Annotated in this window: 37 protein-coding genes and 1 riboswitch; of the genes, 15 read left to right on the forward strand and 22 right to left on the reverse strand. The window is 53.8% G+C overall.

The genetic code is table 11. The features are described 5' to 3' along the window. Nucleotides 1-66 precede the first annotated feature (66 nt). The gene (gene tpiA, locus IV04_RS06120) at nt 67-834 is read right to left on the reverse strand and encodes a triose-phosphate isomerase (protein WP_037404276.1); all 768 of its coding nucleotides are present in this window, start codon (nt 832-834) and stop codon (nt 67-69) included. A gap of 127 nt (nt 835-961) precedes the next feature. Next, the gene (locus IV04_RS06125; protein WP_037404278.1) at nt 962-1,549 is read right to left on the reverse strand and encodes a DUF1454 family protein; all 588 of its coding nucleotides are present in this window, start codon (nt 1,547-1,549) and stop codon (nt 962-964) included. Between the two features lie 224 nt (nt 1,550-1,773). On the opposite strand from IV04_RS06125, the gene IV04_RS06130 reads away from it, so the two are divergent. After that, nucleotides 1,774-2,193: a DUF805 domain-containing protein gene (locus tag IV04_RS06130; RefSeq protein ID WP_037404280.1), complete on the forward strand. Its 420-nt coding sequence runs from the start codon at nt 1,774-1,776 to the stop codon at nt 2,191-2,193. Nucleotide 2,194: 1 nt separating this feature from the next. On the opposite strand, the gene fpr is transcribed toward IV04_RS06130, so the two are convergent. The 5 genes from fpr to IV04_RS06155 all read right to left on the reverse strand — a co-directional run bounded on the left by fpr (nt 2,195) and on the right by IV04_RS06155 (nt 7,522). Then, nucleotides 2,195-2,941: a ferredoxin--NADP(+) reductase gene (fpr, locus tag IV04_RS06135; RefSeq protein WP_037404282.1), complete on the reverse strand. Its 747-nt coding sequence runs from the start codon at nt 2,939-2,941 to the stop codon at nt 2,195-2,197. Nucleotides 2,942-2,946: 5 nt separating this feature from the next. After that, nucleotides 2,947-3,570: a metalloregulator ArsR/SmtB family transcription factor gene (locus IV04_RS06140; protein ID WP_037404283.1), complete on the reverse strand. Its 624-nt coding sequence runs from the start codon at nt 3,568-3,570 to the stop codon at nt 2,947-2,949. Nucleotides 3,571-4,003: 433 nt separating this feature from the next. Next, a complete protein-coding gene (gene glpX / locus IV04_RS06145) occupies nt 4,004-5,014 on the reverse strand; it encodes a class II fructose-bisphosphatase (RefSeq protein WP_037404284.1) in 1,011 nt (336 codons plus the stop codon). A gap of 126 nt (nt 5,015-5,140) precedes the next feature. After that, complete coding sequence (gene glpK, locus IV04_RS06150; protein ID WP_037404285.1) at nt 5,141-6,649, reverse strand: glycerol kinase GlpK; 1,509 nt, start codon at nt 6,647-6,649, stop codon at nt 5,141-5,143. Nucleotides 6,650-6,676: 27 nt separating this feature from the next. After that, the gene (locus tag IV04_RS06155; RefSeq protein ID WP_037404328.1) at nt 6,677-7,522 is read right to left on the reverse strand and encodes an MIP/aquaporin family protein; all 846 of its coding nucleotides are present in this window, start codon (nt 7,520-7,522) and stop codon (nt 6,677-6,679) included. A gap of 547 nt (nt 7,523-8,069) precedes the next feature. Between IV04_RS06155 and zapB the strand changes: the two genes are divergently transcribed. Next, entirely contained in the window at nt 8,070-8,309 is a 240-nt protein-coding gene (gene zapB, locus IV04_RS06160; RefSeq protein ID WP_037404287.1) for a septal ring assembly protein ZapB, read from the forward strand. A 62-nt stretch (nt 8,310-8,371) separates the two neighbouring features. On the opposite strand, the gene rraA is transcribed toward zapB, so the two are convergent. The 7 genes from rraA to priA form a co-directional block, all read right to left on the reverse strand. Beyond that, on the reverse strand, nt 8,372-8,857 hold the full coding sequence (gene rraA, locus IV04_RS06165) for a ribonuclease E activity regulator RraA (RefSeq protein ID WP_037404288.1): 486 nt from the start codon (nt 8,855-8,857) through the stop codon (nt 8,372-8,374). A gap of 75 nt (nt 8,858-8,932) precedes the next feature. Next, the gene (locus IV04_RS06170) at nt 8,933-9,850 is read right to left on the reverse strand and encodes a 1,4-dihydroxy-2-naphthoate polyprenyltransferase (protein WP_037404289.1); all 918 of its coding nucleotides are present in this window, start codon (nt 9,848-9,850) and stop codon (nt 8,933-8,935) included. A 97-nt stretch (nt 9,851-9,947) separates the two neighbouring features. Continuing rightward, nucleotides 9,948-11,282 (reverse strand): HslU--HslV peptidase ATPase subunit, encoded by a 1,335-nt coding sequence (gene hslU / locus IV04_RS06175; protein WP_037404290.1) that lies wholly within the window; start codon nt 11,280-11,282, stop codon nt 9,948-9,950. A gap of 12 nt (nt 11,283-11,294) precedes the next feature. Continuing rightward, nucleotides 11,295-11,825, reverse strand: a complete 531-nt coding sequence (gene hslV, locus IV04_RS06180; RefSeq protein ID WP_037404291.1) for an ATP-dependent protease subunit HslV — start codon at nt 11,823-11,825, stop codon at nt 11,295-11,297. A gap of 104 nt (nt 11,826-11,929) precedes the next feature. Next, complete coding sequence (gene ftsN / locus IV04_RS06185) at nt 11,930-12,850, reverse strand: cell division protein FtsN (protein ID WP_037404292.1); 921 nt, start codon at nt 12,848-12,850, stop codon at nt 11,930-11,932. 152 nt (nt 12,851-13,002) lie between these two features. After that, nucleotides 13,003-14,031 (reverse strand): DNA-binding transcriptional regulator CytR, encoded by a 1,029-nt coding sequence (gene cytR / locus IV04_RS06190; RefSeq protein ID WP_037404295.1) that lies wholly within the window; start codon nt 14,029-14,031, stop codon nt 13,003-13,005. Between the two features lie 281 nt (nt 14,032-14,312). Then, nucleotides 14,313-16,508, reverse strand: a complete 2,196-nt coding sequence (gene priA, locus IV04_RS06195) for a primosomal protein N' (RefSeq protein WP_037404296.1) — start codon at nt 16,506-16,508, stop codon at nt 14,313-14,315. 232 nt (nt 16,509-16,740) lie between these two features. Between priA and rpmE the strand changes: the two genes are divergently transcribed. Next, entirely contained in the window at nt 16,741-16,956 is a 216-nt protein-coding gene (rpmE, locus tag IV04_RS06200) for a 50S ribosomal protein L31 (protein WP_037404298.1), read from the forward strand. A gap of 73 nt (nt 16,957-17,029) precedes the next feature. Here rpmE and metJ read toward each other — a convergent pair whose 3' ends face one another. Beyond that, complete coding sequence (metJ, locus tag IV04_RS06205; protein ID WP_037404299.1) at nt 17,030-17,347, reverse strand: met regulon transcriptional regulator MetJ; 318 nt, start codon at nt 17,345-17,347, stop codon at nt 17,030-17,032. A gap of 318 nt (nt 17,348-17,665) precedes the next feature. Here metJ and metB point away from each other — a divergent pair, with 318 nt between their 5' ends. From metB to metF, 3 genes are all read left to right on the forward strand, one after another. Beyond that, on the forward strand, nt 17,666-18,826 hold the full coding sequence (metB, locus tag IV04_RS06210; RefSeq protein ID WP_037404301.1) for a cystathionine gamma-synthase: 1,161 nt from the start codon (nt 17,666-17,668) through the stop codon (nt 18,824-18,826). 2 nt (nt 18,827-18,828) lie between these two features. Next, nucleotides 18,829-21,264 (forward strand): bifunctional aspartate kinase/homoserine dehydrogenase II, encoded by a 2,436-nt coding sequence (locus IV04_RS06215; protein ID WP_037404303.1) that lies wholly within the window; start codon nt 18,829-18,831, stop codon nt 21,262-21,264. Between the two features lie 208 nt (nt 21,265-21,472). Continuing rightward, nucleotides 21,473-22,366, forward strand: coding sequence for a methylenetetrahydrofolate reductase (gene metF / locus IV04_RS06220; protein ID WP_037404305.1), 894 nt, complete (start codon nt 21,473-21,475; stop codon nt 22,364-22,366). Between the two features lie 537 nt (nt 22,367-22,903). Here the strand turns inward: metF and ppc are convergent. Both ppc and argE read right to left on the reverse strand, forming a co-directional pair. Next, nucleotides 22,904-25,540 carry a phosphoenolpyruvate carboxylase gene (gene ppc, locus IV04_RS06225; protein WP_037404306.1) on the reverse strand — a complete coding sequence of 879 codons (2,637 nt, stop codon included), beginning with the start codon at nt 25,538-25,540 and terminating at the stop codon, nt 22,904-22,906. A 312-nt stretch (nt 25,541-25,852) separates the two neighbouring features. Further along, nucleotides 25,853-26,995 (reverse strand): acetylornithine deacetylase, encoded by a 1,143-nt coding sequence (argE, locus tag IV04_RS06230; RefSeq protein ID WP_037404307.1) that lies wholly within the window; start codon nt 26,993-26,995, stop codon nt 25,853-25,855. A 216-nt stretch (nt 26,996-27,211) separates the two neighbouring features. Between argE and argC the strand changes: the two genes are divergently transcribed. From argC to argH, 4 genes are all read left to right on the forward strand, one after another. Continuing rightward, nucleotides 27,212-28,216 (forward strand): N-acetyl-gamma-glutamyl-phosphate reductase, encoded by a 1,005-nt coding sequence (argC, locus tag IV04_RS06235; protein WP_037404309.1) that lies wholly within the window; start codon nt 27,212-27,214, stop codon nt 28,214-28,216. A 21-nt stretch (nt 28,217-28,237) separates the two neighbouring features. Continuing rightward, complete coding sequence (gene argB, locus IV04_RS06240; protein WP_037404311.1) at nt 28,238-29,011, forward strand: acetylglutamate kinase; 774 nt, start codon at nt 28,238-28,240, stop codon at nt 29,009-29,011. A gap of 26 nt (nt 29,012-29,037) precedes the next feature. After that, nucleotides 29,038-30,255 (forward strand): argininosuccinate synthase, encoded by a 1,218-nt coding sequence (locus IV04_RS06245; protein WP_037404312.1) that lies wholly within the window; start codon nt 29,038-29,040, stop codon nt 30,253-30,255. A 64-nt stretch (nt 30,256-30,319) separates the two neighbouring features. Continuing rightward, on the forward strand, nt 30,320-31,693 hold the full coding sequence (gene argH / locus IV04_RS06250) for an argininosuccinate lyase (protein ID WP_037404314.1): 1,374 nt from the start codon (nt 30,320-30,322) through the stop codon (nt 31,691-31,693). A 49-nt stretch (nt 31,694-31,742) separates the two neighbouring features. On the opposite strand, the gene IV04_RS06255 is transcribed toward argH, so the two are convergent. The 3 genes from IV04_RS06255 to IV04_RS06265 all read right to left on the reverse strand — a co-directional run bounded on the left by IV04_RS06255 (nt 31,743) and on the right by IV04_RS06265 (nt 33,323). Next, nucleotides 31,743-32,069, reverse strand: coding sequence for a type II toxin-antitoxin system HicB family antitoxin (locus IV04_RS06255; protein ID WP_037404315.1), 327 nt, complete (start codon nt 32,067-32,069; stop codon nt 31,743-31,745). Beyond that, on the reverse strand, nt 32,056-32,316 hold the full coding sequence (locus IV04_RS06260) for a toxin HicA (protein WP_037404316.1): 261 nt from the start codon (nt 32,314-32,316) through the stop codon (nt 32,056-32,058). The genes IV04_RS06255 and IV04_RS06260 overlap by 14 nt, the downstream gene beginning before the upstream one ends. Before the next feature lie 275 nt (nt 32,317-32,591). Further along, nucleotides 32,592-33,323 (reverse strand): redoxin family protein, encoded by a 732-nt coding sequence (locus IV04_RS06265; RefSeq protein ID WP_037404317.1) that lies wholly within the window; start codon nt 33,321-33,323, stop codon nt 32,592-32,594. 150 nt (nt 33,324-33,473) lie between these two features. On the opposite strand from IV04_RS06265, the gene oxyR reads away from it, so the two are divergent. Further along, complete coding sequence (gene oxyR, locus IV04_RS06270; protein ID WP_037404319.1) at nt 33,474-34,382, forward strand: DNA-binding transcriptional regulator OxyR; 909 nt, start codon at nt 33,474-33,476, stop codon at nt 34,380-34,382. Here the strand turns inward: oxyR and sthA are convergent. Next, on the reverse strand, nt 34,374-35,771 hold the full coding sequence (gene sthA, locus IV04_RS06275; RefSeq protein WP_037404321.1) for a Si-specific NAD(P)(+) transhydrogenase: 1,398 nt from the start codon (nt 35,769-35,771) through the stop codon (nt 34,374-34,376). The two genes, oxyR and sthA, sit on opposite strands and share 9 nt — an antisense overlap. A gap of 216 nt (nt 35,772-35,987) precedes the next feature. On the opposite strand from sthA, the gene fabR reads away from it, so the two are divergent. Both fabR and IV04_RS06285 read left to right on the forward strand, forming a co-directional pair. Beyond that, entirely contained in the window at nt 35,988-36,620 is a 633-nt protein-coding gene (gene fabR / locus IV04_RS06280) for an HTH-type transcriptional repressor FabR (protein ID WP_037404329.1), read from the forward strand. Nucleotides 36,621-36,633: 13 nt separating this feature from the next. Next, complete coding sequence (locus IV04_RS06285) at nt 36,634-36,990, forward strand: YijD family membrane protein (RefSeq protein WP_037404323.1); 357 nt, start codon at nt 36,634-36,636, stop codon at nt 36,988-36,990. Between the two features lie 48 nt (nt 36,991-37,038). Here IV04_RS06285 and trmA read toward each other — a convergent pair whose 3' ends face one another. Next, nucleotides 37,039-38,139, reverse strand: coding sequence for a tRNA (uridine(54)-C5)-methyltransferase TrmA (gene trmA, locus IV04_RS06290; RefSeq protein WP_037404325.1), 1,101 nt, complete (start codon nt 38,137-38,139; stop codon nt 37,039-37,041). A 112-nt stretch (nt 38,140-38,251) separates the two neighbouring features. Beyond that, nucleotides 38,252-38,466, forward strand: a riboswitch (cobalamin riboswitch). Nucleotides 38,467-38,534: 68 nt separating this feature from the next. Between trmA and btuB the strand changes: the two genes are divergently transcribed. Both btuB and murI read left to right on the forward strand, forming a co-directional pair. Beyond that, entirely contained in the window at nt 38,535-40,424 is a 1,890-nt protein-coding gene (gene btuB / locus IV04_RS06295) for a TonB-dependent vitamin B12 receptor BtuB (RefSeq protein WP_037404326.1), read from the forward strand. Further along, on the forward strand, nt 40,369-41,232 hold the full coding sequence (murI, locus tag IV04_RS06300) for a glutamate racemase (protein WP_037404327.1): 864 nt from the start codon (nt 40,369-40,371) through the stop codon (nt 41,230-41,232). The genes btuB and murI overlap by 56 nt, the downstream gene beginning before the upstream one ends. Nucleotides 41,233-41,654: the final 422 nt, after the last annotated feature.

A 41,654-nucleotide genomic window follows, 5' to 3' on the forward strand; every position in this document is an offset into this window, starting at 1 on the left:
TGGGGGTTTTCTGAATACAACAAAAAACCCCGGATAACCGGGGTTTTGCTATTTCAGACCGGGAAATCAGGCTTTTTTCGCTGCGGCAGCGGCTTTGACGATCACGGCGAAAGCGTCGGCTTTCAGTGATGCGCCACCCACCAGTGCGCCATCGATATCTGGCTGAGTAAACAGTTCTGCGGCATTTTTGTCGTTTACCGAACCACCGTACTGGATGATCACTTCAGCAGCGACAGCAGCATCCTGCTTGGCGATATGATCGCGGATAAATTTGTGTACGGCCTGTGCTTGCGCAGGGGTAGCAGATTTGCCGGTGCCAATAGCCCAGACAGGTTCATAAGCGATCACGGTGCCTTTGAAGGCCTCTGCACCTTGAGTTTTCAGCACGGCGTCGAGTTGGCGTGCACAAACTTCTTCGGTTTTACCTGCTTCGTTTTCTGCTTCGGTTTCACCGATGCACAGCACAGGGATCAGGCCAGCCGCTTTCAGCACGGCAAATTTCTCAGCGATCGCGGCATCGCTTTCTTTGTGATAAGTCCGGCGCTCAGAGTGGCCAATGATGATGTATTGCGCACCGACGTCCTTCAGCATGTCGGCAGAGACTTCGCCGGTGAAGGCACCAGACAGGTTAACGTCCACGTTTTGTGCGCCCAGTGCGATACGGCTACCGCCCAATGCGTGCTTGGCCTGATCCAGATACATGACCGGTGGGGCAATGGCTACGCCACAACCGTCAACGCTGCTCAGTTCTTTACGCAGGCCCGCGATCAGTTCATTGACCATATTGGTGCTGCCGTTAAGCTTCCAGTTACCCATAACTAATGGATGACGCATGTTTTTTCTCCAAAAAAGGGACACGAGGGTCGAAATAACCACTGCCAGACCGGCAATTTACCTGCCTGACAGTATAGAGATGAATAAGCACAAAGGCTTTGCTTTTTGTCATTGATTGCCGGGGTTCTCAGGGTTCCGCCAGCGCCAGCTTAATCGGTTCAACAGCGAAGGTGATCCCCTGATCGCCGTTGTCTGCGATCACATAACGTATCGCGCCGACCTGATGCTGATAAAAGCGCAGGCCTTTGCCTTTTTCCAGCAAATTGCTCACCTTGATGATGCTTTCTTCCACGGTCAATGCGGGTTCGAATTGGCGCATCAGGGCGGCCATGTAATTAACGGAGATCGCCCGGGCGGCTTTTTCTTCATTACCTTGCAAGGGCAAATGGGTGATTTGCAACGTTTTGATTTTACCTGTGCCTTTTTCCAACGCGGTAGATGCGTACAGATTTTCGTTAAGCTTGCTGGCGGCACGGGTCAACAGAGGGGAGTCGTCTTCCTTGGCGGCAATCGCGCGGAACTCACCGATCGGTAATTTCGGGTTGTCGCGGTTATATTTTTCGCGAAATCGCACTATCGTCAAATCAAATGTTGGCGCTCCGGCCAGCAGATAAGGTGCGTTTGGCGGGGCACCTGCAACGGCGTCCGGTGGGTCGGCCCAAACGTTGCCAATACCGAATAACAGGCAGGCAATAGCGATGATTTTTCTCAGCATGATAGACGGTATCGGTAACAAGGATGACTCCGATTAAAGCGATATACTCGTCATACTTCAAGTTGCATGTATGTCGGTCGGCTTTCTGCCTGGCAGAAATCTCAACCTGGTATGGTCTATGTTACACTGCGTCATAGAATATATACCCAAAATACGTGAAGTTGCAGTCAACAATGTTAGAGCTTCAAGTAAAGGGCATGGGCAGGCCGAGAGTGCATGAATCAATGACGTTACAACAGTGGTGTTTCTCGTTTAAGGGCCGCATCGGGCGGCGCGATTTCTGGATCTGGATCGGTCTCTGGCTGGTGCTGATGGCGGCTGCTTTCACGCTGGCTAACTACCATCTGGTGGCGATCCAGTCGATCGCTTTCTTTATTGTGGTTTTGCTGTGGCCAACGGCGGCGGTACTGGTTAAGCGCTTGCACGATCGTAACAAGAGCGGTTGGTGGGCGCTGTTACTGATCCTGGCCTGGATGTTGGCTGCAGGGAACTGGCAGATGCTGGCACCGATCTGGCAATGGGGCGTTGGCCGTTTTATTCCGTCGCTGATTATGGTGATGATGGCGCTCGATCTGGGGGCTTTTGTCGGGACTCCTGGTGATAACCGATTCGGCCCTGAGGCCGAACCCGTCAAGTTGCGTTAAATTACCAATAATGCTCGCTGGTGATATGCCCAGGTTTGCGGCGCAGGTGCTTACGCATCTGATGGCATTCTTTCAGCGTTTGTTGTGTATCACGCACCATCTGTGGGTTACCGCACAACATCACATGGCTGGTTTCGGCATTGAGGGTTAAACCTACGGCGGCTTCCAACTGCCCATCTTCGATCAGTGCAGGCACACGTCCGGTTAGCGATCCGGCGGCTTCTTCGCGGCTGACTACGGTCTGAATGCGTAACTTCCCCTGATAGCGTTGTTGCAGTTGCTGCATCAAGGGTAGATAGCTGAGGTCTCGTGCAAAGCGTGCCGCATGAACCAGCACCAGATGGTTGAATCGTTCCAGGTCTTGGCCTTGCTGCAGAATTGACAGGTAAGGGCCGATGGCTGTCCCTGTCGCCAGCATCCACAGCGTATCGCAGTCCGGCACTTCCTCCAGCACAAAGAAACCGGCGGCCTCTTTGGTGATCATCACTTCTGCGCCCGGTTGCAACTGGTTGAGTTTTGGGCTGAGTTTACCTTCCGGCACGGTAACCAGATAGAGTTCCAGATTGGGATCGTTGGGTGCGTTGACATACGAATAGGCGCGCTGAACACGTTCACCGTCGATCTCCAACGCCAGTTTGGCGAACTGCCCGGCGGTGAAGCTGTCGATTGGGGCATCGAGGGTGAGACTGAATAATGTTTCCGTCCAGTGTGTTATCTGCGTGACTTTGCCATTAACCCATTCAGCCATACTGTTTAAAGCTCCTCTGTTTGAATCAAATAAGCACAATGTCGTGAGCCGGAAATGGCATGCGCCGTGCGCTCTATCTGGTAATCCTGGCCAAGCAGACGATGGAACAGTTGCAGTTCTGAATTACACAATTTACTGCATGCACTGGCGGCTACGCCGATAGGGCAATGATTTTCCACCAGCAGTTTGCCCTGCGGATGGTCGAGTAACTCAGCCATGTAACCGTCGTGCTGGCGCAGGCGCACCAGGCGAGAGAGCTTCCCCAGTGGGTGCTCCTCTTGTGCCAGCTCATCGGCATAGCGGCGGAAGAGTTTTTCTTCCCGTGCGAGAATCAGTTTATCCAAACCTTCAGAACCAAACAGTTCGCCGACTGATTCCAGCAACGCTTGCGACAGCCTATCGTGGCTGTCGGCAAACTGGGCATGGCCTTGTTGGGTGAGTGACCAATAGCGCGTCGGTCGGCCTACTTTAGTGCGAGTTTCCTCGTAACAAACCAGCTCACGTTTCTCTAGGGCATGCAGATGCTGACGAATCCCCATCGGCGTGATCTCAAGCAGCTCGGCCAGCATTTTGGCTGAGTGGGGGCCTAAGGTTTTTAGCTGCAATAAAATCAGTTCTGGCGTTTTCATAAACCAAATCCCTATGGTGGTCATATTATTTTAAGTTGATGAAAATAGTTATCGATTAAATGCTACAGCTGAACTACAGCAATTCATTTGGTATTTTTAACCCTTTTTGATTATTCGTACAGTTTAATTTACGAAAATTAAAGTCAATATTGCCAGCATCGCTGTCGTTTATATAGGCCTGAAGCTCGCTAATATTCAGATTTTTTAGCTTATGTGGCACAAGGATAGCGCTTTGCGGTTTATCTTTGGCACTTTAGGTAAGAGTGAATGTAATGAGGAGTGAACACGTTAATGGCGGTAATAAGATAAATCTAATGATATAACAAGTACTGATAAATACTGAATTGGCAGTTTTGATGACGGTGAGATCCGCGTATTAAAGGGGGGTAACATGTTCATCGGAATTGGGCACCGCATGCGGTGCCCTTGAGGTTTACAGCAGGAATTCGTGCAATGCAGCGTCTTTGCGATCCAGATAATGGATTGAGCGGATGCGGCGAATAGTGCGTGATTTACCACGAATCAGCAGGGTTTCGGTGGTGGCGATGCTGCCTTTGCGGGTAATGCCTTCCAGCAGATCGCCCTTGGTGATGCCGGTGGCGGAAAAAATCACGTTATCATTGCGTGCCATTTCTTCCAGAATCAGCACTTTGCCAACGTCGATACCCATCTCTTTGCACCGTGCCAACTCCTGTTCACCGATGCGGCGATTTTCTGTGCTATCACCTTTCACCTGATGGCGGGGTAACAAGCGGGCTTGCATGTCACCATCCAACGCACGGATCACTGCGGCGGATATCACACCTTCTGGTGCACCACCGATACCGTACATCACATCCACTTCGCTGTCCGGCATGCAGGTCAAAATAGAGGCTGCTACGTCGCCGTCTGGAATGGCAAACACTTTTACGCCAAGCTGTTGCATCTGGGCGATTACGGCATCGTGGCGTGGTTTCGCCAAGGTGATTACCGTCAGTTCTGACAGCGGTTTGCCAAGACGAGCGGCGACATTGTGCAGGTTTTCTGCCAGCGGCAGATTGAGATCGATAACTCCGCGTGCCTCAGGGCCAACCACCAGTTTTTCCATATACATGTCTGGTGCATGCAGGAAGGTGCCCCGATCGCCAACGGCCAACACGGCCAGCGCGTTGGACTGGCCCATGGCGGTCATTCTGGTGCCTTCGATCGGATCGACGGCAATATCCACCGCATCGCCCTGACTGGTGCCGACCTGCTCACCGATGAACAACATTGGGGCCTCATCAATCTCGCCTTCACCGATCACAATACGGCCATCGATATCCACTTTATTGAGCATAATGCGCATCGCATTAACGGCGGCACCGTCAGCCGCATTTTTGTCGCCGCGACCCAACCATTTGTAACCCGCTAGAGCGGCGGCTTCGGTAACGCGGGAAAATTCGATGGCTAATTCACGTTTCATGGCAAACCTGTGATTAAGGAAAGGAAGAAAGATTTTAGAAGTTTATCACAGGGCGGCAGTAGCAAGGCGGGGTAAAAAAACGCTGCCCGTGGGCAGCGCATTATCAGGGCAAAACAGCCGGTAAACCTAGTCGTGATCTTCCCAGGCTTGCGCACGGGCCACGGCTTTTTTCCAGCCGCTGTAACGGAAATTACGCTCGGTGGTTTCGATACCGGGGCGGAATTCACGCTCAATGTTGGCTTTGCTCTTCACTTCATCCAGATCGTTCCAGTAGCCGATCGCCAAGCCTGCCAGGTAAGCTGCACCCAACGCCGTGACTTCACGCACTTCAGGGCGCTCAACACGGGTGCCGAGGATGTCAGACTGGAACTGCATCAGGAAGTTGTTGGCAACTGCGCCACCGTCCACACGCAGCGATTGCAGGCGGGTGTTGGCATCAGCCTGCATCGCATCCAGCACGTCGCGCGTCTGGTAGGCGATGGACTCCAGCGTGGCACGGATAATGTGATTGCTGTTCACACCGCGCGTCAGGCCAAAGATGGCGCCACGGGCATACGGATCCCAGTAAGGAGCACCCAGGCCAGTAAAGGCAGGCACCACGTACACCCCGTTGCTGTCTTTGACCTTGGTGGCAAAATACTCGGAGTCAGCGGCATCGCTGATCAACTTCAGCTCATCGCGCAGCCACTGGATCGAAGCACCACCGATAAACACCGCACCTTCCAGCGCATAGTTCACTTCACCGCGCGGGCCACAGGCGATGGTCGTCAACAGGCCATGATTGGAACGCACGGCTTCAGTGCCGGTATTCATCAGCAGGAAGCAGCCTGTGCCATAGGTATTTTTTGCCATGCCCGGTTGCACGCAGAGCTGGCCATACAGCGCCGCTTGCTGGTCACCGGCGATCCCGGCAATAGGGATACGCGTACCGCCTTTACCACCAATATTGGTTTGGCCATAGACTTCTGACGACGGGCGAACTTGCGGCAGCATGGCGCGTGGAATATCCAGCACTTCCAGCATGCGCTCATCCCAATCCAACTGATGGATGTTGAACATCATGGTGCGTGAGGCGTTGGTGAAATCGGTTACGTGCACCCGTCCTTGGGTCATTTTCCAGACCAGCCAGGTGTCAACGGTACCGAACAGCAGTTCGCCACGTTTGGCACGTTCACGAGCGCCTTCAACGTGATCGAGGATCCATTTGACTTTGGTGCCTGAGAAGTAGGGATCAACTACCAGCCCGGTGTTGTGACGGATGTATTCTTCCAGCCCTTCACGCTTGAGCTCTTCGCAGATTTCTGCGGTACGGCGGCACTGCCAGACGATGGCATTATAAATCGGCTTGCCGGTCTCTTTTTCCCAGACGATGGTGGTTTCGCGCTGGTTGGTAATACCGATACCGGCGATTTGGTCAGAGCTGATATCCGCTTTGGCCAGCACTTCCACCAGCGTAGAACTTTGTGAAGACCAGATTTCCATCGGATCGTGTTCCACCCAGCCAGGTTTCGGGTAGATTTGGGTGAACTCACGCTGCGATACCGCAACAATGTTGGCGTCGTGATCGAGCACTACGGCACGTGAACTGGTTGTTCCCTGATCGAGCGCGACAATGTATTTTTTTTCTGTTGTCATGAGTTTAATCCTTATGAATTGTGCCAATCACGCATTACGCTGCTCTGATTTGACCGTGGGTTGATCTTCTTCGACGCATATATCGCAAGGCAGATGGCGGCCAATCAGCGCACGATAACCGAAAGCCCCTAAACCTGCACCGACGATAGGGCCGAAAATTGGCACCAGGAAGTAAGGGATATCGCGTGCGCCAGTAAAGGCTACATTGCCCCAACCTGCCAGATAAGCGAACAGTTTCGGACCGAAATCACGCGCCGGGTTCATGGCGAAGCCGGTCAATGGTCCCATAGAGGCACCAAGAACGGCAATCAGAATACCGATGAGCAGCGGTGCCAGCGGGCCACGCGGAATACCGTTGCCGTCGTCGGTCAGTGCCAGAATCAGGCACATCAGGATGGCGGTGATCACCATTTCAACCAGGAAGGCCTGGCCGACAGAGATATGAGCATTAGGATAGGTAGAGAAAATACCGGCCAACGCCAGGCTTTCGTCACTGCCCCGCACCATCTGATGGGTGCTCTCAAAGTCGAAGAACAGGTTGTAATACAGGCCGTAGACCAGCGCAGCGGCACAGAAGGCACCGGCAATCTGTGACACGATGTAAGGGAGGACTTTGCGGCCATCAAAGCAAGCGAATAACCAAAGTGCCAGTGTGACGGCCGGGTTCAGGTGTGCCCCGGAGATCGCCGCTGTCAGATAGATGGCCATGGCAACGCCCAGGCCCCAAATGATACTGATTTCCCACTGGCCGAAGCTGGCACCGGCCAGTTTCAGTGCTGCAACGCAGCCTACGCCAAAAAAGATCAACAGGCCGGTACCGAGGAATTCCGCGATACACTGACCCTTTAAAGTCGGACTGGTGGTTTGGCTCATAATATTGTTGTCCTGCAGACGTTGTTTATAGGTTTGTATCCTGCTGGGTATACAGGCTTCGTGTATTTCTGCCTGTTGGTGCATCTCTTTTCTATAATCGTCCACTTTTTGATTGAGGACGCGATGTGAATTTATCGTTAACGAACATAAACGAGAAATAGCGAAATCAAAATGTGTGTACCGCGTCATAAAATTGAGCGAATTCGCGTTGTTTAGCGCTCTTTCTGTACACCTAAAAGTGTGGTCCGGCTATTGCGTTGCTCCCTTTTTGTTAACAACTCTGGAGGTAGCAAAAGCAATTTTCAGCTTTAACTGCTAGCAGTGGTTGGAAAATTGCAACAGACTGCGTGTTGGGCCGGTATGTTGCTAGACAGTGAGAGGCAGGCTACATACAATCGTTTTTATCGAAAGAAGCGTTTTCTTGAGGCTGGCGCGTTTGCCACACCAACGCCTGTCAATTTGGCGCGATGCATATTCGCAGTAGCTGCACCTGAAGTTGCGGCACTACCTAGAGATGCACGCCTTGCTATCATGAGGGGACTGAATAATGTCATTTGAAGTATTTGAAAAACTGGAAGCGAAAGTTCAGCAGGCGATTGATACCATCACGTTGTTGCAGATGGAAATTGAAGAACTGAAAGAAAAGAATAGTGCGTTAGCTCAGGAAGTTCAGAGCGCGGCAGGTAACCACGAAGCGCTGGCGCGTGAGAATCAGCAACTGAAAGAAGAGCAGCATCTGTGGCAGGATCGCCTGCGTGCGCTGCTGGGCAAAATGGAAGAGGTTTAATTCTTCTTCCGTGTTTTGCGATCGAAAAGGGCGCTTGGAGCGCCCTTTTTCACATTTAGCCGTTACTCGATATCCAGAGGATCTTCGGAAAGAATGATACCGGTATTGTCGGCGTATAAATGATCGCCGGAGAAGAAGGTCACACCACCGAAATTGACGCGGATATCACTTTCACCGATGCCTTCACTGGCTGCCCCCACCGGGATCGCCGCCATCGCCTGAATACCGATGTCCAACTCTTCCAGATCGTCCACCTGGCGTACTGCACCGTAAACCACGATGCCTTCCCATTCATTCTTGGTGGCCAAACGTGCCAGTTCGGCGTTGATCAGGGCGCGGCGTACAGAGCCGCCGCCATCAATCAGCAGCACACGGCCACGGCCATTTTCTTCGAGCAGTTCGAACAACAGGCCGTTATCCTCAAAGCATTTCACCGTGGTGATCTGCCCGCCAAATGAAGTACGCCCGCCAAAATTGGAGAATAGAGGCTCAACTACGTTGACCTCTTCCTGATAGATATCGCAGAGTTCGGAAGTATCGTATTTCATAGGATTTTACGTCTGTTTGCCGCTGGAATAGTCAGTATATCCCTTTATTCGCCCTGTTGGCAAAACCATCAGTTTTTAACTGAGTACGACACCAATCGCGAATAACAGGTTGGCCAATAATGCGGCTTTTACCATATGCTCCAACAGTGGGCGCATGCCAATGGCCGTCGGATCGCGCAGCACGCGCATAGCGTGGCGAAACAGCAGCGGTATGGCCAATACAAACAGCCAGCCCCACAGGCTGTGCAGGTTAAGCAGAGCAAACAGAGCAAAGCACGCTACGGCGGCGATCAACAGCACGGCGTGGTAGTAACGTGCTTTCTGTGGCCCAAGACGCACCGCCAGGGTATTTTTGCCGTTGACGCGATCGCTTTCGATATCGCGCAGGTTATTGATGTTGAGTACCGCCGCTGCCAACAGGCCACAGGCGGTCGCAGGTAGCATCACGATGCTGTCAAAGGTGTGCGTTTGCAGATAGTGTGAGCCCGCCACGCTGAGCCAGCCGAAAAATACCAGAACAGAAATATCACCCAACCCCAGATAGCCATAGGGTTTATTACCCACGGTATAGGTAATGGCGGCGGCGATCGCCAAGCCACCCAACACCAGAAAACCCACCACATCACCGGGTTTTTCACAGGCCACAGCAATCAGCCAGCAACCGGAAATGGCAATCAGGATCACCGTCAGTATCAACGCCCGTTTCATCTGGGCCTGAGTGATCATGCCTTTCTGCATGCCGCGTAGCGGGCCGATACGATCTTCCTTATCGCTGCCTTTTACTGCGTCGCCGTAATCGTTGGCCAGATTGGAGAGGATCTGTAACAGGCCTGCGGTCAACAAGGCCAACAGGGCTACGCCTGGTTTAAGGCTGCCTTGCCAGGCGGCGATGGCGGAACCTACCACGATGGAAGCAAATGCCAGCGGCAGAGTTCGGGGCCGTAAACTTTCCAGCCAGGCTTTAGCCGGAGTAGTGGGGGTTGATAAGCTCATGTTTCGCTTCAGTAAGTCAAAAGGCGGTGTCCATTCGAAATAAATGCGGGAGGCAATGCCTCCCACAACGATAACTGACAGGACAGTGATGGCGCGATTATAGGATAAAACGACTCAGATCTTCATCCGCTACCAGTTCATCCAGATGATTGCGCACGTAATCGGCGTCAATTGTAATGGATTGACCGTTAATTTCACTCGCGTCATAGGAAATATCTTCCATCAGGCGTTCCAGAACGGTGTGCAAGCGGCGTGCGCCGATATTTTCGGTGCTTTCGTTCACCTGCCAGGCGGCTTCAGCGATGCGGCGGATGCCCTCAGCAGTGAAATCGATCGTCACGCCTTCAGTACCCATCAGCGCTTTGTATTGCTCGGTCAGCGATGCACTAGGCTCGGTCAGGATGCGCTCGAAATCTTCGGTGGTGAGCGCCTGCAGTTCAACGCGGATTGGCAGGCGGCCCTGCAGTTCCGGGATCAGGTCGGAAGGGCTGGCAGTCTGGAAAGCGCCGGAAGCGATAAACAGGATGTGGTCGGTTTTTACCATCCCATGTTTGGTCGATACCGTGCAACCTTCCACCAGCGGCAGCAGATCGCGCTGTACGCCTTCACGGGAAACGTCCGGGCCGGACGTCTGGCCGCCACGCTTACAGATTTTGTCGATCTCATCGATAAACACGATGCCGTGCTGCTCAACGGCTTCCACCGCCTGCTCTTTCAGTTCCTCTGGGTTCACCAGCTTGGCGCCTTCTTCTTCCACCAGCAGTTTGAAAGCCTCTTTGATTTTCAGCTTGCGTGGTTTCTGTTTCTGCCCGCCCAGGTTTTGGAACATGGACTGCAACTGGTTGGTCATCTCTTCCATGCCCGGAGGGGCCATGATTTCGACGCCCACCGGGGCTGCGGCCAGATCAATTTCGATTTCTTTATCGTCCAACTGGCCTTCACGCAATTTCTTGCGGAATACCTGACGGGCGGCAGAAGGTTCTTGCTGTTCTTCGGGTTGGCCCCAGTTATTTTTGGCCGGTGGGATCAGCACGTCGAGAATACGTTCTTCGGCCATTTCTTCGGCACGGGTACGGTTTTTCTCAATCGACTGCAAGCGCACCATTTTCACGGCGGCATCAGTCAGATCGCGGATGATCGAGTCAACTTCTTTACCGACATAGCCCACCTCGGTGAACTTGGTGGCTTCCACTTTGATGAACGGGGCATTAGCCAGCTTGGCCAGGCGGCGGGCGATCTCGGTTTTACCGACGCCGGTCGGGCCGATCATCAGAATATTTTTTGGGGTCACTTCGTGACGCAGCGTCTCGTTGAGCTGCATCCGGCGCCAGCGGTTACGCAGGGCGATAGCGACAGCGCGTTTGGCCTTGTTCTGGCCAATGATATAGCTGTCCAGTTCGCTGACAATTTCGCGCGGAGTCATTTCAGACATGGTATTCGATCCTTACGCTTTGGAAGGCAATTCTTCAATGGTGTGGAAATGGTTGGTGTAAATACAGATGTCACCCGCGATGCTGAGGGATTTCTCAACGATTTCACGGGCGCTCAGCTCGGTATTTTCCAACAGCGCGCGGGCCGCCGACTGGGCATAAGGGCCGCCTGAGCCGATGGCGATCAAATCATTTTCTGGCTGCACCACGTCGCCGTTACCGGTGATGATCAGCGAGGCGTTTTCATCAGCTACCGCCAGCAGCGCTTCGAGTTTGCGCAGCATACGATCGGTACGCCAGTCTTTCGCCAGTTCCACGGCGGCTTTCACCAGATGGCCCTGGTGCATCTCCAGTTTGCGCTCGAACAGTTCGAACAGCGTGAAGGCGTCAGCAGTGCCACCAGCAAAACCGGCAATCACTTTGTCGTTATACAGGCGACGGACTTTTTTGACGTTGCCCTTCATGACCGTATTGCCCAGTGTGGCCTGGCCATCGCCACCGATCACTACCTGGCCGTTGCGGCGTACGCTTACAATTGTTGTCACGAGCAGATCCTCGTTGCAGACGGAAAGAAGACCCCGTTGTCTCTGCTGGCGCAGAAACAACGGGGCACATATTGAGAGTATAGTTGGGGGAGCAGTGACGCTTTTCAACCCCCAACGGCGAGGGGAATGCAACTTGCCATACCGGAGCTCTTCAGGCGGGCCAGGGCTTTGTCGGCTGCTGCTCGGGTGCTGTATGGGCCAAGCATCACGCGGTTCCAGCCGCCACCTGAGGTTATGCGGCTTTCGATGCCTTCAAATGCCAACTGCGCTCGTACGGATTCGGCCTGGTCGGTGGCACGGAACGAACCACATTGCACCATCCACTTCTGTTTCTGCTCGGGCTTGGTTTCCTGTTTGGCCGTTTCTGTTTTAACTTCAGGCTTCACTTCCGGTTTAGGCTTCGGTTCCGGCTGCCGGGTTGGTACCGGCGGTGTGACCGTTTGCGGCTTCGGCTGTTGCACCTGCTGTTGCTGTACCGGTGCCGCACCGTTGTTGAACGGATTGCGTGGCGAGTTCACCTGCTGCTGTTGTATTGGCTGCTGCTGCATCTGCGGCGTGATTTGCTGTTGCGGCATCTGTTGCTGTTGGCGGCCAGTGCTGCGATCGTTATAAGGCACTTCAGACAACTGCGTCGGGCGTTGTTGCATGTCGGCCTGCATCTGTTCCAGCAATTGGCGCTGTTCGTCGGTCAATTGGGTTTTGGAGTTAATCTCACCGCCAGCCGTAGGCTCGGTCGGTGATTGCACACCAATCTGACGGTTTTCCAACTCTTTGATATAGCGCCAACGCTCTTCCGGCTTCGGCGGCAGGCCGTTACCTGGACGATTACTGTGTGCAGGCAGTAGCGGCGCATCGCTTGGCTTGTTATGCGTGATGAAGTAGAGGCCGCCGATAAAGACAATCACCAGGGCGGCAGCGAGCGCCACCACGGTTTTGGATACCTTCGGAGAGCTGCGTTTACGGCTGGGGGTCTTGCGCCGCGCTGCCCCTGAGCGCCCGCGGCTTACATAGTCTCTCTGTGCCACTAGAATTCCGCTGTGTCCTGATGAGGTTAAAGCCTAGCTTCCAGGCTGTTTTATTGGCCATCCTTGCCGTTCGGCAGCAATGGCCACAACAATAATTACGCCTATTTGATAGGCTTTGGGTCCGCCATGTTACTTAACCCAAAAATGTTTGACTAGCGTTTCGGGGCCGCAGTGCTGTCGCGGATAATCAATTCGCTGTCCAAAAGCCGCGATCCGCTGTTCACCGTTTGCCCATGCAATTGCTCCAGCAGCAGTAACATCGCCTGTTGGCCGATCTGGAAGCGCGGTTGGGCCACCGTGGTTAACGGTGGATCACAATACTGTGCCAGTTTGATATCGTCAAAGCCGACGACCGAGAGATCTTGCGGTACCCGCAACCCCAGCTTTTTGGCCTGAAACAGCACGCCAATTGCCATAATGTCGTTGTGGCAAAAGATGGCGGTAGGTGGTTTTGGCAGCGCCATCAGTGATTTCAACGCCTGAGCACCGGATTCGTAGGTGAAATCGCCCCGGGTAATATAACTGCTTTCAACGTGAATGCCGTTGCGGCGCAGTGCTTGGATATAGCCCTGAAGCCGATAATGGCTCAGCGGCATGTGTTCCGGCCCAGCGATGCAGGCGATTTGTTTGTGGCCGAGCTGGTGCAGATAGTGTACGGCTTCGAAGGCGGCGGTCAGGTTATCGATATGAACCGTTGGCAGCTCCAGTTCGGGCGCAAATTCGTTGGCCATCACCATCGGTGGCAGGTTGCGTTGCTCTTCTTTGCTGGCGTCGAACGGCAGGTTGGAACCGAGCAGCAACATACCGTCGATTTGTTTGGTGATAATCAGGTTAACGAAAGTGCGTTCCTGCTGGTTCTGTTGCGCACAGTCGCCGATCAGCACCAGATAACCCTGTTGCGCTGCCGTTTGCTCGATCCCCTGGATCACATCGGCAAAAAATGGATCGCAGATATCAGGGACGATCACCAGGATGGTGCGGGATTCGTTGCGCTTGATATTACGTGTGAGGGCATGAGGGGAATAACCTACGGCCAGCACGGCCTGTTCTACTTTCTGGCGCGTTGGTGTTGATACCTTTTCCGGATTCATCAGCGCACGTGACACGGTGGCTGTTGAAACGCCGGCCATTTCAGCAACGTCCTTCATGGTGGCCATGGATAGTTCTTTCTTGTGTTCCAACGCCTTTCTCCTTGCGTTAGCCACATGCCAACGCGACAACTGGGTGTGCTCATATTCTGGCGTGCGGTGGTGTTATTATTGTTAGCGCCATCCACGTTTAACGTTTTTCTACATGCTGCTGGGGGGACAAAACGTCCGCACAGATATTCTAAACAGATTACGCCCGCCTTTTGTTACCTAAATTTCATAAAAAGTGTGAGTTAGGAGGGGTTTTTCGCGTTCGCTCGCAAATTCAAGGGTAAACGTTTGTTCTCCAGGCGCTGAATCAGATTGCTCCGGGTTCAACTGTCGATCGGATCGACGTCCAGCACCCATTTCACTTTACGGGCCTGTGGCAAGGTGCCGATCAGTGGCAAGGTGGTTTTCATCAGATGTTGCAGCAAACGTCGGGAAGGATGTTGCAACAGCAATTGCCAACGGAAACGGCCACCGCGCTTCGATTGTAATGCCGGAACCGGCCCCATGATCCATAACGAATCATCTTTTAACGGGCTGGCCTCCAGCAGATTGCGCAGTTGCTGCAAGAACAGCGGTGCCTGCTGATTATCGTGATCTTCAGAGCGCACAATGATGTGGCTGGTATACGGCGGCAGGAATACGCTGTTGCGCTCCGCCAGCGTCTGTTTGGCAAAGGCGTCATAGCCCTGTTGCAACAGGATCTGCAGCAGGGGGTGTTCAGGATGGTGGGTTTGCAGCAGCACTTCACCCTGTTTGCCCGCCCGCCCGGCTCGGCCAGAAACCTGAGTGTATAGCTGGGCGAAGCGCTCGGCAGAACGGAAGTCGGCGGAGAACAGAGCACCATCGACATCCAACAGTGCAACCAATGTCACATCAGGGAAGTGGTGGCCTTTTGCCAGCATTTGAGTGCCGATCAGAATACGCGGGCCACCGCGATGAATATCGGCCAGATGTTGTTCCAGCGAGCCTTTGCGGCTGGTGGTATCGCGATCGATACGGGTAATTGCTGTTTCTGGGAACAGCGGTGCCAGCTCATTCTCCAGTTGTTCGGTACCCACGCCGACCGAGACCAGATGTGTGGAACCGCACTGTGGGCACTGGTGCGGCACCGGGCGCTGGCTGTCGCAGTGGTGGCAGCGCAACTGGCGATGATTCTGGTGCAGGGTGTAGTAGTGATCACAGCGCTGGCACTCGGCGATCCAGCCGCATTCATGGCATAACAACGCAGGTGCATAACCACGGCGGTTGAGGAACAGCATCACTTGATTACCGTTTTTCAAGTGGTGTTGCATGCTTTTCAGCAACGGTTGCGACAGCCCCACTTTCAGTGGCAAGCCCTTCAAGTCGATCAGATGTTGATTCGCTGGTTTGGCATTACCTGCGCGCTGAGTCAGTTTAAGCTGGCGATACTTGCCCAACTGCACGTTATGCAGTGTTTCCAGGGCCGGGGTGGCAGATCCCATCACCATCGGGATGTCTTCGGCGTGAGCTCGGAACACCGCCAGATCGCGCGCATGATAGCGCCAACCTTCCTGTTGCTTATAGGAACTGTCGTGTTCTTCATCGATAATGATGACACCAAGACGCGAAAATGGGGTGAATAGCGCCGAACGGGTGCCGATCACAATGGCGGTTTCACCGCTGCGAGCACGCAGCCAAACAGCCAGCCGTTCACTGTCGTTCAAACCGGAATGCAGCACGTCCACCGGAGCGTTAAATCGTTCGCGGAAACGGGCGATGGTCTGTGGCGTCAGGCCGATTTCCGGCACCAGTACCAGTGCCTGCCTGCCTTTGGCCAGAATATTTTCCAGCACGCTGAGATAAACTTCGGTCTTGCCGGAACCGGTTACCCCAGCCAACAGCCAGGCAGCGAAATGCTCGTCTTCACTGCGGATGGCACCCACGGCAGTGGCCTGTTCGGTATTGAGGCGTAACCGCTCACCGAGGACTTCGAAGCCGGGTCGCCAATCCTGCGTTGCCAAAGCCTGGGCTCGGAGATCGGCCAACCCTTTAGCGCGCAATGCCTGTAGTGCGCTTTCGGTTAATTCCAGTTCGCTGACCTGATGGCGATAGACCGGGCGTTGCAACAGTGCCGCCAGTGCCTGCTGTTGTTTGGGGGCGCGTTTGAGGCTTTGCGGAGGCGTGGCCCGCCCTTGTTCAGTGGCAAACCATTGCCACAGCGGCGCGGCCTCTGCCGGTTTACCCTGGCGCAGCAAGACTGGCAGGGCGTGGAACAGCACTTCGCCTATCGGGTAATGGTAGTATTCAACGGCCCACAGCAGGATGCGCCACAGGCTGGGGGAGAACAGGGAACCGTTATCCAACAGGTTGTCGATGGGTTTGAGTTTTTCCAGCGGCAGTTCGCTGGTTTCGCTGCAACCGACCACAATTCCGATCGCCCGTTGCTTACCCCAGGGCACACCCACGCGTGCGCCAGTCACCGCCTGCACGCCTTCTGGCAGCAGATAATCAAAGGTGCGGGCAAGGGGGACCGGTAAAGCGACCTGTACAACGAGCATGTGGCGATCCAAGTAGAAAAAAGTGTGGGCTAGTTTACACCGCAGTCCGCTATCCCCTAAATAATTCGAGTTGCAGGAAGGTGAGCATAAATGTGCAGATCCGTTTGCGCGGTGCATTTAATCCTGTATAATTTGCCGCCTTTGATATAATTCCGTATCAAAATTTATCAATCACGTGTGGTGTCTGGCGAAACAGGGCTGGATAGCGACACGGCCTTAACAGAGGTTTCCCATGAAACAAGGTATCCACCCAAAATACGAAGAAGTTACTGCTAACTGCTCTTGCGGTAACGTGATCAAAATCCGCTCAACCGTGGGTCACGATCTGAACCTGGACGTTTGTGGCGCATGCCACCCGTTCTACACTGGCAAGCAGCGTGATGTTGCTACCGGTGGCCGCGTTGACCGCTTTAACAAGCGTTTCAGCGTGCCAGGCGTTAAGAAATAAGTTTTCTTACTGTCTGTCAGATGAAAAAGGCGCCGCTGGCGCCTTTTTCGTTTCTGTCATCTGCCAGCCGGGATCAGTAATCCCAGGTATCGGGATCCACACCCAATTCACGCATCAGCACTTTCGCGGCTTCAGGGATTTCATCGCTGCGTTCTTTGCGCAGATCGTCATCGTTCGGCAGCGGCTGGCCAGTAAAAGCGTGCAGGAATGCTTCGCACAGCAATTCGCTGTTGGTTGCGTGGCGCAGGTTGTTCACCTGGCGGCGGGTCCGTTCATCAGTGAGGATCTTCAGGACCTTCAGCGGAATGGACACCGTGATTTTCTTTACTTGCTCGCTTTTTTTACCGTGTTCAGCGTAAGGGCTGACATACTCGCCGTTCCACTCAGCCATGGGACACCTTAAAATTTGTCAGAAAAATTACTACATTCTAGAAACCGGCCAATTATGCCCGATCTTCACGGTTCTCACTAATAAATGTCAATTTTGCGCGATAAGATTCACCGAATTGCGACTCTTAGCAGACCTTATGCCAGCATTTTTGCATTAACATCTTATCGTCATAACAAACCGCTACAATTTTAGCGGGTATTGGTTCTTTGCTCAATCTATACGCAAAGAAGTTTAGATGTCCAGATGTATTGACGTCTATTTTTGCTGCGGGTAATCTTTAGGCTTCATTTACCCACTTTCCGAGAGCAGAGCCACCCTATGACGCGTAAACCAGCCACCATTGCCGTGCGTAGCGGTCTGAATAATGACGAACAGTACGGTTGTGTCGTCCCGCCAATCCACCTTTCGAGCACTTATAACTTCATCGACTTCAATCAGCCCCGCGCCCATGATTATTCCCGCCGTGGTAACCCGACACGTGATGTGGTGCAACGTGCGCTGGCGGAGCTTGAGGGCGGTGCTGGTGCAGTGATGACCAGCAGCGGGATGTCGGCGATCCATCTGGTGACCACCGTGCTGCTGAAGCCGGGCGACTTGTTAGTGGCTCCGCACGACTGTTATGGCGGCAGTTATCGCCTGTTCGACAGCCTGAGCAAGCGTGGTGCCTATCGCGTGCTGTTTGTCGATCAGGGGAATGAGGCCGCGCTGCAACAGGCGTTGGCGCAAAAACCGAAGCTGGTGCTGATCGAAAGCCCGAGCAATCCGCTATTGCGCGTGGTCGATATTGCGGCAATCTGCAATGCCGCGCACGAGGTGGGGGCGCTCACGGTGGTGGATAACACCTTCCTCAGCCCAGCCTTGCAACAGCCACTGGCGCTGGGTGCCGATCTGGTGGTGCATTCCTGCACCAAATACCTCAATGGCCATTCTGATGTGGTGGCCGGTACGGTGATCGCCAAGGATCCTGAGCTAGCGGTAGAACTGGCGTGGTGGGCGAATAACATTGGTGTCACCGGGGGAGCATTCGACAGCTATCTGCTGCTGCGCGGCATCCGTACCTTGTCACCGCGCATCAAGGCGGCACAGCACAACGCTGGTGCGATTGTCAGCTATTTACAGCAGCAACCCTTGGTCAAAAAGCTGTATCATCCTTCTCTGCCAGAAAACCCAGGCCATGAGATTGCATGCCGTCAGCAGCGCGGGTTTGGTGCCATGCTCAGCTTTGAACTGGACGGTGACGAAGCGCTGTTGCGGCGTTTCCTCTCGGCTTTGCAACTGTTTACGCTGGCGGAATCATTGGGTGGCGTAGAAAGCCTGATCTCGCATGCGGCGACCATGACTCACGCCGGTATGGCGCCAGAAGCTCGCACTGCAGCCGGGATTTCCGAAAGTCTGTTGCGTATTTCTGTGGGTATTGAAGACTGTGATGATTTGATTGCCGATCTGGAACAAGCCTTCCAGGCGGCGGCAACGAGGTAAGCATGAATGCAATTGCGGTAGCAGGGGCAGTAAACGGGCGTCAACTGCACAAATTTGGTGGTAGCAGCTTGGCTGATGTGAAGTGTTATCAGCGGGTGGCCGGGATCATGGCCGAGTACAGCCAGCCGGGTGACATGATGGTGGTTTCGGCGGCGGGGAGTACCACTAACCAACTGATTAGCTGGTTGAAGCTGAGCCAGAGCGATCGCCTTTCCGCATACCAGGTGCAGCAAACGCTGCGCCGTTATCACAGCGAATTGATTTCTGGCTTATTGCCACCGGAGACGGCTGAACCGCTGATTGCCGAATTCATTCACGATCTTGAGCGTTTGGCGGCCTTGCTGGACGGCAAAGTCGATGATGCAGTGTACGCCGAAGTGGTGGGCCACGGTGAAATCTGGTCGGCGCGCCTGATGGCTGCGGTACTGAACAAGCAGGATATGCAGGCCGCTTGGCTCGATGCGCGCGATTTCTTGCGTGCCGAACGGGTGGCACAACCCCAGGTGGACGAAGGCCGTTCCTATCCATTATTGCAGCAGTTGCTGGCGCAACATCCGGGCAAACGCTTGGTGGTGACCGGTTTTATTTCGCGCAACGATAGCGGTGAAACCGTACTGCTCGGGCGTAACGGCAGTGACTATTCCGCTACGCAGATTGGTGCCTTGGCGGGTGTGGCGCGTGTCACCATCTGGAGCGACGTGGCTGGGGTCTACAGTGCCGATCCGCGTAAGGTGAAAGATGCTTGTCTGCTGCCGCTGCTGCGCTTGGATGAAGCCAGTGAGCTGGCACGGCTGGCGGCACCGGTATTGCATACTCGCACATTGCAGCCGGTTTCCGGCAGTGACATCGATCTGCAACTGCGTTGCAGCTACCAACCGGAGCAGGGCTCGACGCGCATCGAACGCGTACTGGCTTCGGGTACCGGTGCCAAAATTGTGACCAGCCATGATGATGTTTGCCTAATTGAATTCAGCGTGGCGTCACGGCATGACTTCAAACTGGCGCAGAAAGAGCTGGAACTGGTGTTGAAGCGTGCACAGATTAAACCGCTGGCGGTGGGCGTTCATCCAGATCGTAACCTGATTCAACTGTGTTACACCTCCGAAGTGGTGAACAGCGTGTTGCGCATTCTGCAACAGGCCGTATTGCCGGGTGAACTGCAACTGCGCGAAGGGCTGGCGCTGGTGGCGCTGGTCGGTGCCGGTGTATGCAAGAATCCGTTGCACAGCCACCGTTTTTACCAGCAGTTGAACGATCAGCCGGTAGAGTTCATCTGGCAGGCAGAAGATGGCATCAGCCTGGTGGCGGTGTTGCGTCAGGGGCCGACTGGCCTGCTGATTCAGGGGCTGCACCAAACGTTATTCCGTGCAGAGAAACGCATCGGCCTAGTGCTGTTTGGCAAGGGCAACATTGGTTCACGCTGGCTGGAACTGTTTGCCCGTGAGCAGAAAAACCTCTCGGCACGTAGCGGTTTTGAATTCACCTTGGCCGGGGTGGTGGATAGCCGCCGCAGCCTGTTGAACTACGAGGGGCTCGATACCAGCCGTGCGCTGGCGTTTTTTGAAGAGGAAGCCCAGGAACTGGATGAAGAGTCGCTGTTCCTGTGGATGCGTGCTCATCCGTTTGACGATCTGGTGGTGCTCGACGTTACCGCCAGCGAAAACATGGCAGAACAGTATCTGGATTTTGCCAGCTACGGTTTCCACGTTATCAGCGCCAATAAGTTGGCGGGGGCATCAGGTAGTGGTAATTATCGCCAGATTCGTGACGCTTTTGCTAAAACCGGCAGCCACTGGCTGTATAACGCCACCGTTGGGGCTGGTTTGCCAGTGAACCACACCGTGCGCGATCTGCGCGACAGCGGCGACAGCATCCTGGCGATCAGCGGTATTTTCTCCGGGACGCTCTCCTGGCTGTTCCTGCAGTTTGACGGCACGGTGCCGTTCACTGAACTGGTGGATCAGGCGTGGCAGCAGGGTTTGACGGAGCCGGATCCGCGTGTCGATCTCTCCGGGCAAGACGTTATGCGCAAACTGGTGATTCTGGCGCGTGAAGCGGGTTACGACATCGAGCCGAATCAGGTGCGTGTGGAATCGCTGGTGCCTGCCGGGGCGGAGCAAGGTTCCATCGATCAGTTCTTCGAAAACGGCGATGCGCTGAACCAGCAAATGCTGCAGCGCTTTGAAGCCGCCAGCGAAATGGGATTGGTGCTGCGGCATGTGGCGCGTTTTGATGCTAATGGTAAAGCTCGGGTTGGCGTAGAAGCCGTGCGCCCAGAACATCCACTGGCTTCGCTGTTGCCGTGCGACAACGTCTTTGCCATTGAAAGCCGCTGGTATCGCGATAATCCGCTGGTGATTCGTGGGCCAGGGGCGGGGCGTGATGTGACCGCTGGGGCGATCCAGTCTGATCTTAACCGCCTGGCACAGCTGCTTTAATCCTCCGACGGGTGCTATGGAAGGTGCCCGGTTCCGATCCTCGTCGACACGATCATGAAGTTCTTTCATGTTGTGTGAGGATTCCTCATGGTATTACCCTCAGTTTCCTGTTGACTCTTGGGAGCACATACGGCATTTTCTATCTAGACGTCTAAACGTATAGACGCTTACGAAAATAAAATAGTGATCGATAAGAGGCGGACAGGGTATGAGTTTTTTTCACGCAAACCAGCGGGAAGCGCTGAATCAGAATCTGGCGGAGTTAACTGGCCAGATTAATGTATCGTTCGAGTTTTTCCCGCCGCGTACCAGCGAGATGGAAGATACCCTGTGGCAGTCGATCGATCGTCTGAGCAGCCTTAAACCTAAATTTGTCTCTGTGACCTATGGTGCTAATTCTGGTGAGCGCGATCGCACCCATAGCATCATCAAAGGTATTAAAGAACGTACCGGCCTGGATGCCGCACCGCACCTGACCTGTATCGACGCCACTCCGGCACAGTTGCGGGATATTGCGGCCGATTACTGGAACAGCGGTATTCGCCACATCGTTGCCCTGCGTGGCGATCTGCCTCCGGGCAGCGGCAAGCCGGAAATGTATGCCGCCGACCTGGTGACGTTGCTGAAAGACGTTGGTGATTTTGATATCTCTGTGGCGGCCTACCCGGAAGTACACCCAGAAGCCAAAAGCGCCCAGGCCGACTTGATCAACCTGAAGCGTAAAATCGATGCCGGTGCTAACCGTGCCATTACCCAGTTCTTCTTCGATGTGGAAAGTTACCTGCGCTTCCGCGATCGCTGTGTGGCGACCGGTATTGATGTAGAAATCGTGCCGGGGATCTTGCCGGTTTCCAATTTCAAACAGTTGCAACGTTTTGCCACCATGACTAATGTGCGGGTGCCAAGCTGGATGACCAACATGTTTGCCGGGCTGGACGACGATCCGGAAACCCGCAAAATGGTGGGGGCTAATATCGCCATGGATATGGTGAGGATCCTCAGCCGCGAAGGGGTGAAGGATTTCCATTTCTATACGCTGAATCGTGCGGAAATGAGCTATGCCATCTGCCATACGTTGGGGGTTCGCCCGGCAGTCGCCTGATCTCTTGGTGGTGTTGAAAAGAGCGCGGTGTAATCACTGCGCTTTTTTTGTATTCAGAAAACCCCCAGCTAGGCTGGGGGTTCCGTCAAGCTTCCAGCTTTGAGTCGGCTCTTTTAATGGCCAGTAACGCTTGTGGTCAGGTAGCAACAAAGCACCTCTGGAGATAGGTAAACCGCTAATAGTTGCTGAGAAAGGCTTAGCGCATACCCGATGAATGAGAGAAGTACCCACACGTTACTTATTCAGTGTCTTGGGGGGTAAGTACAAAGGAAACTGTCATATGCGCTAAGGAAGATATGTGTATAGAAAGATGTGGTGGTAACTACAGTCGCCCTTACATTGATGTAGCCCGTTTACGGGCAGTAAGTAACAGAAGTAATGCAAATGTGAGGTAGTCATGCGCCTGTTAGGGCGCGGCAGGTAAGAGAGCCTTACAGGCGCATATGAAAAACCTCCGGCTATGCCGGAGGATATTTATTGTGCTGCAAATAAAAAAGCACCGCAAATCGCAGTGCTTTCTATTTACCGAGGGCATAACTAGCCGGTATTACGCATCCCGGCGGCGACACCCGCAATGGTCACCATCAGCGCCTGTTCAACCCGTGCATCCGGTTGCTCTTGCTGGCGTAAGCGGTGTAGCAGTTCGGCTTGCAGAACGTTGAGCGGATCGGTGTAAACGTTACGCAACGCGATGGATTCGGCAATCCATGGCAGATCTGCCATCAGGTTATCGTCGTTGGCAATGGTCAGCACCACTTTGATATCGCTTTCCAACTGATCGCGAAGCTGTTTACCCAATGGCCACAGTGATTTATCCACTAGGCGCTGATCGTAGTATTCCGCCAGCCACAGATCGGTTTTGGAAAACACCATTTCCAGCATCGCGATACGGGTCGAGAAGAACGGCCAGTTGCGGCACATGGCTTCCAGCTGGTCTTGCTTACCCGCCTTCACCGCCTCCTGCAAGCCTGCACCGGCACCCAACCAGGCGGGCAGCATCAGGCGGTTCTGCGTCCAGGCGAAGATCCACGGGATGGCACGCAGGCTTTCTACACCGCCGTTCGGGCGACGCTTGGCCGGGCGTGAACCTAACGGCAGTTTAGCCAGTTCCTGCTCCGGCGTTGCGGCACGGAAATAGGGTACGAAGTCCGGGTTTTCACGCACGTAACCGCGATACATTTTGCACGAGGTTTCGGACAACTCATCCATCAGCGAACGCCACTCTTTTTTCGGCTCCGGCGGTGGCAACAGGTTGGCTTCCAGCACCGCACTGGTGTAGAGCGCCAGACTGCTGATGGTGACTTCTGGCAGGCCGAACTTGAAGCGGATCATCTCGCCCTGCTCGGTGACACGCAGGCCGCCTTTCAGGCTGCCCGGTGGTTGTGATAACAGAGCGGCCTGAGCTGGCGCACCACCACGGCCAATCGAACCGCCACGGCCATGGAACAGCGTCAGCGCCACCCCGGCTTTTTCACAGGTTTTGATCAGCGCGTCCTGCGCGCGGTATTGTGCCCAGGAGGCTGCCATCACGCCCGCGTCTTTCGCCGAGTCGGAATAGCCGATCATCACCATCTGCTTGCCCTGAATAAAGCCGCGATACCAGTCGATATTCAGCAACTGGGTCATCACATCATCGGCATTGTTCAGGTCGTCGAGGGTTTCGAACAATGGAGCTACCGGCAGCGCGAAGGGGCAACCGGCTTCTTTCAGCAGCAAATGCACCGCCAGCACGTCGGACGGCGTGCGTGCCATGGAGATCACATAGGCGGCAATCGAACCTTGTGGTGCTTCTGCGACTACGCGGCAGGTTTCCAGCACTTCCTGCGTTTCGGCACTGGGTTCCCACTTCAGCGGCACCAGCGGGCGCTTGGAGTTCAGTTCGCGGATCAGGAATGCCTGTTTGTCGGCCTCAGACCAGCTTTCATAATCCCCTAACCCGAGGTAGCGGGTCAGTTCAGCGATGGCTTCGGTATGGCGGGTGCTTTCCTGGCGCACGTCGATGCGCACCAGCGGCACGCCGAAGCAGCGCACCCGGCGCAGCGTATCCAGCAACTGGCCGTTGGCGATAATCCCCATGCCGCAGGCTACCAGCGATTGATAACAGGCGTACAGTGGTTCCCAAAGCTGCTCGTTGTTCACCAGCAGATCCTGTGGGCGCAGCACGCGTTCACCTTTCAGCCGCCCTTCCAGATAGGCCTGGGAGCTCATCAGTTGGCTGCGCAGGCGTTTCATCAACTCACGGTACGGCTCCTGTACGTCGGCCCCACCGGCCAGTTCACGCAGTTCCGGGGTACATTCAGTCATCGACAGTTCGGAAACCAGTACCTGAACGTCGCGGATGAACAGATCGCAGGCTTTCCAGCGGCTTAACAACAGCACGTGACGGGTGATTTCTGCCGTGACGTTTGGGTTGCCATCGCGATCGCCGCCCATCCAGGAGGTAAAGCGAATTGGCACGGCCTCTACCGGCAGGCGGTAATCGATGGAGTTTTCCAACTGCTCGTTAAATTCGCGCAGAAAGGCTGGCACACCTTCCCACAGGCTGTTTTCCACCACCGCAAAGCCCCATTTGGCTTCGTCGACCGGCGATGGGCGATTTTTGCGCATTTCGTCGGTATGCCAGGATTGCGCGACGAGTTGGCGCAAACGGCGCATGATTTTATTGCGCTCGTAGTCGGCCAGATCGTTATGGTCGAGCTGGCTGAGGCAGGTATTCACCTCAACCAGTTTATGGATCAGGGTGCGGCGAGTGATTTCCGTTGGGTGTGCGGTCAGTACCAGCTCAATAGAAAGCTCGTCCACCGCGTTTTGCAGCTCTTTAGTGCTGAGCTGTTTGTCTTTCAGGCGAGTGAACAACTGGGCCAAAGCTTCTGGATTGCTTGCGGCTTCGCCATGTGGCGAAATGCTGTGATACTGCTCGGCCACGTTGGTCAGATTAAGGAACTGGCTGAAGGCGCGCGCGACCGGCAGCAACTCGTCATTGGACAGGTTCTGCAACGTAGACAGCAGTTCTTGACGATGTGCTTCATTGCCAGCACGTGAAGATTTGGAAAGCTTACGGATAGTTTCAACGCGATCGAGAATATGCTCGCCCAGCGCTTCTTTGATGGTGTCGCCGAGCAATTTGCCGAGCATACTGACATTACTTCGCATTGCCGAATATTGTTCGTTCATATAACCCCTGGCCCAATTCTCTGTATACCCCTGGTTATCAAAGCTGCGGTGTTGTTAACCACAACTTGAAATCTGTGGGTACCTGATTTTCATCTTGTAAGTAAGTTTCACGTGTTAGGTAAAGACTACCGGTTTTATCTCACTACGTTGCTGCCCAATTGCTAATTGACACTATTTTTAGCAAAAAAACATCAAAATCGGCGCATTTTCTGAAATTTAATTACGGGCCGCTGGTTATCAGTCTGGCTTATCGGCTTAACTTTCTGCGCGTTAAAGCAGAGGGCGACAGCAACTGACCGCCCTTTGGCTTTATTAGCGGCAGAAGTGATCGACGAGTTGCCCCAGCAACTGGCGTGTGGGTTCGATAAACGCGGTGTCGAGATATTCATCCGGCTGGTGTGCCTGGTTGATCGAACCCGGCCCCAGCACCAGCGTTGGGCATACTTCCTGCACGAACGGTGCTTCGGTGCAGTAGTTGACCACTTCGGTACGTGAACCCAGCAGTTGCTCAATCACTGCCACCATATGGTGATCGGTTGGGCACTCGTAGCCGGGGATCGGCGGATGCAGCTCATCAATCGACAAACGCCCCGGCCAACGTTGGCTTACCGGTGCCAGCGCGTCGTGCAGCAGTTCGTTGATGTTATCCAACGTCATGCCCGGCAGCGGGCGGATATCCATATGCAACTCACAACAGGCACAAATACGGTTGGCGGCGTCGCCCCCGCTGATATGGCCGAAGTTCATGGTGGGATAAGGCACCGCAAACGCCGGGTTGTTGTAACGCTCTTGCAGCGTTTTGCGCAGCTCCATCAAATGCCCGATGGATTCATGCATCAGATCGATGGCGTTGACACCGCGTGCCGGATCGCTCGAGTGGCCTGATTGGCCAACGATGCGGATGGCGTTGGAGATATGGCCTTTGTGCGCACGTACCGGTTTCAGTGACGTTGGTTCACCGATAATGGCAAAGTCTGGGCGGATTTGGCTGGAAGCGGCGAAGTAACGTGCCCCAGCCATGGTCGTTTCTTCGTCTGCGGTAGCCAGGATGTACAGCGGTTTGGTCAGTTTGCTGGCGTCAATATCCCGTACCGTGTCCAGAATAAAGGCAAAGAAGCCTTTCATGTCGGCGGTACCCAGCCCGTACAGTTTGTTGTCGTGCTCGGTCAGGGTGAAAGGATCACGTGTCCAGCGGCCTTCATCGTAAGGCACGGTGTCGGTGTGGCCCGCCAGCAGCAGGCCACCACTGCCACTGCCGATGCTTGCCAGCAGGTTAAATTTATTGCGCGTGTCGGGCACCGGTTGGACGTCGACACGGAAGCCTAAATCGCTGAACCAGCTGGCCAGCAAGTTGATTAATGTTTCATTACTCTGATCGAGAGCACCATCGGTGGCGCTGATTGAATTTGTTGCGATCAACGCGCGGTACAGCTCAATAAATGGAGGTAATTTCATCTTCACTGTTGACAGCCTTTGGTTAGGATAGTATCAATATTCATGCATTTATTTTGAATAAAAATACATTAAGCTGGAGCGTAAGGGAACTCTGCCCCAGGATGTTGATAAAAACATCAACGCTCGACCACGTGGGTGAACGGCGCAACAACGCGACTACGCCCTGCAATCGGGGCACAAGTGCCTCTACTTTAAGCCAAAAAGGTGAAAGGCCACATGTTGAATACGCTGATTGTTGGAGCCAGCGGTTACGCCGGAGCGGAGCTCACGGCTTATCTGAATCGCCACCCACACATGAACATAACCGCTTTAGCGGTTTCAGCGCAAAGTGCAGATGCAGGAAAATTACTTTCCGAGCTGCATCCGCAGTTAAAAGGCATTGTCGATCTGCCGTTGCAGCCGTTGGTGAACGTGGCCGAAGCGGCAAAAGGGATCGACGTGGTGTTCCTTGCCACGGCACATGAAGTCAGCCACGACATCGCCCCAGAGTTTTTGGCGGCAGGTTGTGTGGTATTCGATCTTTCAGGTGCGTTTCGCGTACAGGATACCGATTTTTACCGCCAATATTATGGTTTTGAACATCAGCATGCCGACTGGTTGGATAAAGCGGTCTATGGGCTGGCCGAGTGGCAAAGTGAGAAAATTAAAGCAGCACAACTGATCGCCGTGCCGGGTTGTTACCCAACGGCGGCGCAGTTGACGTTAAAACCGCTGATCGACAAACAACTACTGAATCTGGATCAATGGCCAGTGATCAACGCCGTTAGCGGGGTGAGCGGTGCCGGGCGCAAAGCCAGCGTCACCACCAGTTTCTGCGAAGTCAGCCTGCAGCCTTATGGCCTGTTCAACCATCGCCATCATCCTGAAATCACCGCGCACTTGGGTATCCCGGTGATCTTTACGCCGCATTTGGGGAGCTTCCCGCGCGGTATTCTGGAAACTATCACCTGCCGCCTGAAAACGGGCGTCACCGCGCAGGATGTGGCTGCGGCCTATCATGCGGCTTACGACGATAAACCGCTGGTACGGCTGTACGATAAAGGTGTGCCAGCGCTGAAATCGGTGGTGGGCCTGCCGTTCTGCGATATCGGTTTTGCCGTGCAGGGCGAGCATCTGATCGCCGTAGCAGCGGAAGACAACTTGCTGAAAGGTGCGGCTGCGCAGGCAGTGCAGTGCCTGAATATCCGTTTTGGGTTCCCAGAAACCCAGTCATTAATTTAAATCGATCGTGAGTAAGCAGCGATGAACCCATTAATTATTAAACTCGGCGGTGTGTTACTGGACAGTGAAGAAGCGCTGGAGCGTTTGTTTAGTGCGCTGGATATTTATCGCCAGGAACATCAGCGCCCGCTGGTGATCGTCCACGGTGGTGGTTGCGTGGTCGATGAGCTGATGAAGCAGCTTTCTCTGCCGGTAGTGAAGAAGAACGGCTTGCGCGTAACGCCTGCCGATCAGATCGATATCATTACCGGTGCATTGGCCGGGACTGCCAACAAAACGCTGTTGGCGTGGGCGGTCAAACATAAAATCAGTGCGGTTGGGCTGAGCCTGGCCGATGGCGGCAGCGTTGCGGTGACGCAGCTCGACCCAGCGTTGGGCCACGTTGGCAATGCACAGCCGGGTTCGCCTGTGTTGCTCAATACGCTGCTGGCGGCGGGCTATCTGCCGGTGATCAGTTCTATCGGTATTACCGCTGAAGGCCAACTGATGAATGTGAACGCCGATCAGGCCGCCACGGCGCTGGCTGCTACCCTCGGTGCAGATTTGATCCTGCTGTCGGATGTCAGTGGCATTCTCGATGGTAAAGGGCAGCGCATCGCGGAAATGACGGCGCAAAAAGCAGAACAACTGATTGCTCAGGGCATCATTACTGATGGTATGGTAGTGAAGGTGAATGCGGCACTGGATGCGGCCCGTACTCTTGGCCGCCCGGTAGATATCGCCAGCTGGCGTAATGCCGAAAAGCTGCCTGCTCTGTTTAATGGTGTGTCGCTTGGCACCCGGATCCTCGCTTAAATTTAGAATTAAAAAGGAATAACACAATGCAAAACAAAGGCATCAAGAAAATCGTTCTGGCGTACTCTGGCGGCTTGGATACTTCGGCCATCATTCCATGGCTGAAAGAGAACTACGGTGGTTGCGAAGTGGTAGCCTTCGTGGCGGATATCGGCCAGGAGCGCAGCGATCTGGAAGGCGTTGAGCAGAAAGCTCTGCAATCCGGTGCCTCTGAGTGTCACGTGGTTGATCTGCGTGAAGAGTTCATTCGTGACTACGTTTACCCAGTGCTGCAGACCGGTGCGTTGTATGAGGGCAGTTACCTGCTGGGCACTTCTATGGCGCGCCCGATTATCGCTAAGGCCCAGGTTGAGCTGGCGCTGAAAGTGGGTGCAGACGCGCTGTGCCACGGTGCGACCGGTAAAGGCAACGATCAGGTACGTTTCGAAACCACCTATACCGCGTTGGCCCCGCATCTGAAAGTGGTTGCACCATGGCGTGAGTGGAACCTGCGTTCCCGTGAAGCGCTGCTGGATTACCTGAAAGAGCGTAAAATCCCGACGACTGCGTCGCTGGAAAAAATCTACAGCCGTGATGAAAACGCCTGGCATATCTCAACCGAAGGCGGCGTGCTGGAAAGCCCATGGAATGCTGCAAACAAAGACTGCTGGGTATGGACCGTAGACCCGCAGGAAGCACCGGATCAGCCTGAACATGTGACGGTAACCGTGGAAAAAGGTTGTGTAGTCGCGGTGAACGGCGCAGCGATGAGCCCGTATAAATGCCTGGAAACCTTGAACGTGCTGGGTGCCAAACATGGCGTTGGCCGTATCGATATCGTAGAAAACCGTCTGGTGGGGATTAAATCCCGCGGCTGCTACGAAACCCCAGGGGGCACCATCATGGTGGCTGCGTTGCGTGGTATTGAGCAACTGGTTCTGGATCGCGACAGCTTCAAATGGCGTGAGCAGCTGGGCCTGGAAATGTCTTACGTGGTGTACGATGGCCGCTGGTTCGCACCGCTGCGTCGTTCCATTCAGGCTTCGGCCCAAGCGCTGGCAGAAGAAGTTAACGGTGAAGTGGTACTGCAACTGTATAAAGGCCAGGTAACGGCGATTCAGAAAAAATCGGCCAACAGCCTGTATTCCGAAGAGTTTGCGACCTTCGGCGAAGACGAAGTTTACGATCACAACCATGCGGGCGGTTTTATCCGCTTGTTCTCGCTCTCTTCCCGTATTCGTGCGCTGAACGAGAAGAAAAAGTAACCTTGGGTCATTTAAGGGGCGCAGCATGCTGCGCCCTTTCGCATATTTATTCAGGAGCAAGATTATGGCACTTTGGGGCGGGCGCTTCAGTCAGGCGGCGGATCAGCGGTTCAAACAATTAAACGATTCTCTGCGCTTTGATTATCGCTTGGCGGAACAGGACATTGTTGGCTCTATCGCCTGGTCAAAAGCGCTGGTGACCGTCAATGTACTGACGGCGGCGGAGCAACAGCAGCTTGAGCAGGCATTGAACGCGTTGCTGGCAGAGGTTCAGGCCGATCCGCTGGCGATCGTCAAAAGCGACGCGGAAGATATTCACAGTTGGGTAGAGCAGAAGCTGATCGACAAAGTCGGCGATTTGGGCAAAAAGCTGCACACCGGTCGTAGCCGTAACGATCAGGTAGCAACCGATCTGAAACTGTGGTGCAAACACCAGGTCAGTGAACTGCATCAGGCGATTATCCAATTACAGCAGGCACTGGTAGAAACCGCCGAAGCCAATCAGGATGCGGTAATGCCGGGCTATACCCACTTGCAGCGTGCGCAGCCGGTCACTTTCGCCCACTGGTGTTTAGCTTATGTGGAGATGTTGGCGCGGGACGAAAGCCGTTTGCAGGATACGTTGAAGCGTTTGGATGTCAGCCCGCTTGGCAGCGGCGCGCTGGCAGGGACGGCTTATCCGATCGATCGTGAACAACTGGCTGGCTGGCTGGGTTTTGCATCTGCGACCCGTAACAGCCTGGATAGTGTTTCCGATCGCGACCATGTGCTGGAACTGCTGTCCAACGCGGCTATCAGCATGGTGCACCTGTCGCGCTTTGCTGAAGATCTGATCTTTTTCAACAGCGGCGAAGCGGCATTTGTTGAGCTTTCCGATCGCGTGACCTCAGGTTCATCCCTGATGCCGCAGAAGAAAAACCCAGATGCGCTGGAGCTGATCCGTGGTAAATGCGGGCGCGTACAGGGTGCGCTGACCGGCATGATGATGACCCTGAAAGGGTTGCCACTGGCGTACAACAAAGACATGCAGGAAGATAAAGAAGGGCTGTTTGATGCGCTCGACACCTGGATGGACTGCCTGCAGATGGCGGCGCTGGTGCTGGATGGTATTCAGGTGAAACGCCCACGTTGTCAGGAAGCGGCACAACAGGGCTATGCCAACTCTACCGAATTGGCCGACTATCTGGTGGCTAAAGGCGTGCCGTTCCGCGAAGCACACCACATTGTGGGTGAAGCGGTGGTTGAGGCGATTCGCCAAGGCAAGCCGCTGGAAGATCTGCCACTGGCCGACTTGCAGCAATTCAGCGCTGTGATTAGTGATGATGTCTATCCCGTTCTGGCTCTGCAATCCTGCCTGGACAAGCGTGCTGCTAAAGGTGGTGTTTCACCGCAGCAGGTCGCGAGTGCGATTAGTGACGCAAAGAAACGTTTGGCGTGATGATGTTTAACAGGGCCGAGCTTGCTCGGCCCTGACTGATGCCGTATGGCTATCCTGCCAGCCGGGCACACAGGTAGCGGTTCAGGCTGACACCTTCTTCTATAGCGTTGATCGCTAAACGCCGATGCTGTTCTGGTGTCAGACGCAATACCAACTTCCCACTGAAATTTTTCTCTGCCAACGCTTCCGGTGGGGTTTCGCCATTGGCGAGCATGTCTGTTACCACCTGTGCCACCAGTTGCTCAATACCATCCAGTGCCCCGGTGCGTGTTGATGCCAACCAGGACAACGAAGGGAATTCAGTACATAGCCCGACGTATTCACCGTCTTCTGCTGACCAAGTGATCCGGTAAGTGTAATGTTCATGTATTGCCATTTTCTTCCTCCAGTCTGCTCAAGGCGGCTATCACCTGTTTGACCTGATAAACCTTTGCCATACCGCTGTCCGCACGTTGGATGTTAACTCGCGGATCCCCCGGCCAGGGCATGCTGTAAACCTTGTGACTACCACTACTCATTCGTGGGGTTCCAAACCAACGGTTGCAGATTTTTACCAGTTCATGAAATTTGATATTGGTCTGCCGTTGGCGAAGACTGACTATGATGTCGCTAAGCTCTTTCATCCGTACGCTCTCAATATAGTATCATTAATAGTATCATTCAAGCTGTCTGCGGATAAAAATGACGGTAAAAGAAGGTTTCGGCAACCGGGGGATAGGCAATCTGGAATGTATTACGCATAAAACCGGGCGCAACGGCCCGGTTTGGTTTTTACTCGGATGCGGGGTTAATCACTTGGGCAACGCTGGCAGCGTTCCGCTATGGTTTCCCTAATAAGCGTATTTTCACACGGCACATTGTTGAGTGCCGTGTGAAACCCGTCCGGTATTTTTTCTTATTAGGCTGACAGGAAAGCTTCCAGATCGTCACTGCCACCAATGTGACGCCCACCGATAAACACCTGTGGCACGGTAGCGCGGCCACTGACAGCGCGCAGGCTGACGGTGGTAGCATCTTGGCCCAACACGATCTCTTCGTACGGCATGCCACGCTCTTGCAGCATTTGTTTGGCTTTCGTGCAGAATGGGCAGCCGGGTTTGGTGAACAGGGAAACGGATTCCTGCACTTTGAACGCTGGAGCCAAGTATTTCAGCATGGTATCGGCATCAGACACTTCAAACGGATCGCCCGGCTTGTTGGGTTCGATGAACATTTTTTCTACTACGCCGTTGCGTACCAGCATAGAGTAACGCCAGGAACGAGGGCCAAAACCCAGATCGGCTTTCTCAACCAGCATGTTCATCCCTTTGGTGAATTCACCGTTGCCGTCTGGCACAAAGGTAATGTTTTCAGCGTGCTGATCTGCTTTCCAGGCGTTCATTACGAAGGTGTCGTTGACCGAAACACACAGAATACTGTCAACGCCGTGCTGCTTGAACACGCTGAACAGTTCGTTATAGCGTGGCAGATGGCTGGAAGAACAGGTTGGAGTGAATGCTCCCGGCAGAGAAAACAGGATCACGGTTTTGTCTTTAAACAGGTCGTCGGTGGTGACGTCGATCCATTGGTCGCTTTGGCGGGTGTGGAAAGTAACCTGAGGGACTTTTTTGCCTTCTTGATTAGTAAACATGAATTAACCCTTTAATAATAAAAATATTTTTTTGAGTTTTGTGCAGTCTGACTCTGTTGGAAGACATTATTCATGCTTGGGCTTGATAGTTCTAATCACTCATTGCTATCTTATCTATCGCCATGAGCTATCATGGCTAGGAGGTAAACAATGAATATTCGTGATTTAGAGTATCTGATCGCTTTGGCCGAGCACCGTCATTTCCGGCGGGCTGCTGATTCGTGCCATGTCAGTCAGCCCACATTAAGCGGGCAGATCCGCAAGCTGGAAGATGAACTGGGTGTGATGCTGCTCGAACGCACCAGCCGTAAAGTGTTATTCACTCAGGCGGGTTTATTGCTGGTGGAGCAGGCCCGTACGGTGCTGCGTGAAGTCAAAGTCCTGAAGGAGATGGCCAGCCAGCAGGGCGAGGCCATGTCCGGGCCGCTGCACATCGGCCTGATCCCGACTGTAGGGCCTTATCTGTTACCGCAGATTATCCCAACGCTGCATAAAACTTTTCCCAAGCTGGAAATGTATCTGCATGAGGCGCAAACCCACCAACTGCTGGCGCAACTCGACAGCGGTAAGCTGGACTGTGCGATTCTGGCATTAGTGAAAGAAACCGAAGCCTTTATCGAAGTACCGTTATTTGACGAGTCGATGAAGCTGGCGGTGTATTCCGATCACCCTTGGGCGCAGCGCGATCGCGTGGCGATGCCGGATTTAGCCGGGGAAAAACTGCTGATGCTGGAAGATGGCCACTGCTTGCGCGATCAGGCGTTGGGCTTCTGCTTCCAGGCTGGTGCCGATGAAGATACCCACTTCCGTGCGACCAGTTTGGAAACACTGCGCAATATGGTGGCTGCGGGCAGCGGAATCACACTGTTGCCAGCCTTGGCGGTGCCCAATGAGCGGGAGCGTGATGGCGTGTGCTATCTGGATTGCTATAAGCCGGAACCGAAGCGCACCATTGCATTGGTGTATCGCCCCGGTTCCCCGCTGCGTGGCCGTTATGAGCAGTTGGCCGAAGCGATCCGCGAACATATGCAGGATTACCTCGGCAGCGCCTTAAAATAGACGGTTTAAACCGTTCAGCGCAGCAACCCGATAAGCTTCGGCCATGGTCGGATAGTTGAAGGTGGTATTCACGAAATACTCGATAGTATTGCCTTCACCTTTCTGCTCCATGATCGCCTGACCAATGTGAATGATCTCTGCCGCACGTTCACCGAAGCAGTGGATCCCCAGGATCTGCAGCGTGTCGCGGTGGAACAGGATCTTCAGGCTGCCGACGTTCATCCCGGCGATTTGCGCCCGAGCCAGGTGTTTGAACTGGGCGCGGCCTACCTCGTAAGGCACTTTCATCGCGGTCAGTTCCTGCTCGGTTTTACCGACAGAGCTGATTTCCGGTATGGTGTAAATGCCGGTCGGGATATCATCGATCAGGTGCCCGCCTGCTGAGCCAGAGGAAATGGCCTGTGCGGCGATACGGCCTTGATCGTAGGCGGCTGAAGCCAGGCTTGGGTAGCCAATCACGTCACCCACGGCGTAAATATGGGCCACTGCAGTCTGGTACATGCTGTTGACCTTCAGCAGGCCACGGCTGTCAGCCTCCAGGCCGACATTCTCCAGCCCCAGCGAATCGGTGTTGCCGGTGCGGCCATTGGCGTACAACAGGCAATCCGCCTTCACTTTTTTGCCGGATTTGAGGTGCACAATCACGCCATCTTCCGTGCCTTCAATCTTCTCGAACTCTTCGTTATGGCGAATCACCACGCCGCTATTCCAGAAGTGATAAGACAGTGAATCCGACATTTCCTGATCGAGAAACGCCAGCAGGCGATCACGGGTGTTGATTAAATCCACTTTGACGTTCAAACCACGGAAGATCGACGCATATTCGCAGCCAATGACCCCAGCACCGTAGATCAACACGTGACGGGGTTCATGGTTCAATTCGAGAATTGAGTCACTGTCATAAATACGCGGGTGTTTAAAATCAACGTTGGCCGGGCGATAAGGGCGCGAACCGCAGGCGATCACAATATTGTCCGCGCGGACTGTGTCCTGAGTACCGTCTTGATAGCGAACGCTGACGGTATTGGCGTCGATAAAGCGGGCATCACCGGCAAACAGTTTACATTGGTTGCGCTCATAAAAGCCTTGGCGCATGCGGGTTTGCTGGTTAATAACGTTGTCGGCGTGGCGTAAAATGTCAGGGAAAGTGGCACTGAGTGTGCGGGAGTTATTGTAAAGCGGGTTCTGGTTGAATTCGATGATGCGGCTGACCGCGTGGCGGAGGGCTTTTGAGGGGATGGTGCCCCAATGAGTGCAGCCGCCGCCCACGTTATTGTACCGTTCAATCACGGCGACGCGGGCACCTTGTTTCACCAGCCCCATGGCGGCACCTTCACCACCAGGGCCCGAGCCAATGACAATGGCGTCAAATTGATAGTGCTGTTGCATGTAGGAGAGACCTGTTCTTATACAAAATTACAACGGGATCTTAACATCAATAGCGCTGTACACCCAATCACCATTAGACTTTTTGAGGCAAAACACCGTTAGTGCGGCCCGAAACTGTGACAAAGCGCGTTTGTATAAATGCGGTTGCAATAAATTTGCTATATTGCCGATTCTACGGCGTTAGCTTGAGTGGATGGGATCGATCTGAATATGCATATAGGCGTCAGAGCACAACAAAAAGAACGGACTCGTCGTTCCCTCATTGAAGCGGCTTTCAGCCAGCTCAGTGCCGAACGTAGTTTTGCCAGCCTGAGCCTGCGCGAAGTCTCGCGGGAGGCGGGGATCGCCCCGACTTCGTTTTACCGCCATTTCCGCGACGTGGATGAGCTCGGGCTCACCATGGTTGACGAAAGTGGCCTGATGCTGCGCCAACTGATGCGTCAGGCACGCCAACGCATTGCCAAGGGCGGCAGCGTGATCCGCACGTCGGTATCCACATTTATGGAATTTATCGGTAACAACCCAAACGCGTTCCGGTTGCTGCTGCGCGAGCGCTCTGGGACTTCTGCGGCGTTTCGTGCGGCGGTAGCGCGTGAAATCCAACATTTTATTGCCGAACTGGCGGATTACCTTGAGTTGGAAAACCATATGCCGCGCAGCTTTACCGAAGCGCAGGCCGAAGCGATGGTGACCATTGTGTTCAGTGCAGGTGCGGAAGCGCTGGATATTGACATCGAACAGCGCCGGAAGCTGGAGGAACGCCTGGTATTACAATTGCGGATGATTTCCAAAGGGGCTTATTACTGGTATCGTCGCGAACAAGAAAAAGCATCTGTATCCCGCGTATAACAAGGTGAAAATAATGGAAAAATCCTGTCGTGAGAATGGTACTTTACTGCTGGCCCTGATCGCTGGCCTGTCGATAAACGGTTCCTTTGCCGCGTTGTTCAGCTCGGTGGTGCCGTTTTCGGTCTTCCCATTAATTGCGCTGGTGCTGGCAGTGTATTGCCTGCATCAACGTTACCTGGCTCGGCCAATGCCAGATGGCATGCCAAAGCTGGCTGCCGCCTGTTTCTTGTTGGGGATCCTGGGGTACAGCGCGATTGTCCGGGTAGAATACCCGCAGATTGGTTCTAACTTCCTGCCAGCGATTGTTTGTGTTGCGCTGGTATTCTGGATTGGGGTCCAATTGAAGAAACGTGACTCTGTTGAGCAATAAGCTTTATTTTCAATGAAATGGCGGGTATTGAGCCCGCCAGAACTCTTCTCAGCGACGTTCCAGTAACACACCGCATTCCATATGGTGGGTGTAAGGGAACTGATCGAACAGCGCCAGTCGGCTGATCTGGTGAGTGGCCTGCAGTGTTGCCAGATTGGCGCACAGCGTTTCCGGGTTGCAGGAAATGTACAGAATGCGTGGGTAAGCTTGCACCATTTTCAGGGTATCATCGTCCAGCCCGCTGCGCGGTGGATCGACAAAAATTGTCTCGCAATTATAGCTAGTTAAATCAATGCCTTTCAGCCGATTGAATTCACGCGCGCCGTTCATCGCCTGGGTGAAATCCTCTGCCGCCATGCGGATAATTTGTACGTTATCGATCTGGTTGGCCGCAATGTTGTACTGAGCTGCGGCAACGGAAGGCTTGGCAATCTCGGTGGCCAGTACGCGCTCGAAGTTGCGTGCCAATGCCAGCGAGAAGTTGCCGTTACCACAATACAGTTCCAGCAGATCACCCTGCGAATCCTTTGTGACATCCAGCGCCCACTCCAGCATCTGCACGTTCATTGCGGCGTTCGGCTGGGTAAAACTGTTTTCTACCTGGCGATAAATCATGTCGCGACCGGCGACCGGCAAGACTTCGTCGATATAATCCTGATCCAGCATGATTTTCATTTTCGACGCACGGCCAATCAGTTGCACATCAAAGCCCTGTTGACGCAGCGCATCACGCAATGCCGCCGCTTCCTGCTGCCATTGTTCATCCAGCTTGCGGTGATACAGCAACGAAGCAATGATTTTACCGCTCTGCGTGGAGAGATAATCAATCTGGAACAGTTTGTGGCGCAGTACCGGGTTAGGTTTGAGGGCGGCGATCAATTCGCGCATCAGCCGGTTAATCAGCTCGCTGGCGGCAGGGAAGCTATCGACGCGGATGCGTTGCTTGGTCTGCTGATCAAACATGATGTGGTACATCTCGTCTTCATCATGCCAGATACGGAATTCTGCGCGCATACGGTAGTGGCTGACTGGCGAGCGGAACACTTCCGGCTCAGGTGCCATGAACGGCGACATCATCGTTTTCAGGCGAGCAGTTTTCTCCGCCAGTTGGTCGTCATAGCGTTCAATGGGCAAAATCTCGGGCGTCATGGTTCTTCTCGTCAGGCAAATTGGATCTGCGGCGATTGTAGGGAATCAAACCGTGAAGTCCAGTTTTGTTGCGTTTGGCATTTATTGGCAGTCTAGACATCCATTTTTATTGATCGTAGCATGGCCGTCCGGTCTCAAGCAGCGAGTGAAAAGGGAATCCAGTGCAAATCTGGAGCTGACGCGCAGCGGTATGGGGAAGTCACGGCGATAGCATTTTTGATGCAGACACTGTCCACTGCTGGATGGGAAGTCATCGCCCGGTGCCGGTTGCCTGCGGCAATCTGCAAATCCCAAGCCCGAAAACCTGCCGGTGTACGTCGCAATAACCATGGCCGTCGCGAATTATCGGCTGTGATCCTGCGGCATCCGCCAATTAAGTTTGGATGCTTTTCTGAATGACAATGATAAAAAATACCCTGCTGGCGGTTTGCTCCGTGACGGCAGTTTCTGGATGGGCGCAAGACAGCACCACGGTTGATAACAGCGATACCCTAGTTGTAAGCGCTAACCGCTTTCCGCAGCCGGTTTCTTCGGTGCTGGCACCCACTTCCGTCGTCACGCGTAATGATATCGAGCGCTGGCAGGCTAAAAGTATGGTCGATGTGATGCGCCGGTTGCCGGGAGTGGATATCGCGCAGAATGGCGGCCTGGGGCAGAGCTCCTCGGTCTTTATACGTGGAACCGAAGCCAGGCATGTGCTGCTGCTGATTGATGGTGTGCGCCTGAATCAGGCGGGGATTACCGGCTCCTCTGATTTGAGCCAAATCCCGGTTTCGCTGGTGCAGAAAGTTGAATTTATCCGTGGGCCCCGTTCCGCCGTCTATGGTTCTGACGCTATTGGTGGGGTGATCAACATCATTACCACCCGTGATAAGAATGACACAACGCTGTCTGCCGGAGTGGGCTCCAATGGCTATCAAACCTATGATGGTGCAACGCAACAACCATTGGGTGAGAGTACTTTAGCGACGTTGGCTGGCAGCTATACCTATACCAGAGGCTATGATGTGGTGGCCAACCTGCCAGACGGCTTTGGTAATCCGGCACAGCCCGATCGCGACGGCTTTATGAGCAAGGCGCTGTATGGCCAACTGCAGCATCAGTTTAGCGAGTCGTTGAGCGGATTTATGCGCGGTTATGGTTACGACAATCGTACTGCTTACGATGGCAGTTACAGCTATCAGGATCCCCTGCATGCAGATGCTTTGCCCGATACCCGCCAGCTCTATAGCCAGTCGTGGGACGGTGGCCTGCGTTATCACCAAGGAATTTATGCTACGCAACTAACTGCCAGCTATAGCCATAGCAAGGATTATAATTACGACCCGAAATATGGCCGTTATTCTGCCTCATCAATTCTGGATGACTCCACACAATATAATGTGCAGTGGGGAAATCATTTCCGGGTTGCTCAGGGCAGCATCAGTAGCGGGGTCGATTGGCAAGAGCAGAAGCTCGAGCCTGGCACCGCTTATATCTCCGACAAGAAGAGCCAACGTAATACCGGGCTGTATCTGACTGCACAGCAACAGTTTGACGCGGTGACCCTGGAAGGTGCGGTGCGTGGTGACGAGAACTCACAATTCGGCTGGCACAATACCTGGCAAACCAGCGCTGCGTGGGAGTTTGTTGCAGGCTATCGTGCAATAGCTTCTTATGGCACTGCGTTCAAAGCGCCGACTTTGGGGCAACAATACGGCGACTTTGGTGGTAACCCGGGTCTTAAACCGGAAGAGAGTCGGCAATGGGAAGGGGGTTTTGAAGGCCTGACCGGTACGGTAGCCTGGCGTGTAACGGGGTATCGTAATGATATCGATAACCTGATTGGCTATTCCTCCAGTAATGTTGCGCCAGCCTATTACAATGTGGATCAGGCGACCATCAAAGGTATTGAAGCTACGGCCTCCTTTGATACCGGGCCATTGACCCATCAGATTAGCTATGACTATGTTGATCCACGTAATGCGAAGACGAATGAGGTGCTGGCTCGGCGCTCTAAGCAGCAGATCAAATATGAACTGGATTGGCAGATAGAGGACTTCGATTGGGCACTCACATACCAATATCTGGGTGAGCGCTATGATGCTGATTACAGCAACTATCCAGAGCAACGCCTGAAACTGGCGGGCGTCAGTTTGTGGGATCTCGCAGTTTCGTATCCGGTCACATCTCATCTGACAGTTCGTGGTAGAATTGCCAACCTGTTTGATAAAGATTACGAGACGGCTTATGGCTACGTTACTCCAGGAAGAGAATACTACCTCACTGGAAGCTATACCTTCTAAGGGCACTGAGGCCCCGCGCCCTACGGTGCTGATATTTGATTCCGGTGTCGGTGGGTTGTCAGTGTATCAGGAGGTTCGGCAATTACTGCCGGATCTCCACTATATATACGCTTTTGATAACGTCGCCTTTCCATACGGTGAAAAATCCGAAGAATTTATCGTTGAGCGAGTGCTGGAGATTGTCAGCGCGGTTCAGCAACGTCACCCTCTGGCGATTGTGATTATCGCCTGTAATACCGCCAGTACAGTTTCTTTGCCTGCGCTGCGTGAGCGCTTTGCTTTCCCGGTAGTCGGTGTGGTACCCGCGATCAAGCCTGCGGCCAAACTAACCGCCAATGGTATCGTTGGGTTGTTGGCAACGCGTGGTACCGTCCAGCGTTCTTATACCCATGAGTTGATTTCCCGTTTCGCAACCGACTGCAAAATCGAACTTCTGGGCTCTTCGGAACTGGTGGAGTTGGCTGAAGCTAAACTGCATGGCGAAGAAGTGCCACTGGCAACGCTCAGGAAAATTTTGCAACCGTGGCTGAACATGCGTGAACCACCGGATACGGTGGTATTGGGGTGTACCCATTTCCCTCTTTTATCTGAAGAACTGATGCAGGTTCTGCCAGAGGGGACGAGACTGGTGGATTCCGGTGCAGCCATTGCTCGCCGTGCAGCCTGGCTTATCTCAGCGCAAGAAGGGTTGAACTCAACTCAGGAAGATAATCTGGCTTATTGCATGGCATTGAACGAAGATACTGATGCTTTGTTGCCCGTATTGCAGAGTTATGGCTTTAAAGCGTTGAAAAAACTGCCACTTTGAGGGTGTTTTGATTAAACATTCAACGGTCAGGAAAAAAATTGAATTTAGGGGTTGCGGCCTGCGCGGAACTCCCTATAATGCGCCTCCACTGACCGGGAACAACGACCAACACGTCGCCCAGACAGGAAGAAGCAACCCGGTAAAGATACCGGCTCTCGCAAGAGAAAAAAGGTTGACTCTTCAGCGGGAAAGCGTATTATCTGCCTCCCGCGTTACCGAGAAACAATCCGGTAACCACGCTCTTTAACAATTTATCAGACAATCTGTGTGGGCACTCACAAGACGATATCCAGCTGCTTCGGCAGCACAAAAAATATCAAGTCTTGAAGAGTGACCAAGCAGTAATTCATTTGAATGAATTATTACGAACGTTGATTTTCGAGCATCGCTTAACGTGTTTAAGCACATCAAGCTTTTAATTG

The sequence above is a fragment of the Serratia sp. Ag1 genome (genome assembly GCF_000743355.1).
Taxonomy (GTDB): domain Bacteria; phylum Pseudomonadota; class Gammaproteobacteria; order Enterobacterales; family Enterobacteriaceae; genus Chania.

What these genes read in the sequence shown, in the direction of transcription:
- argC (WP_037404309.1), top strand. Translation starts at nt 27,212, where the DNA reads ATGTTGAATACGCTGATTGTTGGAGCCAGCGGTTACGCCGGAGCGGAG.
- murI (WP_037404327.1), top strand. Translation starts at nt 40,369, where the DNA reads ATGGCTACGTTACTCCAGGAAGAGAATACTACCTCACTGGAAGCTATA.
- argE (WP_037404307.1), bottom strand. Translation starts at nt 26,995, where the DNA reads ATGAAATTACCTCCATTTATTGAGCTGTACCGCGCGTTGATCGCAACA.
- hslU (WP_037404290.1), bottom strand. Translation starts at nt 11,282, where the DNA reads ATGTCTGAAATGACTCCGCGCGAAATTGTCAGCGAACTGGACAGCTAT.
- tpiA (WP_037404276.1), bottom strand. Translation starts at nt 834, where the DNA reads ATGCGTCATCCATTAGTTATGGGTAACTGGAAGCTTAACGGCAGCACC.
- IV04_RS06155 (WP_037404328.1), bottom strand. Translation starts at nt 7,522, where the DNA reads ATGAGCCAAACCACCAGTCCGACTTTAAAGGGTCAGTGTATCGCGGAA.
- oxyR (WP_037404319.1), top strand. Translation starts at nt 33,474, where the DNA reads ATGAATATTCGTGATTTAGAGTATCTGATCGCTTTGGCCGAGCACCGT.
- argH (WP_037404314.1), top strand. Translation starts at nt 30,320, where the DNA reads ATGGCACTTTGGGGCGGGCGCTTCAGTCAGGCGGCGGATCAGCGGTTC.
- metB (WP_037404301.1), top strand. Translation starts at nt 17,666, where the DNA reads ATGACGCGTAAACCAGCCACCATTGCCGTGCGTAGCGGTCTGAATAAT.
- sthA (WP_037404321.1), bottom strand. Translation starts at nt 35,771, where the DNA reads ATGCAACAGCACTATCAATTTGACGCCATTGTCATTGGCTCGGGCCCT.
- IV04_RS06260 (WP_037404316.1), bottom strand. Translation starts at nt 32,316, where the DNA reads ATGAAAGAGCTTAGCGACATCATAGTCAGTCTTCGCCAACGGCAGACC.
- IV04_RS06130 (WP_037404280.1), top strand. Translation starts at nt 1,774, where the DNA reads ATGACGTTACAACAGTGGTGTTTCTCGTTTAAGGGCCGCATCGGGCGG.
- IV04_RS06125 (WP_037404278.1), bottom strand. Translation starts at nt 1,549, where the DNA reads ATGCTGAGAAAAATCATCGCTATTGCCTGCCTGTTATTCGGTATTGGC.
- fpr (WP_037404282.1), bottom strand. Translation starts at nt 2,941, where the DNA reads ATGGCTGAATGGGTTAATGGCAAAGTCACGCAGATAACACACTGGACG.
- IV04_RS06170 (WP_037404289.1), bottom strand. Translation starts at nt 9,850, where the DNA reads ATGAGCTTATCAACCCCCACTACTCCGGCTAAAGCCTGGCTGGAAAGT.
- glpK (WP_037404285.1), bottom strand. Translation starts at nt 6,649, where the DNA reads ATGACAACAGAAAAAAAATACATTGTCGCGCTCGATCAGGGAACAACC.
- rpmE (WP_037404298.1), top strand. Translation starts at nt 16,741, where the DNA reads ATGAAACAAGGTATCCACCCAAAATACGAAGAAGTTACTGCTAACTGC.
- ppc (WP_037404306.1), bottom strand. Translation starts at nt 25,540, where the DNA reads ATGAACGAACAATATTCGGCAATGCGAAGTAATGTCAGTATGCTCGGC.
- metF (WP_037404305.1), top strand. Translation starts at nt 21,473, where the DNA reads ATGAGTTTTTTTCACGCAAACCAGCGGGAAGCGCTGAATCAGAATCTG.
- glpX (WP_037404284.1), bottom strand. Translation starts at nt 5,014, where the DNA reads ATGAAACGTGAATTAGCCATCGAATTTTCCCGCGTTACCGAAGCCGCC.
- rraA (WP_037404288.1), bottom strand. Translation starts at nt 8,857, where the DNA reads ATGAAATACGATACTTCCGAACTCTGCGATATCTATCAGGAAGAGGTC.
- argB (WP_037404311.1), top strand. Translation starts at nt 28,238, where the DNA reads ATGAACCCATTAATTATTAAACTCGGCGGTGTGTTACTGGACAGTGAA.
- IV04_RS06285 (WP_037404323.1), top strand. Translation starts at nt 36,634, where the DNA reads ATGGAAAAATCCTGTCGTGAGAATGGTACTTTACTGCTGGCCCTGATC.
- IV04_RS06245 (WP_037404312.1), top strand. Translation starts at nt 29,038, where the DNA reads ATGCAAAACAAAGGCATCAAGAAAATCGTTCTGGCGTACTCTGGCGGC.
- zapB (WP_037404287.1), top strand. Translation starts at nt 8,070, where the DNA reads ATGTCATTTGAAGTATTTGAAAAACTGGAAGCGAAAGTTCAGCAGGCG.
- IV04_RS06255 (WP_037404315.1), bottom strand. Translation starts at nt 32,069, where the DNA reads ATGGCAATACATGAACATTACACTTACCGGATCACTTGGTCAGCAGAA.
- trmA (WP_037404325.1), bottom strand. Translation starts at nt 38,139, where the DNA reads ATGACGCCCGAGATTTTGCCCATTGAACGCTATGACGACCAACTGGCG.
- IV04_RS06265 (WP_037404317.1), bottom strand. Translation starts at nt 33,323, where the DNA reads ATGTTTACTAATCAAGAAGGCAAAAAAGTCCCTCAGGTTACTTTCCAC.
- priA (WP_037404296.1), bottom strand. Translation starts at nt 16,508, where the DNA reads ATGCTCGTTGTACAGGTCGCTTTACCGGTCCCCCTTGCCCGCACCTTT.
- IV04_RS06215 (WP_037404303.1), top strand. Translation starts at nt 18,829, where the DNA reads ATGAATGCAATTGCGGTAGCAGGGGCAGTAAACGGGCGTCAACTGCAC.
- btuB (WP_037404326.1), top strand. Translation starts at nt 38,535, where the DNA reads ATGACAATGATAAAAAATACCCTGCTGGCGGTTTGCTCCGTGACGGCA.
- IV04_RS06140 (WP_037404283.1), bottom strand. Translation starts at nt 3,570, where the DNA reads ATGAAAACGCCAGAACTGATTTTATTGCAGCTAAAAACCTTAGGCCCC.
- metJ (WP_037404299.1), bottom strand. Translation starts at nt 17,347, where the DNA reads ATGGCTGAGTGGAACGGCGAGTATGTCAGCCCTTACGCTGAACACGGT.